This window comes from Streptomyces sp. NPDC058239 (assembly GCF_042882185.1).
GTDB lineage: Bacteria > Actinomycetota > Actinomycetes > Streptomycetales > Streptomycetaceae > Streptomyces.
In genome coordinates this window covers 236858-293497 of record NZ_JBHVWS010000004.1, presented here as the reverse complement: position 1 = coordinate 293497, position 56640 = coordinate 236858, and the positions used below count along the sequence as shown (strand labels likewise).

Here is a 56640-nt window from a genome sequence, read left to right as displayed (position 1 = left end):
CTTCCCATGATGTGGGATTGAGTGTGAACGGACTGTTTCACAGCCCAGGTTTTCTGTTCCTCAACTCCCGTAATGTGACAACTGCATGCCCCGCCTTCCCCCTCACGAGCGGAGAGTGACCTGATATGACCGAGGCCGCGACAGTGCGTACTCCCGGCGGAGCGCAGGCGGTACAGCGCGCCCTGGACGTCCTGCACTGCTTCCACGACAACGGCCCCGACCTCAGCGCCTCCGACCTCGCCCGCCGCCTCGGACTCTCGGTCTCCACCGCGCACCGCCTGGCCCGCACCCTGTTCGGCGCCGGCTTCCTCGAGCAGGACGCCCGCACGTCCCGCTACCGGCTCGGCCCCGCCGTGACCGAGTTGGGCCGGCTCTCGTACCACCAGCGCGGTCTGCATCTGGCCGCCCCGGAGCTGGCCGATCTCGCCGAGCGTACGGGCGCCACCGCCGACCTGGCACTGCGCAGCGGCCCCCACGCCGTGATCGTCGCCGGTGGTTCGGTCACTCCGAAGACGGGGCTGCGCAGGCCACTGCACTCCACCGCGCTCGGCAAGGTGCTGCTGGCCTGGGCCCGGCCGGGCGAGGGCGGACCGTCCTCACTCCCTCCGCTCCCCGCGTTCACCGACCGCACCATCGTCGAACCGGCCGCGCTGGAGGCCGAGTTGACAAAGGTACGGACCGACGCCTATGCGCTCAACGACGGCGAGTCGGCGTACGGAGTACGGACCCTGGCGGTCCCGGTGCTGGACGGCGCCGGGTATGCGCGCTTCGCTCTCGCGGTCCGGGCCACGCCGTCCGTGATCACAAAGGAGCACACCGAGTGGTTCCTGTCGCAGGCCCGCTCCTGTGCGCGGGCCCTGGAGGTCCTGCTGCTGTCCCCGGCGGAACGCCGACCGCCCACGCCCTGAACCGAGGGCACTGTCCGCGCCTCGTGGCACGATATGAATCGCCCGGGGCAGGTGCCGGGCAGGACGGCAGCCGGGCTGCGCGGACAGAGGAACATACATGACAGAGGCCGGACCGACCGAGGCCGGGGCGCCCACGGGAAGGGACGCCCGAGAGCTGCTGGCGCAGGCCGAGCGGCTGCTGGACACGGCGCGCGCGGTGCTGGCCGATCATGCCCGAGCCCTCGATGCGGTGCACACGGCGCTGACTCCGCTGCTCGACTCCCTCATCCGTCGCGAACTGTCGGCCATCCCGGTCTCCAGGCTCAAGGACGTCACTGAAGGCAGACTGCGGCTCGGCGCGGTCGAGCAGGCCGGTTTCACGACCGTCGGCCAGGTCCACGAGGCGAACCGTTACGAGCTCCGCCAGATCCCCGGGGTCGGCGCGCAGACCGCCGACCAGGCACTGGCCGCGGCCGGGCAGATCGCCCACGCGGTACGGGACACCGTCGCGGTCCGGATAGACGTGGACACCCCGGACGAATCCACGACCGCGCTGGTCACCGCACTGCACCGGCTGGTCGAGGCCGGTCCGGACGTCCGCCGGGCCGTCGATGCGGCGGGCCGGCTCATCGGGCGTCTTGAGCCCCTGCTCGCCGCGGCCGGGCCTGCGCGGGGGCGGCTGCGCATGCTGTTCACCCGGCGCCAGGCCCGCGCCCAGGCGCTGGAGGCCGTCGCCTCGGTAAGGGCCGCCGTCGCCGAAGCGGCTGCGCGCGGGCTTCCCCTGCTGTTCGGGCAGGTGTCGGTCGATCTGCTGCGGGACGCGGAGTCGGACGTCGCGGCGTGGGTCGACTTCGAACTGCGGTCCGCCGAGTACTACAGCCTGCTCGCCGAGATGTCGGGCACCGGCCCCGACCAGGACGCGGCCGAGGGGTTCCTCCCGACCGGAATCGCGCACCGGGTGCGCGGTCTGCGGCTGGACGACGCCCATCTGCGCGTCTCCCTGCGCGGCTACCAGTCGTTCGGCGCCCGGTTCGCGCTCGCGCAGAAGCGGGTGATCCTCGGCGACGAGATGGGGCTCGGCAAGACCGTCCAGGCCATTGCCGCGCTCGCGCACCTCTCGGCGCGGGGCGAGACACACTTCCTGGTGGTCTGCCCGGCGAGCGTACTCATCAACTGGGCGCGCGAGGTCCGTTCCCGCTCCACCCTGCGCGCGCTGCCCGTGCACGGCCCCGAGCGGCAGGGCGCCTTCGCCGAGTGGCGCGAGACCGGCGGGGTCGCACTCACCACGTTCGATGCCCTGCACACCCTGCCGGCCCCCCGGGACTGCGGCATGAAACCCGGCATGCTGGTGGTCGACGAGGCGCACTACGTCAAGAACCCCGAGACCCGCCGCTCCCGGGCGGTGTCCGGCTGGACGCAACGTACCGAACGGGTGCTGTTCCTGACCGGTACACCGATGGAGAACCGGGTCGAGGAGTTCCGCAGCCTCGTCCGCCATCTGCAGCCCGAACTGGCGCCCTCGATCCACACCACCCATGGAGCCGCCGGTTCGCACGCGTTCCGCAGGGCCGTCGCCCCGGCCTATCTGCGGCGCAACCAGGAGGATGTGCTGACCGAACTCCCGGCGCTGGTGCAGGTCGACGAGTGGGAGGAATTCAGCGAGGACGATCTCGATGCCTACCGCGAGGCGGTGGGCGCCGGGCAGTTCATGCGGATGCGCCGGGCCGCCTACGCCCGGCCCGCCACGTCCGCGAAACTGAACCGGCTGCGCGAGCTGGTCGCGGAGGCTGCGGACAACGGCCTCAAGGTCGTCGTGTTCTCCTACTTCCGCGAAGTGCTCCTCACGGTCGAACAGGCCCTGGGGACAGGCGTGTTCGGACCTCTCTCGGGGAATCTCCCGGCTGCTCGGCGCCAGGAGATGATCGACCGCTTCGGTGCCGTCGAGGGCCATGCCGTCCTGCTGAGCCAGATCCAGGCCGGCGGTGTCGGACTGAACATGCAGGCCGCCTCCGTCGTCATCATCTGCGAACCGCAGATCAAGCCGACGATGGAGCACCAGGCGGTGGCCCGCGCCCATCGGATGGGTCAGATACGGACCGTCCAGGTGCACCGGCTCCTCGCGGCCGACAGCGTCGACGAGCGGATGCTGAACATCCTGGCCCGCAAGGAGCGGCTGTTCGACCTGTACGCACGGCGCAGCGACGTCGCCGAGACGACGCCGGACGCCGTGGATGTGTCGGACGGGGCTCTGGCCCGACGCATCGTCGAGGAGGAACAGCTGCGCCTCGCCACCGGAACGGCCGAAGCAGCCGGAGCGATGCCGGAGAAGTGACTGCGTCAGGACCCGTGCGCCGCCGGGTCGTGGGCGGCCGACTCCTTCGCCGTCTTGTCGGGCGCGGTCTTGTCCGGCGCGGTCTTGTCCGGCGCGGTCTTGTCCGGCGCGGTCTTGTCCGGCGCGGTCTTGTCCTTCGCGGTCTTGTCCGGCGCGCTCTTGTCCGGCGCGGCAGCGTCGTGGGTCATCATGGCGTGCGGGTCGTACCCCGGCACGGTGCCGTCCGCCTTGGCGACCAGCAGCAGTCCGGCCATGCCCATGTCGGAGTGGCTCTGCACATGACAGTGGTACATCCAGGCCCCGGCGCCGACGTGTTCGCCCGCGATGACCTGGAAGCCGAAGGAGTCCGCCGGACCGACGATCTTTGTGTCGATGACGCGGCTCGGGTCCTCGGGGCCGGTGAGCAGACCGGTCCGGTTGTCCGCCCAGCGATGACCGTGGACGTGGAACGTGTGGTAGTAGTCGCCGTGCGTGATCATGACCACTTCGAGCCGGTCCCCCACCGTGGCCTCGAAGTTGGGGCCCGCATGGGCCGCCTTGTTGTTGATCGTCATGTCGTTGAAGACGATCGTGATCGTCTTGTCCGGCAGGATGTCGCCCTTGCGCCGGACGATCAGCGGACCGTACAGGCCCTTCCGGATGCCGCCGGTGCCGTGATCCGTACCGACGACATGGTCGTGGTAGTGCCAGTAGCCCGCACTGCCCGGTTGCCAGGTGCCGTCCTTGCGCCGACCCGCCACATGGGTGCGCCAGGTGTAGGTGCGGGTGCCGCCCGGTTCGACGATGCTCTTGTTCATCCGGGTGCCGTCGCTCGCGATGTCGTAGTCGACACCGTGCGCATGGAGGCTGGCCGGTACATCCATTGCGTTCTCGAACTCGATGTGCAGGGTGTCGCCCTCGTTGATCTCGATGAGCGGTCCCGGGATCGACGCCTTGCCCTTCTCCAGGCCGTATCCCATCTGACCGTCCGCCAGCTTCTCCGTGTACAGCTTGAGATGGCGGACGACGCCTCCGGCCGGGGCCGCCCTGGGCGGGGGTTCCGCCGAGCTGGCCTCGATCGTACCGAGCGACAACGATGTCACGCCGGTCGCGGCCGCAACCCCACCGCCGACCAGAATCCGCCGGTTGAAGCTCCTTCTGTCCATGTCGAACTCCCCACTGCGCTAAGGAATTTACGGAGTTTTTGCGAACTTGCCCAGATCGCGGAGACTGCGTAGACCGCGGAGATTACGGAGGTTACGGGGATTGCGGCGGCTTCTGTGGTTGCAGAGGTTGGCGGGGCACAGGTGCCGCCCGGACGGCCCACACCGTAGTCGGAGGATCTTCGTTTATCCACACCCAGGACAAAGTTCGTGCCATTGCTGCCATAGCTATTGGCGAGCCGCGAAAAGAGGTCTAGCTTCATCCGCTGTTGCAGTGACCAAAGAGGGGTGGGTGACCACATGCAGCGCACACCACATCACAGGTCCAGATCGCGACGCGGACTTGCGGCGGCCCTGGCGGCCGGCGCACTGGCCGCTTCTCTGCTCGGCGGCAACGCCGCCAGCGCCAGACCCTATCCGGAACCGCCACGAAGTATGGCGACAACGTTGTCCCTGCCGTCGCCACCCGGCGGCGCCAACGTCAAGGTGCTGGTTTTCCATGGCTCCGCCACCGAGGAGTCCCCGACCGTCGACGCCGGGATCGCGGCGATCGAGAAGATCGGGCTCACCGGGCCGGAGGCCGGTCGGTTCAAGACCGTCGCCACGGACGACCCGGCCGTCTTCACCAACGGCAAGCAGCTCGGCAAGTACAACGCCGTCGTCTTCCTGACCGGTGGCGGCGATGTGCTCGACCCGGAGCAGGAGGCCGGTCTCGAGGCGTACATGGAGGCGGGCGGCGGATTCCTCGGCATCCATGACGCGGCACGCACCGAGCCGTACTCGGACTGGTTCACCGGTCTGGTCGGTGCCCGTCCGGCAGCCGGCAGCCCAACCGGCGTACAGCGTGCGACGGTTGAGATCGGAGACCGGCAACATCCGGCGACCAGGAACCTGCCGCTGGAGTGGAAACGCCCGGACAAGTGGCTGAACTGGACGAAGAATCCGTCCGGTGATGTGCACACCGTGGCACGCGTCCGGGAGATCACCTACAAGCCGGGCGCGAGCGCCAACGGCTGGGACCACCCGGTCTCCTGGTGCCGGGACTACGACGGCGGCAGGTCCTTCTACACGGCGATGGGCGGTACGGTCGACAGCTTCGCGGAGACCGACTTCCGCGACCATCTGCGCGGCGCGCTCGACTGGACGACGCGGATCTCGCAGGCCGACTGCAAGGCGACGATCACCTCCAACTACAAGGCGGAGCGCGTCACCCAGCCCAATCAGCCGGGCCGGAACGACCAGATCGGCGAGCCGCACGGCCTGGTCGTCGCCCCGGACGGGCGGGTGCTGTACATCGGGCGCGGCGGCGCCGACAGCAGCAAGCCGGTCGTCACCGACTGGAACAACCCGGACATCGGCAAGGGTCTGGGGCAGATCCATGTCTACGACCCGAAGACCAAGAAGGTCACCCTCGCCGGTGAGCTGACGATCTTCGGCAACAAGGGCGGCGGCGACGAGCTGGTCAAGGTCGAGGAGGGACTGCTCGGGATCGAGCTGGACCCGGACTTCGAGAAGAACGGCTGGGTGTATCTGCACTACACGCCCCACTCGAAGATCGACCGCGACAAGCAGATGGCGGTACGTCAGGTCTCCCGCTTCACCCTCGACCCGGCCACCGACAAGCTGGATCTGTCGTCCGAGAAGGTGCTGCTGCACTGGCCCGTCCAGATCCACAGCTGCTGCCATGCGGGCGGCGGGATGGCCTGGGACTCCAAGGGCAATCTGTACATCGCGACCGGTGACAACAACTCCTCCGGTTTCAGCGACGGTTACTCCGGAAACAACCCGCAGCCGAACTACAAGGGCGTCTCCTTCGCCGATGCCCGGCGCACCGCGGGCAACACGAACAACCTCAACGGGAAGATCCTGCGGATCCACCCCGAGGACGACGGCACCTACACACTGCCCGAGGGCAATCTCTTCACCGGCAAGGAGCCCGATGAAGGCGGCGGCAAGACCCGCGGCGAGATCTATGTGATGGGGGTGCGCAACCCGGCCCGGATCTCCGTCGACAAGACCACCGACACGCTGTACGCGGGCTGGGTCGGCCCCGACGCGGGCTCGCCGAGCACCACGTGGGGTCCGGCGAAGTACGACACGTTCGCCGCGATCACCAAGGCGGGCAACCACGGCTGGCCGTACTGCATGGGCAACAAGCAACCCTACCGGGACCGCAATCTGCCCGACCCGGGCAAGCCGCTCGGCTGGTACGACTGCGACCACCCCAAGAACGAGTCTCCGAACAACGACGGCCTGGTGAACCTGCCGCCGATCACCTCCAACACCATCTGGTACTCGCCGCAGGGCGGTGGCGTGGACTACCCGCGCGACGCGAACGGCATCCCGAGCTACAAGGTGGAGGAGCAGAAGCAGCTGCTGCCGTGGCTCAAGGGCGGCGGTCAGGCCACGATGAACGGCCCGGTCTACCGGTACGACGAGGCGAGCACCAGCGCCGACAAGTGGCCCTCCTACTGGGACGGCAAGTGGTTCGTCGGTGACTTCTACGACGACACCCAGCCGCGGCACGCCGTGCTCACCGACCCGAAGACGGTCGGCAAGGGCGGACTGCCCACGCACGCCGAATCCCTGAAGAAGATCATCCCGGTCGGCGCCGACGGCATCCGCAACCTGATGGACTGGAAGTTCGCCCCGGACGGTTCGCTGTACGTCCTGGACTACGGGCGCGGCTTCTTCACCTCCGACTCCAAGTCCGCGCTGTGGCGTGTGACGTACAAGGGCGGCGGTCCGACCCCGGCCGCCGAGGATCTGGCCAGGAAGGCGGCAGTGCAGTGAGACACCGTTCGATCTTCTCGCGACAGCGGTACCGGCCCGCCCGGTTGTGGCTCGCCCTGCTGGGTTCGTTCCTGATGGTGCTGGGGCTGACCTCGACGGCGGCGTACGGCCGTACGGCGGCTCCCGCCGCTGCGGCGGCCGACCAGGTCCTCACCTGGACGGCGGGCGACCCCATCGACCACTATCTGTCCGCTCCGAAGACCGCGGTGGCCGGCAAGGCGACCATCGTCTTCGAGAACAGCGCGGCGACCGGCAACACAACGGGGATGCCGCACACCCTCACGTTCAGCGTCTCGGACCCGGAGTTCAACAACGACGTCACGCTGAACATCCTGGCCAACCCGGCCGACGACCAGGGCGGCAAGCACACCGCCGAGGTCACGCTCTCCCCCGGCCGGTACTTCTACCACTGCACCATGCCGGGGCACGAGGCGATGCAGGGCATTCTCACCGTGACGGACGGCGGCGGTGCGGACACCACCGCGCCCGAGACCTCGGCGAAGGTCGACGGCGACAAGAACGCCGACGGCGCGTACATCGGTCAGGCGTCGGTCACCCTCTCGGCGACCGACGACGGCTCCGGCGTCGACACCGTCGAGTACGCGGTCGGGGCCGACGGCGCCTGGCAGCCGTACACCACACCGATCGTGGTGAACGAGGTCGGTGCGCACACGATCCGGTACCGCGCCACCGACAAGGCGGGCAACGCCGCAGCGGAGAAGTCGGTCGACTTCGCGGTCGCCGCACCGCCGACGGACGACAAGACGCCGCCGGAGACCTCGGCGACCGTGTCCGGTGAGAAGGACGACCAGGGGCAGTACCTGGGGATGGCGACGGTCACCGTGACCGCCTCCGACACCGGGTCCGGCGTCAACACCATCGAGTACGCGATCGGGGCCGACGGCGCCTGGCAGCCGTACACCGGGCCCGTGATGGTGCACGAGACCGGCACGCACCGGGTCCGCTACCGGGCCACCGACAAGGCGGGCAACGCCGCAGCGGAGAAGTCGGTCGACTTCACCGTCGTCGCACCGCCGACGCAGGACAGGACGCCGCCGGAGACCTCGGCCAAGGTCGAGGGCGACAAGAACTCCGACAACGCCTACATCACCAGCGCCAAGGTGACGGTCACCGCGACCGACGCCGAATCGGGCGTGGACAAGGTCGAGTACTCGCTCGACGGCGGCCCGTACCTCGCGTACACCACCACCGTCATCGTCGACCGCGTCGGCTATCACACCGTCGCCCACCGGGCGACGGACAAGGCCGGCAACACCTCCGTGGCGAAGCAGGAGTCGTTCACCGTCGCGGAGAGCGGTGGCGTACCGGCGCCGAACTGCCCGGAGTTCGACGAGCGGCTCACCGTCATCGTCGGTACGGTCGACACCGGGGTACCCAACCGCATCACCGGCAACCGCTGCACGATCAATGAGCTGATCGAGGACGAGAAGGACTGGTCGTCGCACGCGCTGTTCCTCAAGCACGTCGACAGCGTCCTCGACAAGCTGCTCGCCGCCGGTGTGATCGACGCCCGCGAGCACAAGAAGATCTACCGGGCGGCCAAGCAGTCGGGGATCGGCAGGCCGGGCCAGGACGAGGGCTACAAGAAGCTCTTCGACGGCACGGCGGCGTCGTTCGCCAAGTGGCAGCAGGTCGGTGGCGGCAGGTTCGGGCTCAACGCGGACGGGACCATCACCAGCTCCACCGCGGTGGACGGCATGGGCATGCTCTGGTTCCCGGGCCGGCAGTACGGCGACTTCTCGCTCAAGCTCCAGTGGCGCGACGACGCCCCCGGCACGGGCAACGCCAACAGCGGTGTCTTCGTCCGCTTCCCGAACGTCCACGACAACCCGGAGGAGTCACGTCCGGAGTGGGTCGCCATCAAGTACGGCCATGAGGTGCAGATCCTCGACCGTCCGGACGGCGACATGTACAAGACCGGCTCGATCTACGGCTTCGACCGGATCGGTCTGGCCGGCGCCGGGGTCACACCCAAGGGCACCTGGAACGACTACGAGATCCGGGTGGTGGACCAGCACTACTCGGTCTACCGCAACGGTGTCCTGCTGAACGAGTTCGACAACAACGGCGGACAGGTCTTCGAGCCGCCGCGGGGCGACGACCCGGGCACCGACGGCCGGCGGTACGCCTCCGGCTACATCGGCCTCCAGGTCCACAGCACCACGGACGTGGTCTCGTACCGCGACATCCGGATCAAGGAGCTGTAGCCCGGACCCGCATCAGGTGGCCGTGGCCGCATGCTGAGGCATGTGGCCACGGCCTCCCGGCTGCCGGTGGCGCCATACCGCGAACACCGCGCAGGAGACCAGCGACCAGGCCGCGAGGACCAGGAAGGGGAAGATCCGCTGGTGGCCCTGGTAGTAGACCGCGGTGTGCTGGGCGTTGACGGAGGCACCCGGCGGCAGCCAGCGCCCGATGTGTCCGAGCAGCGACGGCAGCAGCGGCCAGGACACCGCGCCGCCGGAGGACGGGTTCCCGAGGATCACCATGAGGCCCCAGGTCGGGATCATGGCCCAGCGCCCCATCAAGGTGTTGAACATGGTGAAGACCATGCCCGAGGTGAACATCGTGAACGACAGGATCAGCCAGGACTCGAAGAACGGCAGGTCGACCGCGCCCAGCCACCAGTCCACCATCGCTGTGATGGCGAAACCGCCGAGCACGGCATAGCCGATGGTGAACGCGATCCGTTCCAGTGGGTTCAGATCGCCGGCGTGCACGTTCAACTGGATCGCGCCGACGAAGCCGACGATGACTGCGGCGAGCGAGATGTAGAAGAGGGCGAGACCCCGCGGGTCGCCCTTCTGCAGTGGTTTGACGTCTGTGACAGCGACCGGCACACCGAGCTCGGACCCCACCTTCGCCGCGGACTCGGCGAGCAGCTGGGCGACGGCTGCACCGGAGGCACTGGCGACGTCCAGTGCCACACCGCGGTCGTTCGACCGTACGATCGCGAAGACGTTCTGTTCCTCCAGCGCTTCGCGTGCCTGTGCCCGTGTCACGAACACATGGATGACGAGCGAGGCGTCGAGCGCCTTGTCCATGGCGGCGACGAACTCCTTGCCGCGCGCCGTCTCCGGCTGGCTGATGACGGCGGTCGGGATCCGGTGCGGGGTCGGGTTGGCCATCGCATAGGTGTAGGAGCCGGCGAAGAGTCCGGCGGCGGCAGCGACGATGAACAGCACTACGGTGGCGGGGAAGTACGGCGACCTCTTGTACGCGGCCCATTTCTCGCCACGGCTCGGCAGTCGGCCGTGCGCTCCGTGCAGGGTGACAGGTTCCAGGTCGGGTGCGCTCATGCATCGCCGTCCGCGTCGTGCCGGGCCCTGCTCGGCTGGACCCGTTTCGGTTCGCCCGGCATCTTCGGGTACTCCGGCGGGTACGGCATGTCGCCGAGCCCGCGTTCCTGCTCGTCCCGCTCCGCCAGCTCCAGCAGCCCGTCGAGCCGGAAGGCGTGCTCGTCCATGTCCGCGTGCACGTCGCCCACCTCCGCGTAGCGCTTCGGCATGGTCCTGATGTCGAAGTCGCCCGGTTCGGCGTCGTCGATCTCCTCCCAGCGCAGTGGGGCGGAGACCGGGGCGTGCGGAAAGGGGCGTACGGAGTAGGCGGAGGCGATCGTGCGGTCGCGGGCGGTCTGGTTGAAGTCGACGAAGATCCGCTCGCCGCGCTCCTCCTTCCACCAGGCGGTGGTCACCCGGTCCGGCATCCTGCGTTCCAGTTCGCGCCCGGAGGCGATGGCGGCGCGCCGGACCTCGGTGAAGGTCCACCGCGGCTCGATGGGGACGAAGACATGGATGCCCCGGCCGCCGGAGGTCTTGGGCCAGCCGCGCAGGCCGTGGTCGTCCAGCACGGATCGCAGCTCATGGGCGGCCCTCACCGCGTCGGCGTAGTCCGTACCGGGCTGTGGGTCGAGGTCGATGCGCAGCTCGTCCGGATGGTCGGTGTCGGCGCGCCGGACCGGCCAGGGGTGGAAGGTGAGCGTGCCGAGGTTGGCTGCCCAGATGACGGCGGCGAGCTCGGTGGGGCAGATTTCGTCGGCCGGCCGGCCGCTGGGGAACGCGATCCTGGCGGTGGGGATCCAGTCGGGGAGGTTCTTCGGGGCCCGCTTCTGGTAGAAGAACTCGCCTTCGACACCGTCCACGAAGCGCTGGAGGGTGGTCGGCCGGTTGCGCAGGGCGCGCGTGATGCCGGGGCCCACGGCCAGGAAGTACTCGGCCACGTCCCTCTTCGTGTAGCCCTTCTCCGGGAAGTAGACCTTGTCCGGACTGGACAGCCGTACGGCCCGTCCGTCGGCTTCCAGCTCCACCGCTGTTCCCGCTGCACCCATGACGGTCACGGTAGGCCCGGCTCACATATGCCGCATATCGGGAGACGTATGTCCACTTATGGGCAAGAATCGGGGCCATGGATCTGCCGGTGATGCCGCCAGTGAAGCCGATGCTCGCCAAGTCCGTCTCGAAGATCCCGCCCGGCATGCAGTACGAGGCCAAGTGGGACGGCTTCCGCGCCGTCGTGCACCGCGACGGCGACGAGGTGGTGATCGGCAGCCGCACCGGGAAGCCGCTCACCCGCTACTTCCCCGAGTTGGTCACCGCCGTCCGGGACAATCTGCCGCCGCGCTGTGTGATCGACGGCGAGATCGTGGTCGCGTACGACGGCCGGCTGGATTTCGACCGGCTCAGCGAGCGCATCCACCCCGCCGATTCCCGGGTGCGGCTGCTCTCCGAGCAGACCCCGGCCAGTCTGGTCGCCTTCGACATCCTGGCGGTGGGCGACGATTCGCTGCTCTCCACCAGGCAGTCCGACCGGCGCGCCGTTCTGGAGGCGGCCCTGTCCGGTGCGTCGGCCCCCGTCCATCTCGCACCGGCGACCACGGACCCGGCACTCGCCCAGCAGTGGTTCGAACGGTACGAGGGCGCGGGGCTCGACGGTGTGGTCGCCAAACCGCTCGATCTGCCGTACCGCCCCGACACCCGGGTGATGTACAAGATCAAGCACGAGCGGACCGCCGACTGTGTGGTGGCGGGGTACCGCTTCCACAAGAGCGGCCCGGTCGTCGGCTCGCTGTTGCTCGGCCTGTACGACTCCGACGGCGTACTGCAGCACGTCGGAGTCTGTGCGGCCTTCTCGATGAAGCGGCGCGAGGAACTGGTCGCGGAACTGGAGCCGCTGCGCACCGAATTCGCCGGCCACCCGTGGGCGGCCTGGGCGGACGCCGAAGCGCACGAGCACGCCCGGCTGCCCGGGACGCCGAGCCGCTGGTCCGGGAAGAAGGACCAGTCGTGGGTGGCGCTGAGTCCGGAGCGGGTCTGCGAGGTGGCATACGACCACATGGAGGGCGACCGTTTCCGGCACACCGCCCGGTTCCGCCGGTGGCGGCCGGACCGCGCCCCGGACGGCTGCACCTACGCGCAGCTGGAAGAGGTGGTGCGGTACGACCTGGCCGAGGTGCTGTCAGCCGGCGGACGCTGAGCCCGACGGGGTGGCGCACGGGTCCTCGCTCGTTCCCGGGTCGGGCGACGGGGACTCGGTGGCTCCGGCCGAGTCGGTCGGATCGGGGGATGCGGAGTCCGTCGGGCAGCCGGGGTCCGTGCCCGGGCCGGGCTCCGAGGTACTGGGGTCGGGGCTCGACGTGCCGGGGTCCGGGGAGGCCGGTCCGCTGTCGGTCGGATCGGGGGAGCCGCCCGGATCGGTGGGGTCCGGGGAACCGCTCGGGTCCGGGGAACCGGTCGGCGATTCGGTGGGCTTCGGGGACGTCGATGACGAGGGGCCGGGCGAACCGCCGGGCTGCGGGCCCACGATGATGCCGCCGCCCGGGGCACCGGGGCCGCCCACCGGGTGCGTCGGCCTGTTCGGTCCGCCCGCGCCGGGGCTCTTCGGTACGGGGCCCTTGCCGTCGGCCACCGGGTGGATGCCCTTGCGGTAGAACTCCAGCCAGGACAGCACGGTGCGCAGATAGGTGTCCGAGTGGTTGTAACTGAGGATCGCCCGGTCCAGATCGGCCTTCACCGAGAGATTGCGCGGTCCGGCACAGAGGTAGTACCCGGCGGCCAGGGCGGCGTCGTAGACATTGCTCGGATCGCGGCGGCCGTCGCCGTTTCCGTCCTTGCCCCAATGGGCCCAGGTGGAGGGGATGAACTGCATCGGGCCGACCGCCCGGTCGTACGTCCTGTCACCGTCGTACGCGCCGCGGTCGGTGTCCGGGATGTTGGCGAAGCCCGCGCCGTTGAGCACCGGCCCGAGGATCGGGCTCAGCGTCGTGCCGTGGGCGTCGACCCGGCCCCCGCCGGCCTGGCCGGACTCGACCTTGCCGATCGCCGCGAGCAACTGCCACGGCAAACGGCATCCGGGGTCGGTGCGGCCGAGCGCGCTCTGTGCCTTGCGGTAGGCGGCGAGCACCGTGGCCGGGATGCCCGCCTCGGCCCAGGACCGGGCGACGGCCGGGCTCTGCTGCACACCTGCCTTCGGCGGCTTCGGCGATTGCAGCGGCGGCAGTTCGGTGTGGTAGGAGTCGTCGTTGGACACGTGCGACCACTTGACCTCGTCGGCCTCCTGGCGCTCCTTCGCGGTCTGTTCATGGCGGACGAGTCCCGGTGCCTGGGACGCGGTGAGCGCGGCCATCGCGGCGACCGCGGCTGCCGTGCCGCCGATTCCGCGGCGCATGGTGCCGTTGAACCTCATGCGTGCTCCCCTCTCCCCCGGGTCACTGGGTGAACGTATCGATGGCGGAGATCCGCCAGGTGTCGCCGCGGCGAACAGCGTCCACGGCGAACATGGCCGCCGCGTAGGTCGTCTCGTCCGACTTGCCGGTACGGGTGTTGCTCTGGTCGGCGAAGATCAGCAGCCGGGCCCGGTCGCCGTCGAGGAGTTCCACACCGCTGTCCGTGACGGTCGTGGTGAGGACGAGCTTCTGCTTCTGCCCCTGGGCGCGTATCTGGGCGAGCATGTCCTCGTGCTGCTGGACCGCCTTGCCGACCAGGTAACTCTGCACCGCACGCCCGGACTTGCCGGGTGAGGCGTAGTCGTACGAGAACACCGCACCGACGGCCTCGGAGATCTGCCCCTTCACTTCGCTGGTGCGGCTGATGTCGGTGAGTGCGGTGTTCTGCCGGGCCGGGTCGTCGCGCAGGCCGGCGGCCGAGCTGAACGCCCAGGCTGCGAAGGCGCCGAGGAGCACGGTGAGGGCGCAGAGGACGGCGGGCAGCCGGATGCGGAGGCCAGGCGGCCGCTCGCGTCGCGATTCCGCCTGCTCCTGCTCCTGCGACTCCCCCGTGTCGACGTCGTCGGTGGCCTCGTCATCGACAGTGGTGTCTTCCGCGGCCGGGGACCCCCCGGGCTCGTCATGTGATGGGCCCGGGGGCCCGGGCTTGCGCGGCGGGGCGGTGGTGGTGGCGCGTTCCGCGGCGACGGTGGCCAGTCGGCGCTGCCGGTTGACGAGGTGACGGGTCGTCGACATGTCCTCAGGTCCTCTCGGATGACGGGGCGGGAGTCGGTGGCGTCAGCCGGCCGTATTGCCGACGGGCGCCTGGCCGAGGGCGCTGAGCTTCCACCCCTCGGAGGTACGGGTGAGCTGCCCGAGCATCCGGCTCTCCTTCACCGCGGGCTTGCCCTTCGGCGCGGTCACGGTGACCCGCAGCGCCACCATGACCCCGGCCTTGCCGGCCCGGTCGTCGAGCTCGGCCACCGCCCCGGACAGGACCTGCGCCGTGCTGACGGTCTTCGCCTGCCGGATCTGCTTCACGAACGCCTCACGCCCGTCGACGAGTTGCTTGTGCAGATCACCGGTGGTGGAGTCCTCCCAGCTGTCGAGGCCCTTCTCCAGCTTCTGGTGGTCAAGCGTGTTCATGTTCTGCACGGCCTGCTCGCCCGCAGCCAGCGCATCGTCGCGGACCTGCGCATACGCCGCCGATTCGTCGTGCGCCGCGTCGTACCGGGACAGTCCGCCCCAGCCGGCCGCGCCGGCCGCCGCGACGGTCAGCACGATCGCCACCGCCACCAGCGGGTTCCTGGTCATCCGTACCCGTGCCATTGCTGTCTCTCCCCTGCCGGCCGATCCGTGCTGAGTTGGGCGCGCGTGTGGGCTGTGCTATCTGGAGGTGATCTCGACGACGGTCCAGTGGCCGTCGCGCAGTTGGGCCGTGACCGAGAGCTGTGCCGCCGCTGTGGTGGCCGGCTTGCCTTCGCGTTCGTAGACCTGGTCGAGGAAGACGAGCAAGTGGGCGCTGTTGTCCGCCAGCCGGGTGACTCCGGCGCGTACGACGTGCGTGGTGAGCGTCAGCTTCTGGTCGGCCGCCTGCTTCTCGACCTGGCCGAACAGGGCCGCGTACTGCTGGAGCGCCTTGCCCGCCAGGAGTTGTTTCGCCGCCTCCTTGGTCACGCCCGTTGCCTGCGGACTGTAGGAGAAGACCTTGCCGAGCGCGTTGCTGACGTCGCCCGCGACGCGGGTGGTCGCCTCGCTGTCGGTCAGTGCGCGGTTCGAGGTGGCGGGGGTGTCGCGCAGTTGCCTGCCCTTGGCGAAGAGTCCACCGCCGGCGGCGATCAGTGCGACGACCAGTACCGCTGCCACGATGCGCGGCCACCGCCGGCCCGGCTCCGGCGCGTCCGGCCGCTCTTCGTCAACGGCTTCGTCGAGTTCTTCGACGTCCTCGACTTCCTCCGCTTCCACGTCCGTGCTCACGACCGCCGTCCCTCCCCGCCGCTTCATGCGCCGCCTCCGACCGGAATCGCCGTGAGCGCCTTGATCTTCCAGCCGTCCGCGGTACGGGCCAGCGTGGCCTCGAAGCGTTTGCGTTCGGTGCCGCCCTTGCCGGCGCGCGGGGTGACCTCGACATCGACGGTCGCGATCATCTCCGCCGTACCGGTCCGCTCGTCGAGCGCGGTGAGCGCCGCGTCCGTGACCTTGCCGCGCGCGGTGGAACCGGACTTCGTCAGTTCGCTCGCGTCCTTGCTCCGGGTGCGCTTCAGCTGGTCGTGCAGCGGCCCGGTCGAGGAGTCGAGCCAGGCGCCGAGGCCCGCGTCGACGCTCTTGGCATCCTTGCCGTCAAGGCTGTTCAGCCGGGCGAGGTGGTGTTTTCCGTCGGCCAGCGCCACATCACGGTTCTTCGCGTACGACAGGTCTTCGTCGCCGCGCGCCCGGGAGTAGGACCAGCCGCCCAGTGCACAGATCAGCACGGCTGCGAGCAGCACCGCCCATCCGCTCAGGGTCTTCGTACGGGATGTCATGCGCCGCCTCCCCGTCCGAGTCCCAGCAGGCCGGCCATGCCGTCGGCGGCCGGCGGGGTGTCCTCGGTGACGCCGAGCGCGCCGGGAAGCCGGTCCGCCGAGTCGTGCCCCAGGAGCATCGAACCGGGCTTGGCGGGCTCTGGCACGGCGCCGCCCTTCGGTGCGTTGGCGCTGCCTCGCACATTGATGCCGGTTCCGGGCGACGAGGTGCAGCGGGCCTTTGTGTTGACCGGCGGTCCTGCCGAGGTGTCGAGACCGTTGCGGTAGACCGTGGAGCCGTATCCGGCGGTGCAGGGCAGCGGTTCGAAGAAGGTGACCGACATGCCGAACCGGGCTCCGTTCTCGTCCACCGCGCTCGATCCCGCGGCTGCCACCGCGGGCAGTCTCACCAGCAGTTCCTCCAGCCCGCGCTGCCGGGTGACGGCGACCTCGGAGGTGGTGAGAAGGTTGGCGACGACGACGCCGAAGCTCGGGTCGAGGTCCCGCAGCAGTCCGCTGATCTGGCCGGTCGCATCGGGGGCGACCGCGATCAGCCTGCGCAGGTCGGTGTCCGATCCCTTGAGTTCCGCGGCCAGCTCCTTGGCACCGGAGGCGAATCCCTTGAGCGCCTCGCCCTGTTCGGCCTGGGTGCGCAGCACGGTCTCGCCGTCGACCATCAGCCGGGTGTTGGTGGGCAGTGCGTCGTCGGCCGCCTGGACGAAGTCGCTTCCGGTGTCCAGCAGCACCTGAAGGTCGTCGCCGCGCCCCTCGAACGCGGTGCCGAACTCGTCGACAACCGTGCGCAGGGATTCCAGATCGACGGAGCCCGCCAGGTCGTTGACACTGGTGAGGACATCCGTGACGGGGGCAGGGACGGTGGTGTCCGCCTGGTCGATGACCGAGCCGTTCGCCAGATACGGGCCCTTTGTGCGACTGGGACGCAGATCCACGTACTGCTCGCCGACCGCGGACAGGTTGGCGACGACGGCCTTGAGGCTGTCCGGGATGGGCGGGGCGTCCTTCTCGATGCGCAGTTCGGCCTCGACTCCGTCGTCGGTGAGTTCGATCGGCCCGACCCGGCCCACGGACACACCTCGGTAGGTGACGTTGGAGTGGGTGTACAGCCCTCCGGTACGCGGGAGTTGGACCGTGACGGTGTAGTAGCTGCGCATGCCGATGTAGTGGCCGAGGTCGGCGTACCGCACCCCGAGATGGCCGAGGACGAGCACCGCAATGATCAGGAAGGCGATGTTCTTCAGCCGGATGGCGAGGGTGATCATCAGCTGCTCCCCTTCGTGCCCGACGTCGAGACCGAGGGAAGAGGCAGCGGCAGCGCCGAGCCGGTGTTCTTGCTGGTACTGCTCGCGGAGGCCGGGGTGGCGTCCGGGTCGAGGGGCGGGATGATCTGTGTGCCGGGCATGGCCGTCACATCCAGGTAGACGTTGAGGTAGTCGCCCTTCACTCCGCGCAGTACCTCGTCCGTGAACGGGTAGGTGAGCAGCACCTGGAGGGAGTCCGGCAGGTCGCTGCCGGAGTCGGCGAGCGCCTTGAGGCTGGGGGCGATGGCCTTGAGGTCGGCGATCATGTCGGCTTTGCTCTTGTTGATCGTGTCGACGGCGACGGTGGAGAGGGTGTCGAGCGAGCGCAGCATGGTGAGGAGCGAACCGCGCTGTTTCTCCAGGACCTTCAGGCCGGGGCTGAGCCCGGTGAGGACCGTGCCGACGTCCTGTTTACGGGTGGCGAGGGTGGCGGAGAGCCGGTTGACGCCGTCGAGTGCGTCGGTGATGTCCTGCTTGTGGCCGTCCAGGTCGGTGACGAGGGTGTTGACCCGGCCCAGCATGGAGCGGATCTGGGGTTCCTGTCCGGCGAGTGCCTTGTTGAGCTCGGTGGTGATGGTCTTGAGCTGGTTGATGCCACCGCCGTTGAGGAGCATCGACAGAGCGCCGAAGACCTCTTCGACCTCGGGGTTGCGGTTGGTCCGCATCAGCGGGATCCGGTCTCCGTCGGCGAGCCTTCCTCGGGCGGTGCCGGTCGCGGGCGGCGAGAGCTGGATGTACTTCTCGCCGAGGAGGCTGGACTGTTCGAGGTGGGCGTAGGCGTTCTCGGGCAGCGCGACCTTGCCGTTGACCCGCATGGTGACCTTGGCGTTCCAGCTGCCCGGGTTCAGGGAGATCTTGGTGACGCGCCCGACGGCGACATCGTTGACCTTCACCGAGGACTGCGGGGCGAGGCTGAGCACGTCGGCGAATTCCGCGGTGATCTCGTACGGGTGGTCGCCGAGGTCGGCGCCGCCCGGCAGCGGCAACTGGTCGATGCCGGTGAACGTCGGCAGGCCGGCACCGGTGACGACCAGGGCCAGGCCGACGCCGACGGCCAGCACCGCGACGACCCCGGTCGTGCGGGCTCCGGGTCTGCGCAGGGCACGGCTCATCGGTTCGCCCCCTTCTTGTCCGTGGCGCTCTTCGCCGGGGTGCCGTAGACGGTGCCGACGGGCGGGAGCGGCAGGGCGGGCAGTGCCTTCTGCCGTGTGCCGTCGACCGGTGCGAGTCCCGCCAGTCCGGGGGCCGGGCCTTCGGTGAGCGGCCCGCCCATGGACAGCTCATTGAGGTTCGTACGGCCGTTGAGCGTGCGGTTCACCGGGTCGTAGGCGTTGATCACGTTGTCCGCGGCGAGCGGCAGCGTGTCCATCGACTCGGCGAGCGAGGCGCGCTGGTCGACCAGGGTCTGGGTGAGCGGCACCAGGGCGTCCACATTCGCCTTCAGGGCGCCGCGGTTCTTCTGGATGAAGCTCTTGACCTGGCCCAGAGCGGTGCCCAGCTCCTTCAGTGCCGCGCTGAGGTTCTCCTTGTCGTCGGCGAGGAACCCGGTGACGGAGTTGAGCTGCTGTTCGGCGGCGCGCACATTGCCGTCGTTCTCCTTCAGCACGGTGGTGAAGGTCTGCAGGTAGGACAGCGTGTCGAAGAGGTTCCCGCTGCTCCTGTCGAGGGTCTTGGTCGCCTTGCCGAACTGTTCGATGGAGTTCCCGATGGCTTTTCCGTTGCCGTCGAGGTTCTTGGCGCCGGTGTCGAGGAGCCCGGAGAGCGCTCCGTCAGCGTTGGCTCCGTCCGGGCCGAGGGCCGTGGAGAGCTCGGTGATGGAGTCGTACAGCTGATCGACCTCGACCGGTGTGGCGTTGTCCCCGGCCGGCAGTACGGCGTTGTCCGCGATCAGCGGCCCCCCGTCGTATGCGGGGGCGAGCTGGACGTAGCGGTCCGCGACGAGGCTGGGGGCGACGACCACGGCGTGCGCCTCCTTGGGGACCTTGATGCCCTTGTCGACCCGCAGGGTGACCCTGACCTCGTCGCCCCGCGGCGTGACCGATTCGACCTTGCCGACCTTGACGCCGAGGATCCGCAGGTCCGATCCGGCGTACACGCCGGTGGCCTGGTCGAAGTAGGCGGTGATGGTCGTCTTTCCTTCGTCGTCCATGGCCATCACACCGGTGGTGGCCGCGACGGCCACGACGGCGAGTCCGGCGCCGATGCCGACGATGCGCGTGAGTCTCATGTCAGCGGCCGCCTTGTTGCTCGGGTGGCATGCATCCGGTCGCCGGGGGTGTGCCGGCGGGCAGATAGTTCTTCGGGACGACGCCGCAGACGTAGTTGTCGAACCAGCGGCCGCTGCCGAGGGTGTTGCCGACGAGCCGGTTGTACGAACCGGCGAGCGACAGCACCTTGTCGAGGCTCTTGCGGTTCTTCACCAGTACCGCGGTGACCCGGCCGAGCGAGTCCAGGGTGGGCTTCAGCTGCTTGTTGTTGTCCTCGACGAGGCCGGTGAGCTGGGTGCCCAGGTTCCGGGTGCCGGTGAGCAGCAGATGGATGGAGTCGCGGCGCGCCTGGATCTCGCCGAGGAGCAGATTGCCGTCCTCCAGGAGGGTTTCGAAGCTGCTCTTCTTGTCGGCGAGCGTCTTGGTGAGCTGCTTGCTGCCCTTGAGGAGGGTGGCGAGCTGGGCGTCCCGCTCGGATACCGTCCGGGAGAGGGCGGAGAGTCCGTCGGCTGCGCTCTTCACGTCCGGCGGGGAGTCCTTGAAGGTGGCGGAGATCGTCTCGAAGCTCTTGGCGAGCTGCTCGGTGTCGATCTCCCCGATGGTTTCGCCGAGTCCGTTGAACGCCTGGGTGACGTCGTACGGGGAGGTGGTGCGGCTCACCGTGATGCGCTCGTGCGGGTCCTGCCGGGCGTCGCCCAGCGGGTCGACGGCGAGATATTTCTCGCCCAGCAGGGTCTTGATGGCGATGCCCACGGTGGAGGAGTTGCCGATCCAGACGTCCTTGACCTTGAAGTCGACCTTCACCTTGGAGCCGTCGAGCGAGACGCCGGTGACTTCGCCGACCTTCACTCCGGCGACCCGTACCTCGTCGCCTTCCCCGAGTCCGGCAGACTCGGTGAAGTCGGCGGTGTAGGTGGTGCCGCCGCCGATGAAGGGCAGCGAGTCGGCACGGTAGGCGGCCAGGCCGATGAGGGCGAGGACAAGCAGGCCGACGACGGCCACGGCGACGGGGTTGCGTTCCCGTACGGGTTTGATTCTCATGCCAGGCACCTCGGTTGGGTGATCGCGATGCCGGTGGGCGGGGCGCTGCCGTCCTCGGTCGTCACACCGCTGACCTTGGCCTCGCAGAGGTAGAGGTTGAGCCATGAGCCGTACGAGGCGAGGCGGCTGATCGCTTCCATCTTGGCCGGGGTCTTCTGCAGGAAGTTCTCGATCTGCGGAGTTCCCTTGCCCAACTGGTCGGACAGACGGCCGAGTTGCTTGATGTCGTCCTTCAGTGGCTTACGGCCGTCGTCCAGGAGGTCCGCGGTGACGGTGGTGAGCGCGCCCATCGCGGTGACGGCCTGGCCGAGTGGTTTACGGTCGCCGGAGAAGCCGGTGACGAGTTTCTGGAGGGTGACGACGAGGTCGTTGAAGCCGGCCTCGCGGTCGTTGACGGTCTTCAGGACCGTGTTGAGGTTCTTGATCACCTCGCCGATCACCTTGTCCTTGGCGGCGACCGTGCCGGTCAGCGAGCCGACGTGCTGGAGGATGCTGTCGACGGTGCCGCCCTCACCCTGGAGCACCTGGACGATGGAGCTCGCGAGCTGGTTGACGTCCGGCGGGGAGAGCCCTTCGAAGAGCGGCTGGAAGCCGTTGAAGAGCTGGGTGAGATCGAGCGCCGGGCTGGTGCGGGTGAGCGGAATGGTGGCTCCGGCGGCAAAGCTGCCGCCGACCGGCCCGGCGCCCCGGTCGAGGTCGATGTAGCGCTGGCCGACCATGTTGAGGTACTTGATCGAGGCGGTCACCGAGGCGGGGAGCTTGCGCCCCTTGCGGACGGCGAAGCCGACCTCGGCGAGCCGCTTGTCGGCCACCTCGATGGACTCGACCTGCCCGACCTTGACCCCGGCGATCCGGACGCTGTCACCGACGATGAGTCCGGTGACGTCGGTGAACCTGGCCTTGTACGTGGTGGTGCCGCCGACCCCCGTATTGGCGATGGACAGTCCCAGAACCGTGGTGGCAAGAACGGTCACCAGAATGAAGACGATCGATTTCGCGAGCGGTCCCGCGAGGGAGCTGCGCTTCACTTGAGCTTCACCTCCGCACCGCGGAAGGCCGGACCGATGAGCACGCTGCTCCAGTCGGGCAGGGTCTGCGGCTGGACTTTCAGTGAGGGAGCGACCAGCTCGTTGACGAGCCTGCTCTCCTGCGGTGAGTTGGGCATCCCGAGGGCAACGTCCCTGTCCGAGGGTGCGGTGCCGGTCGGTTCGTCGCCGCTCGGTGTGCCGGCCGCTTCGACCGCCTCGGCCGTGCGGGTGTCCGCGGTCGGTGCGGTCCGGCCCACGTACGGCACGGAGTAGCAGTGCGGTCCGCCGGTCGCGTCGTAGACCGGGGTGTCCTTGCCGGGCACATACTTGCCCTGGGACTTCACGGACTTGACGGTGACATGGAGCCCGGGCCGGCCGGTGCCCTTGCCGAGCGCCTTGTCCATGGCCGGGACGAAGCCGGCCATGGTCCGCAGGGTGCAGGGGAATTCGTCCGAGTACCGCGCCAGCAGTTCCAGAGTCGGCCTGCCCGTGGCGGAGAGCCTGATCAGGTTGTCCTTGTTCTCCTGCAGGAACGAGGTGATGTCCTGCGCGGAGGCGGTCGTGGACCCGTACAGGCCGGCGAGTTCCGCCTGCTGTTCGGCGATGGTTCCGCTGGTGGTGGTGAAGTCGGTGAGCGCGTCGAGGACATCGGGTGCCGCGTCCTCGTACACCTTGCTCACCTTCACGAGCTCCTTGATGTCGGCGTTGAGCGTGGGCAGTTGGGGGTTGAACTTCGCCAGGTGGGCGTCGAGCGTGAGCAGTGTGTCGCCGAGCTTCTCGCCGCGCCCTTCGAGTGCCTGGGAGACCGCGCCCAGAGTGGCGGCGAGCTTCTCCGGCTTCACCGCGGTCAGCAGCGGCAGGACGTTGTCGAGGACTTCCTCCAGCTCGATGGCGTTGCTGGACCGGTCCTGCGGGATGACGGACCCCGCCCGCAGTGACTGCGCGGACGGCACCTCGGGCGGTACGAGCGCCACGAACCGTTCCCCGAAGAGTGTGGTGGGCAGCATCTGGGCGGTCACGTCGGCCGGGATCCGGTCGAGTTTGCCGGGCTCGATGGCAAGGGTGAGCCGGGCTCCGTCCCCGTCGGCCGAGATGTTGCGGACCTGCCCGACCACGACACCGCGCAGCTTCACATCCGCGTTGTCGTGCATCTCGTTGCCGACGCTGCCGGTGCGTACGGTCACGGTGGCGTCGTCGGTGAAGTCCTTCTTGTACACCGAGACCGACACCCACACGAGCACTGCGGGCACGAGGAGAAAGGTGACTCCGGCGAGTCTGCGGCGAACGGTCTGCGTCCGGTGCGAGTTCATCAGCCGGCCACCTTCACCGTCGTCGTGGCACCCCAGATGGCGAGGGAGAGGAAGAAGTCGGTGACGCTGATGAGCACGATGGCGTTGCGCACGGACCGGCCGACAGCCACCCCCACTCCGGCGGGCCCGCCCGTGGCGTGGAAGCCGTAGTAGCAGTGGGCGAGGATCACCATCACGCTGAAGATCAGCACCTTGAGCACCGACAGCAGCACGTCGTCCGGGGAGAGGAAGAGATTGAAGTAGTGGTCGTAGGTGCCCGCGGACTGTCCGTTGAACAGGACCGTGATGTAGCGGGACGCGAGGTACGAGGAGAGCAGCCCGATCGCGTACAGCGGGATGATCGCAACGACCCCGGCGATGATCCGGGTGGTGACGAGGTAAGGCATGGACCGCACGCCCATCGCCTCCAGGGCGTCGACCTCCTCGTTGATCCGCATCGCGCCGAGCTGGGCGGTGAAGCCTGCGCCGACGGTCGCCGAGAGCGCGAGTCCGGCGACGAGCGGGGCGATCTCCCGGGTGTTGAAGTAGGCGGAGATGAAGCCGGTGAAGGCAGAGGTGCCGATCTGGTTGAGGGCCGCGTACCCCTGGAGGCCGACGACCGTACCGGTGAAGAGGGTCATCGCGATCATCACGCCGATGGTGCCGCCGATGACGCCCAGACCGCCGCTGCCGAAGGCCACTTCGGCCAGCAGCCGCTGGACTTCGCGCAGATAGCGGCGCAGGGTCCGCGGAATCCAGATCAATGCCCGTACGTAAAAGGTGAGTTGTTCGCCCGATCGATCGAGCCAGCTGAGCATCGACATCGGTCAGCTCCCCTTCGCGGGGACGATCTGGAGGTAGATCGCCGTGAGGACCATGTTCACGAAGAACAGCAGCATGAAGGTGATGACGACGGACTGGTTGACGGCGTCGCCGACGCCCTTGGGGCCGCCGCGCGGGTTGAGTCCGCGGTAGGCGGCGACGATGCCTGCGATGAAGCCGAAGATCAGCGCCTTGACCTCACTGATGTAGAGGTCGGGGAGCTGGGCCAGGGCGGAGAAGCTGGCCAGATAGGCCCCGGGGGTGCCGTGCTGCAGGATCACGTTGAAGAAGTAGCCGCCGAGCGTGCCGACGACGGAGACCAGACCGTTCAGCAGGACGGCCACCAGCATGGTGGCCAGGACACGCGGGACGACGAGGCGCTGGACGGGCGATACGCCCATGACCTCCATCGCGTCGAGTTCCTCGCGGATCTTCCGTGAACCGAGGTCCGCGCAGATGGCCGAGCCTGCCGCGCCGGAGATCAGCAGCGCCACGATGATGGGGCTGGCCTGCTGGATGACGGCGAGGACGCTGGCACCGCCGGTGAACGACTGGGCGCCGAGCTGCTGGGTCAGCGAGCCGACTTGGAGGGCGATGACCGCGCCGAACGGGATGGAGACGAGTGCGGCGGGCAGGATGGTGACGCTGGCCACGAACCAGAACTGCTCGATGAACTCCCGTACCTGGAAAGGTCTGCGGAAGATCTCGCGGCTCACGGTCCCGGCGAGGGAGAACAGTTTTCCGGTCTCGCGCAGCGGAGCGAGCAGCCGTGTCGGAGGTCGCCGCTCCGGGGCCTTCCGCGAGGTCGCGTCGGCCGCGTCGCCCGTGGAGCGCCCGGGGGGCCGCACCGGCATGGGGGCCGTCACGGGCGTCCACCGCCCGCGGCCGGGGTGTAGCTGTTCATGATGGCGGTACGGGCGGCCTCCGGCAGCTGGCCCATCATCGACAGGACCCGCTCCCGGCGGCGCAGGGCCGCCTGCCGTACGGGCATGCCCAAAGACGGTTCCAGCTGCGGTACGACGGTGCGCGGGCCGTTGGCGGAACTGATGCCGGTCCCGTAGCCGTTCACCTCCTCGGCGGCGAGGGTCGCGGCGTCCTTCTCCTCGGCCATCCCGATGGGGCCTTCTCGGCGCCCTGCGAGGAATTGGGAGACGACCGGCACATCGCTGGTGAGCAGCACCTCGCGCGGCCCGAAGGTGACGAGGTTGCGGCAGAACAGCATGCCCATGTTGTCCGGCACAGTGGCCGCGATGTCGAGGTTGTGGGTGACGATGAGCATCGTCGCGTCGATCTGCGCATTGAGATCGATGAGCAGCTGGGAGATATATGCGGTGCGGACCGGGTCGAGTCCGGAATCCGGTTCGTCGCAGAGAATGATCTGCGGGTCCAGTACGAGGGCGCGGGCCAGACCGGCACGCTTGCGCATGCCGCCGGATATCTCGCCGGGCAGTTTGTCCTCGGCACCGAGGAGACCGACGATGTCGATCCGCTCCATGACGATCCGGCGGATTTCCGATTCCTTCTTGCGGGTGTGCTCACGCAGCGGGAAGGCGATGTTGTCGAAGAGCGACATCGATCCGAAGAGGGCGCCGTCCTGGAACATGAGACCGAAGAGTTTACGGGTCTCCATGACCTCGCGCTCGGGACTGTTCACCATGTCGACACCATTGATGAGGACGCGTCCCTGCTCGGGCTTCAGCAGACCGATGATGGATTTCAGGAAGACGGTCTTGCCGGTGCCGGAGGGGCCGAGCATCACGCTCACCTCACCGGCGGGCAGTGTGAGGGTGACGTCCTGCCAGATGTTCTGCTTGCCGAAGGACTTCGTGAGGCCCTCGACGACTACTTCGATTCCCATCGGCCCTCCTTCGAAGTTGTTGTGAACGAAGTCATCTGTCAGCGCTCCGGCTCTGAGAAATCCAATGGCGGCTCGTCACACATGCACCAGGGGGCGCACGTTATGTCCGTCGAAACCGCCAGGACAAGCCGTTGAACAGCGGAAATCGACGAACCAGGTGCTGGGCGTGGATCACTTGTCACCGAGTGACAAAGCTGTGCACCGGCTTTGTCGGAATCTGCGCAAGGTCTCCGGCGTGCAGACTGGGGTTCCGTGGCCCATGGAGGCCGGAGCCACGACGACTCCAGGTGCGCCGAACGAGCAGTTGCGGACACGTTTCCGCGCCGCTCAACTGGGACGCTACGGCTCGGTAACCTGCCTTCGCAATAGCGGTTCCCGAACTTTTTGCGCGGTGATCAATGGTCACATTGTTTTTGTACGCGGGTGAGTAGTCGAGGCCGCGCACTTGTCGATAAGTGAGTCCTCCGACGGGCCGGCACATATGCGTCCGCCCCGCCCGGAAGAATATTCGGGCGGGGCGGACGGCAATGACCGACAATTCCCGATGCATTACGGGAACGGGTCGAGCAGGAGGCACGCCTACCGCAACACTCCGGCGTGCCAGTTCTCCGCGAGCAGCCGACCGGCGCCGGGCACGGCCGCGCCCGGTGTGGCCAGGCCCGCCGTGTAGGTGGCGGTGTCGTTGAGTACCAGGTTGTTGGTCCCGGACGCCGAGGGCAGCGCAGTCTTCAGATTGACCGCCCAGTTCAGCTCGCCGAGCCCGAGGGGTCCGCAGCCGCTCACCGAGGGAACGGCGAAGGCGGCGTCACCCTGGGCGTTGCCGGTCAGCGCGACCCTGTTCATCACACCCCGGGTGTTCGGCGTGCCGTCGGCGTCGAACCGCTGGCTGCCCAGCGCCGGTGCCGTGAGGTTCTGCGGACGGAGCAGGACCGGGTTGGATGTGGTGCCGATGTAGCACTTGGACCCCAGGAACGGGTTCTCCAGGTGGATCCGGACCGGAATGTCGACGATCGGCTTGCCGCCGGTCATTCCCGCGGTCAGATCGAAGTTGCTGGGTGTGCCCGCCGACTGCACAGTGGCAATCACCCGGTTGAGGCTGTTGTCCGTCAGCTGCTCACAGATGCCCGAGACCAGCGGAATCCCGCTGGGGCACATGAGGCCGAGCAGACCGCCGGGAATCTCCGTCGGGGCTCCGACGATCGCCCCGCCCGCGGGCGCCACGATCCTGGACGCCCCCGTGGCCGCGTTGCGGACGACGCCGAACTGAAGGTCGTTGGCACCGGTCGTCGCTTCGGTGTTGCCGAGCTTGATGGACCCGCTCCCGGAGTGCGAGGCCACACATATCGCGATCTCCGTCTGGCCGTCCGCGGCCAGCATGGCCGGGTCGTCGACCGGACAACGGGTGAAGGGTGCCCAGTTGCCGTTCATCTCCTGGGCGGAAGCGGCGCTCGCCGGCGACGTGCTCAAGGGAATACCGACAGCCACCGCCACCAGGGCACCGAAAAGAGCAGGTCTGACACGTCTCGGGGCAGCACTCATTGATCGTCCAGCCTTTCGGATCGAGGGCAGGGCGCGCGGGTGCGCCTGCTTCAGCGTTCAGGGGTGGGCTTGAGGGGCGGGCAGATCGACTTCGGATTGCCCTCCACGCACAGCGGAGCCTGCGTCATCTTCACGTAGTTCCCCTTACCGGATACCGAGGCGGTGAACAGACTGTCCAGATCCTCCGTCACACCGCATCCGCTGAAGGGAGGTATCTCGGCATACCCCGTGAGAGGCCCGCCGTCGTTCACGGTGTAACCGGACGGAGGCAGTTGGCGGCCCGTCACCCCATCACCCTTGAGCACGAGGCGCATCGGACGGGCGGAGCGGCACTGGGGACCGACTTCCAGTGGCTCTCCATTCACCTTCACGTCATACAGGCGAACCCACATGTCGGCAGCCGCGGTTGTCGTTTCGCGGAACCGGTTGTCAGGGGTTCTCTTCCGCCAGGAAATGGTCGCGATGTCAATCTTTCCGTCGAGGGACAACTCGACCTTCGCGGTGGTCGGCATGAATCCGAAGGTAAGAAATGTCGCCTCCGTCGGCGGCATCTGCGGCTTCCCGTTGTAGTCGACTTTCCCGTCCGTCATGAGCCATGTGGCCGAGTCGTCGGGGCATACGAGATTGATGCCCATCATGTAGTTCAGCCGGAGAACGAGGTATCCCGGATCCTTGAACAACATGGCACCATTGAGCTTCTCGGCGTTCGAATAGCCCGCCATGTAACCGCTGCCGGGCCTGGAACCGTTCGGCGGCGGGAGCGGCACGGGCTCCTGCCCCTTCGGGAAGTAGCACCCTTCCGGTGGCTGCACCTTGCCCGGCACGATCTCGTCGTCTCCCGCGGCGGCCGCCTCGGGCCGCCCGGGGGAGACGATCCCGGGAACGGGCACCTGCGGTGCTTCCGACCCCGGCGGCGTGTCCACGGCTCCGGACGGCACACCGACGGTCCCGAGCTCCACCGGCTGGTCGGCAGCCGGCTTGCAGGAGACGGGAAGCACCGACGGTGTCGCAGTGTCGTCACCGGTCGCCTCCGTGGTCAGCTCGAGATCGAGTTGTCCCACGGTGAACGCGATGTCACCGCTGGAGCGCGGGGTGATGGTGGGCACCGCCCCTGTCGCCCGCACCGAAAGATCGTCCTGCGCACCGACGGTCGTTTCGGCAATGCGCAAGCCCTGCCAGGACACTTCGGTCGACTCACCGCGCTGCGTCACCTCTGTCACGAGTTGTGTGACGCCGGACACCTGCTTCGAGCCGGTGCCGAGGAATTCGGCGAGGGGCGCACGGGGAAGGGTCAGCGAGACGGACACTTCCTCGGGCTGAATCACCGATCCGGCGCTCGACGTCACCGGCAGCCCGGCCGTCACCCGGACGGCAACCGGCTGGGGTCCGGCCGAGAATCCGCAGGAGTAGGTGAGATCCGCCTCGACCACGTGGGTGTCGCTCGCGGAACCCGTGCCCGGAACCAGCCCGGCCGCCAGGGCCAGCACGCCGACGGTGCCTACATGCGCCACCCGCCGCATCCGGCTCGTCCTGAATCTCATCTCGCCAACCCATCATCGTTTCGGAGCCGAGTGCTCGGGTGCGGGGGACAGCGTGGAGCGGCAGCCGCGAACTGTGTGACGGCGACGCCTCTGCCACACAGTTCGCAGGCGTCCTGGCTAGCGGCTCACGGAGAGGTGACCGTGAGCGGCTTCGCCAGCTTGTAGACCGCCGAGAACTGGGCGGCGTCGCCGTTGTTCATCAGCCCGGAGCAGTTGTTGACGTTACTGATGGTGAGTCCCGCACCGTTGGTGATGGAAAGCTCACCCGTGGCGTTGTTGTACTGGGCGTTGCTCGCCGAGCCGGTGATCGTGGCAGTGCAGACGCCGAAGAGCGTGTCACCGGTGAGCGTCACCTCGACACCCGACAGATTGCCGGTGGTGATCCCGCCGCTGTAGCCGGTCGCGTTGAGGTGGATCGCCGCACCCGTCATCTCGGCACTGAATGTCGAACCCAGCGGGCCGTCACACGGGTCGTTCACGGCATCACCGAAGGTGGCGACATTGATCTGCGCGAGGTTGTCCCCGGTGGGGTACGTACCGCTGGGAGCGGATCCGTTGGCAACGGCCGAGTAGCAGGTCACCCCCTGATTGGAGTCCAGGTCGAGCAGGTCGGCCGTGGTCCCGGCCTTGAGCGACGCCGCGAACGACCCGTCCGCGTTCGGATTGACGACGGTCCACTGGGCCTGCGCGGTGGCCGAGGCCGAGGTGGCGGTCAGGCCGAACGCGGCAGCGGCCACAGCGGTGGCGAACAGGGAACGCTTGATGATGCTTCTCACGGAAACAGCCTCCGAAGGGAGTGGAGTTGGACGTACCCGATTACCCCGTACCGCACCCGGTAATGGGCTCGGTACGAGGGCGGCTCACATCGTGGATCGCAGAAGTCCTTGGACTCGACTGCGTGATCGAACTCCGTGCGGATCGAACGTTACGAGCCAGTAGCCCAACGCTGCAATACCCGGCGCAGAAATTCCCTCACCCTCTCGATAACCGCATTCCGCCTTAGCGAGAACTCAGCAGATCACCACGATTTTCTATACGAAAGTGAGTAGTTACGCCGGGACCGCGTGCCGGGGGAGCCGGAGGACACTCACCTCGGGCGCAGTCATCGACGACGGACCGCACCGACAGGGACCACGTGCTCGTCCGTAAGATCGTCGGCCGGGCGACCGAATGCAATCGGGGCACACCTGGCGCGTCGCCGCCGAACAGCGCGGAACCTCATGGATCCGTCCCGCCGGCCCGACACTGCGAACCGGATTATTCAGCACCACAGGATGACTGACGGATTATCCACCATGAGGAACGCCCACGAAATCGATCCACGACTCGCGGATATTTCACCAGCCGATGACGAATGACCCGTCACACCATTCTTCTCCTTCGAGGATCCACCCTCGTGACCCCTTCGACCGTGTCCCCGATGCATCCCTTCATCGACCTTACCCAGGGTTACTTTCTTGTTGCCGGGAGAGTAGATGTCTGAAAAACATTGTCCTGAAGTGAGCACTCCCGCCCCACCTGCACCGGAGCACCACAACGGGGCCGAGATGTGTGCCCCCTGCACTTCGATCTTGTCCAAGTGGTGGGCACAACCGCTCACTTGGTCTATCTTCATCGCGGACTTGGTACGCACCTGTCGGTTCGTGGGAGCGCTTTCCCCCACCGCCTGAACCCCCCACCGGGCGCCGGAGAGCAAGGGGACAGTCATGCCGAAACTCATACAGCCGTCGGACACGGGTGATCCGCTGGGGCCGCTCCCCCAGGAATTCGCCGCGATCATGCGACCCGAACTGCCCAGCCTGATCAAGGAGATCGGTGTCGAGGTCACCCGGGCCTATCCGGAATACGCCCGGCTGCTCAGCGGTCCCAACGGACAGGCCATTCGCGTCGGCGTCGAGCAGAGTCTTTCCTCATTCGTGGACCTGGTCGCCGAGCCATCCGCGTCCACCTCTCTGCGTGACGACATGTGCCGTCGTTTCGGACGTTTCGAGGCATATGAAGGCCGCACAATGGAGACGCTTCAGGGTGCTTATCGACTGGGCGCCCGAATTGCGCTGCGCCGGGCCAAGAAGGTCGGCCGGAGTTACAACTTCTCACCGACCCTCATGCTCAGCTTCGCCGATGCGCTCTTCGCCTATATCGACGAGCTCGAATCCCTGTCCAGGGAGGGCTTCCTGGAGGTGCAGTCGCAGACCGGCGAGCAGAGCGAGGCCATGCGCCGACGCCTGCTGCACCTGATCCTCGCCGGCCGCCCCGCACCCCGTACCGCCATCGCCGAACTGTGCGAACAGACGGGGTGGGCGCTGCCCGAGCAGGTCACCCTGGTCGCGCAACGCTCTCCCGCCGGCCTGGACCGGGCCGTAGCGGACCGCGACATCCTGGCCGATCTCAGCGACCCCCAGCCGCACTTACTCATCCCCGGCGCACTCGACGACGCGCGAAGACGCATGCTGGACCAGGCCCTCCTCGGCACCCGTGCCGCGATCGGCCTGACGGTCCCCACCGCCCTGGCCTCGGACTCGATCCGCTGGGCCCGCCGCGTCCTCGAACTCGTCGACGCGGGCGTCATCGACGACGCGCCCGTCATCCTCTGCGAGGACCACCTCATCACCCTGTGGCTGCTCTCCGACCCGGTCCTCGTCGACCAGCTCGCCCAGCGGGAACTGGCGCCGATCTCCGGGATCAGCGCCACCCGGCGGGAGCGGCTGATCGAGACGCTGCGAATCTGGCTGGACACCCGCGGCACCGCGGCCCACATGGGCGAGCTGCTGGATGTGCATCCACAGACGGTCCGCTACCGGATGCGCAATCTTGAGTCCATCTTCGGCAAGCAACTGACCGACCCCGAGAGCCGGTTCTCCACCGAGGCCGTGCTGCGCGCGCTCCAGTTGCGGTCCCGGGGTGACGAATCCCCCCTGTGAGTCGGCTTTCAGCCGGATCACGGTGCTCACCCCGAGTCAACTTACTTACGGGTAAGGCAAAATAGCCGGTCACTCCCAAACGGTTGCCACACGGAGACGTTCTCAACGAGAAACCCGGAACTGCGTCCCGTACATATGGAGAAGTCGGCCGCCCATGCGGCGGCCGCGCCGAGAACCGTCTCCTGGCCAACCATCCGAGAGGGAACCCCCCATGACCGCCTCGCACCTCCTCGTCCCCGTGCCGATCCCGGACCGGGTCGCCGCGCTGATCGGGTCCTGCATCCCGCCGCACATCGTGGAGGCGGAGTTCGACGCCGAATGCGCCGCGCGCGAGGTGCGCAGGTTCCGCGGCCCGCGGCTCTGCGTCGAGGACCAGGCCGACCGCGAGCAGTCACTCGCCGAGCTGGCCCGCGCCAACAAGATCCTCGCCGCCCACCACCCCCGACTGCCGGTGCGCCCCGGCAGCTCCTGGTGAGCCGCCCGCACCTCCCCCACTCCACTTCTACCTTGCGAAGGGACGGCACGGCCCTTACCTTACTCAAAAGTAAGTTTACTCCGGAGTAAGGAACTGGCGTGGCCGACAACAGCAGCGGCAACCTCACCGACGAACTGGCCGGGCTCGACTTCGCGGCCGTCTCCCCCGGGGAGTTCGCCCGGATCGTGAAGGGCCTGTCGGCCAAGCAGCTCGGCGAGGTCATGCACGGCGAACTGCGCTCCCGCGTACTCGGCGAAGTCTTCGGCCGGATGAAGCAGCAGTTCCGCCCGGAGGCCGCGGGGCAGCTGAAGGCCCTGATCCGCTGGAAGATAACCGGCGACAGCGAAGCGGTTTTCGAAACCTCGATCTCCGAGGGCCGCTGCACCGTCAGCGAGGGCCGTTCCGAGGCCGAACCACGCACGACGCTGGTGATGGGGGACGCCGAGTTCCTCAAACTGGTCTCCGGCAACGGCAATCCCGTGACGATGTTCATGATGCGCAAGCTGAAGGTCGCCGGTGATGTCTCGCTGGCCTCGGGCCTGACCCGCTACTTCGACATCCCGAAGGCCTGAGACCATGAGCTACTTCTCGCTCGCCCTCACCGAGGAGCAGCAGGATCTGCGCAACTGGGTGCACGGCTTCGCCGCCCAGGTCGTCCGCCCCGCAGCCGCCGAATGGGACGCACGGGAGGAGACCCCGTGGCCCGTCATCCAGGAAGCCGCACGGATCGGCCTGTACGGCTTCGAATCCCTCGCGGACATGTACGGCGACCCCTCCGGGCTCTCCCTCCAGATAGCCAACGAGGAACTGTTCTGGGGCGACGCCGGAATCGGCATGGCGCTCTTCGGCACCTCCCTCGCCGTCGCCGGAATCTTTTCCTCCGGCACTCCGGACCAGCTCGCCGAGTGGGTGCCGCAGTGTTACGGCGACGAGGACGACCCGAAGGTCGCCGCCTTCTGCGTCTCCGAACCGCAGGCGGGCTCCGATGTCTCCGCGATGACCACCAGGGCCCGTTACGACGAGGCACGCGACGAGTGGGTACTGACCGGCCAGAAGGCCTGGATCACCAACGGTGGCATCGCCGGGGTCCATGTGGTCGTCGCCTCCGTCGATCCGTCGCTCGGCGCCCGCGGTCAGGCCGCGTTCATCGTGCCGCCCGCCACCAAGGGTCTCGTGGCGAGCCGCACCATCAAGAAACTCGGCCTGCGCGCCTCGCACACGGCGGACGTCTTCCTGGACGACGTACGCGTTCCCGGGCACTGCCTCCTCGGCGGAAAGGAGAAGCTGGACGCCCGGCTGGCCCGTGCCCGCGAGGGTACGAACGCCAAGGGGCAGGCGGCGATGGCGACCTTCGAGGTCAGCCGCCCGACCGTCGGCGCACAGGCGCTGGGCATCGCGCGCGCCGCGTACGAGTACGCGCTGGAGTACGCGGGTCAGCGGGAGGCGTTCGGCCGGCCCGTCATCGAGAACCAGTCGATCGCGTTCGCACTGGCCGACATCCGTACCGAGATCGAGGCCGTACGGCTGCTGATCTGGCAGGCCGCGTGGATGGCCCGCAACGACCGGACCTTCGACGCGGGCCAGGGCTCCATGTCCAAGCTGCGGGCGGGCGAACTCGCCGTGTCCGCGACGGAGAAGGCCATCCAGATCCTGGGCGGCGCCGGATACAGCAGGGAGCATCCCGTCGAGCGGATGTACCGCGACGCCAAGATCTACACGATCTTCGAGGGGACGAGCGAGATCCAGCGGCTGGTGATCGCGCGGGCGATCTCCGGGCGCCACATCCGCTGATCACTTCTGCACGGATGCCGGGGCGCGCCCGGTCGCGCGCCCCGGCATCTTTGGCTGCTCGCGCCCCTCGTGGCCGCATCCGGGTCGCCGCCCGGATTGGGATCGGCCACGGCCGGCGTGAGAATGTCGGGCAGTGGCGGCGACCCGGATGCGGTCGACTCGTCCGGGGCGGACCTCATCACCTCCGGGTCCGTGCCGGGCGACGCCGTCGACGTCATTGATCCACTGTCCGCCGACACACCTCATGGGGGAACGCCATGCCCGCCGGCCCGCGCCCGTCCGTCCTCTTCGTCACCGACCTCGCCTACGAGGCCCGCGGTCGCCGCTACTGCGACGAGGACATCTATCTGACGTCCCGGCTGCGCGAGGAATTCGATGTCGCTCTCTGCCACCCCCGGGACGCCGCCGCGCTGCTCGAAGGTTTCGACGCGGTCGTCGTACGCAACAGCGGTCCGGTGCTGCACTACCAGGAGGCGTACGACGCGTTCTGCGCGCGGGCGCGGGAGCTGGGCGTACGCGTCTACAACCCGCTGCACGGCCGCGGGGACATGGCGGGCAAGCAGTATCTGGTCGATCTGAGCCGGGGCGGGTACCCGGTGATCCCCACGGTGGACCGGGCGGCGGATCTGGGGCTGCTGCCCGCGGCCGCGGAGTATGCGGTCAAGCCGAAGCTGGGGGCGGACTCGGTCGGGCTGCGGTTCATACGGGAGGCCGCGCTGCCGGAGAGCGAGGACGGCACGCTGCTCGTCCAGCCGCGGATCGACTTCCGTTACGAGGTGTCGTTCTACTTCATCGACCGCGACTTCCAGTACGCGCTGTACGCACCGCATCCGGAGCAGCGGTGGGTGCTGGAGCCGTACGAGCCGAGCGCGGCGGATCTGGAGTTCGCCCGGAGTTTCGTCGAGTGGAACAGTCTCGACCATGGCATCCAGCGGGTCGACGCCTGCCGGACCGCGGCGGGCGAGCTGCTGCTCGTCGAGTTGGAGGATCTCAATCCGTATCTCTCGCTGGACCGGGTGGCGGAGCCGGTGCGGGAGGCGTTCGTGACCCGTATGAAGGCTTCCGTGCGGGATCTGCTGGCCTGACGCCACGTCCGGCCGTCCCCCACATGCGGGGGACGGGGGCCGGTGTGAGGGTGCAAGCGTGACTACTGCCAGCGAGACCGCCCCCGCCGCGCAGAGTGCCGCCGCGCCACCCGTACTCGATCCGCGCCGCAGGAACATCGTCTTCGCGACGATCGTGCTGGGGATCCTGCTGGCCGCCCTGGATCAGACGATCGTCGGCACCGCACTGCCGACGATCGTCTCGGATCTCGGCGGCGCCGCACATATGTCCTGGGTGGTCACCGCGTATCTGCTCGCCGAGACGGTGGCGACGGTCCTGGTCGGAAAGTTCGGCGACCTGTTCGGCCGGAAGATCATCTTCCAGCTGTCGGCGATCATCTTCATCACCGGCTCGTTCCTGTGCGGCCTCGCGACCAATATGACGCTGCTGATCGTCTGGCGCGGACTGCAGGGCATCGGCGCGGGCGGGCTGATGGTCACCTCGATGGCGCTGATCGCCGATGTGATCCCCTTGCGCGAGCGCGGCAAGTACCAGGGTGCGCTGGGTGCGGTCTTCGGGGTGTCGACGGTGATCGGGCCGCTGCTGGGCGGGCTCTTCACCGACCATCTGAGCTGGCGCTGGGCGTTCTACGTCAATGTGCCGATCGCGATCGTGGTGGTCATCGCCGCCGCCCGGACGATCCCGTCGGTGAAGGCCGCCGGGCGGCCCGTGATCGACTATCTGGGCATCGCGATGGTCACCGTCGGCGCGAGCGCACTGATCCTGGCGACCAGCTGGGGCGGCAATGAGTACGCATGGGGATCGCCCGTCATCATCGGTCTCTTCGCGGGCGGCGCCGTGGCACTGGCGCTTTTCTGCTTCGTGGAGTTCCGGGCCCAGGAACCGATGCTGCCGATGCGGTTGTTCCGGAATCCGGTGTTCACCGTCTGCTCGATCCTGAGCTTCATCGTGGGATTCGCGATGCTCGGCGCGATGATCTTCCTCCCGACGTATCTCCAGTACGTGGACGGCGACTCGGCGACCCTGTCGGGTGTGCGGACGCTGCCCATGGTCGTCGGGCTGCTCGTCGCCTCGGTCTTCAGCGGCAATGTGGTCTCCAAGACGGGCCAGTACCGGATCTTCCCCATCGTGGGCTCGCTGATCATGGCGGTCGGGCTGTTCTTGCTCTCCCGGATGGGCCCGGACAGCGGAGTGTGGCTGGAATCGCTCTACATGCTGGTGCTCGGGGCCGGCATCGGCCTGTGCATGCAGGTGCTCACGATCGCAGTGCAGAACACGGTCGACTACTCGGATCTGGGTACGGCGACGTCGGGTGTGACGTTCTTCCGTACGCTCGGCAGCTCCTTCGGTACGGCGGTCTTCGGCACGATCTACGCCAATGCGCTGAAGCCGAATCTGACCGACGGGGTCGCGGCGGCGGCCCGGGCGGGCGGCGACCCCGCGGTGCTGGCGAAGGCCGCGCAGAGCCCGCACGGGCTGCACGGTCTGCCTGCCGCGCAGTCCGCGCCACTGGCCCAGGCATACGCCGACACACTGCACACCGTGTTCCTGTGGACGGTGCCGGTCGCGGTCCTGGGGTTCGTCGTGGCGCTCTTCCTGAAGCAGGTGAAGCTGCGCGACACGGCGCGGGTCGGCTCGACGGACATGGGCGAGGGATTCGCCCAGCCCGGCGCCGGCGACTCGGCCAAGCTCCTGGAATTCTCCGTGGCCAAGATCCTGCACGGAGCGGGTGGGGACACGGCACGGCGGATCGTCGCGGAGTCGGACACCCGGCTGGACATGGCGGGAGCCTGGGCGGTGATGCAGGTCGAGCTGTTCACCCGGATGGTCGGCCATGCGGGTCTGAACCTGATCGCGACCCGGCACCGGGTTCCGCCGGAGGTGCTGGTGCCGGTCTTCGACCGGATGATCGAGGAGGGCTACCTCACCGGCGACGGTCATCTGTTCATGCATACGGCCGCCGGGAGCCGGGAGGCCGCGGCGATCAACGACGCGTGGGCGCGGTGGCTCAATCAGCGCCTGGACGAGAACGGGGCACGCCCGGACGACCGACAGCTGCGGACGGCGGTGGATGTGATCGCCAAACGGTTGCTGGCGGAGGACCTGGCACAGGAGCTCTCGCCGGAGAGACCGCGGGTGGAGGCCGCCATCTGAGTGGGCCCGGTCACCGCGCGGCCGGGTCAGTCGACGAAGACCGCCGTCGAGTACACCCAGGCGCCCTCGGACCGGACGAAGCGGCTCTTCTCGTGCAGCGAATCCGGCCGCCCGTTGTCGGTGCAGTGCGCGCGGAAGGTGACCGTTCCCGTGGTGTGGAACGCGCTGCCGTCCGTCGTCTCCAGGATCTCCAGGCGCACCCACCGCATCCCTGGATCGAAGTCGACGGCAGGCGGCCGGGTGTCGGGGTGCCAGGTGCGGAGCAGATACGCCTCGTCCCGGACGACGAATGCGGCGTACCGGGAGCGCATCAGCGCCTCGCAGGTCGGCGCTGCGACGGTCCCGGCGTGCAGGCGGCCGCAGCAGTCCGCGTAGGTGGCGGACAGGCCGCACGGGCACGGCGACTCCGCGGTGATCGCGGGCGTCCGCGCTTGGGCGGTGGCGGACCGCTTCGGTCGTGTGGTGCGTCGTGACATGCGTCCATTGTCACCTGCGGCCCGGCCGGTTCAGCCGGCCGGGGTGAAGCGGCGACGGTACTCGCTGGGGGTCAGACCGGTGCGGCGGCGGAGCTGGGTCCGCAGATTCGTCGCCGTACCGAGTCCGCTGGTGCGGGCGACCACGTCGAGGCGTTCCTCGCCGCGCTCCATCAGCCGGCAGGCGAGGGTGATCCGGCATTCGGTCAGCCAGCCGAGCGGGGTCGTGCCGAGCTGGGCGCGGAAGCGGCGGTGCAGGGTGGCCGGGCTCACGGCGGCGCGGGCGGCGAGGCCGGTCACCGTGAGGTCTGCGGCGAGGTTTTCCTCGGCCCAGGCGAGGAGCGGGCCTAGCGAGGTGTCGGGGACGTCGGGCAGGGGGTGCTCGACGAACTGGCGCTGGCCGCCGTCGCGGTGGACCGCGAAGACCAGACGGCGGCTCACGGCGGCCGCGATCTCCGCGCCGTGGTCGGAGCGGATGATGTGGAGACCGGTGTCCAGGGCGGCGGCGCTGCCGGCTGCGGTGATCACCCGGCCGTCGTCGACGAACAGCACATCGGGGTCGAGGTGGACCTGCGGGTGGCGGGCGATGAAGGCGTCGGCCCAGCGCCAGTGGGTGGTGGCCCGTCGGCCGTCCAGCACTCCGGCGGCGGCCAGCGTGAACGTACCCGTACAGAAGCTGACCAGCCTGGCTCCCCGGGCGTCCGCGCGTCCGATCGCGTCGAGGACGGCCGGATCGGGTTCGGTCTCCGGGTCGGGGCGGTTCGGCACGATGACGGTGTCGGCGCAGTCCACGGCATCGAGCCCTGCGACGCCGGAGAGCCGGAAGAGACCCTGGTGCATGCGCACGCTCGGGGTCTCGGCGCACAGCTCGAATTCGTACCAGGGCACGGGCAGCTCGGGACGGCGCAGCCCGAAGAGCTCGGTGGCCACCCCCATCTCGAAAGGGTTGGAGCCGGCCGAGACGATCATTACGACCCGGTGCGAGGATTCTTGCGCCATATGCGATTCCTAGCACTCACGGTGACCCGGGCCAAGGCCGAGGATGGGGATCATGAGCGATGACACGACGAATACCGCGCCCGGCCCGATCCTGCTGAGCGATGCGCTGAAGACGTTCGAGGCCCTGTGGAGCCCGCGGATCGTGGCCCGCGTCAACGACTACGACATACGGATCGCCAAGGTCCGCGGCGAGCATGTGTGGCACGTCCATGAGGACACCGACGAGTTCTTCCTCGTGCTCGACGGCACGCTGGACATCCAGCTGCGCGGGACGGACGGGGAGCGGACCGTCACCCTCGCCCGTGGCGCGGTGTTCGTCGTTCCGCGCGGGACCTGGCACAAGCCGTCAGCCGCCGACGGGGCATCGATCATGGTGTTCGAGCCGTCGGGCACCCCGTCGGTGGGCGACCGGCACGACGAGGTCCCCGCGCACGTGGACGCGACGACCGGCCACGAGCTGGGGAGCTGAACGCGGTGGTGAATCAGCGGGGTTGACACTGTGACGGGCCGCGGGTCAGAGTCCCGCCGATGGAGATCACCGAGCTGACCCCCGCCGAACGCCGCGTATGGGATGCCTTCCCCCGCGGCGTTCCCGTCGACTTCCGTACCGGCGTGGAGAGTGAGGACGACCCGGAGACCGGGGCCGGCTGGGGACCTGAGCGCACGGTACGCGGCGAGTTACTGCGGGCCCTGCTGGTCGGTGGCCGGCAGGAGGACGGCGAGGTGGCGGCGCTGCGTGTGATGGGCGCACGCATCTCGGGCTCACTGAACGTGCGTTACGCGACGGCCGAGTACGCGGTGCTGCTGGCCGGCTGTCACTTCGAGCAGGAGCCGAATCTGTACGGGGCGCAGCTGCGCCAGCTCAACCTCAGCAATTCGGTGCTGCCGGGCCTGACCGCCGCCACCGTCCGGATCGACGGCGTACTGAGGCTCACCGACTGCCGGATCTCCGGCCCGGTCCGGCTCGGCGGCTCGAAGATCAGTCAGGCGTTGTTCCTCGACCGTGCCCGGATCGGCGTGAACGCCGACGGCTCGACGGCGTTCAACGACGAGGCGGTTCTCCAGCTCAACCGCGTGATCGTCGAGGACGACATGTGGTTGCCGGGACTCGTCGTGCACGGCGAGTCCCGGCTCGACGGTGCCGCCGTCACCGGGCAGGTCCTGCTGAATGACGCCGAGTTGCTGAATCCGGGGGCAACCGCCCTCCAGGCGGAGACGCTGACAGTCGGCACCGATGTGCACGCGATGCGGATCCGGGTCGAGGGGCGGACCAATGTGCGCGGCAGCCGGATACCGGGGCAGCTCAACTTTGCGTATGCGCGGCTGTCGAACCCCGGCGGTGTCGCCGTGCGTGCCAGCAGCTGCGTGGTCGGCGAGCTGTGGCTCCGGGAGGCCGCGCCGATCGAGGGACGGGTGAATCTGCGCCGCGCGCAGATCGATCTCATCCACGCCGACCCGGCGGTCTGGCCGCGCGATGTCCTCCTCGACGGGCTGACGTACACCGCTCTGCTCCCCCATCTGCCCGCCGAGCAGCGGCTGCCGCTGCTCGGACGTGAGGGGGAGGGATACGTGCCCTACGCGTATGAGCAGTTGACGGCGGCGTACCGGCGGATCGGTGACGACGACGCGGCACGCACCGTGCTGCTCGCCAAGCAGCGCACCCATCGGACCACCCTGCCGGGATACGCGAGGGTGTGGGGGTATCTGCAGGACGCCACCGTGGGGTACGGCTTCCGGCCGGTGCGGGCGGCGGCCTGGCTCTTCTCGCTGCTGCTGATCGGCTCGCTGGCATACGGACTGCACCGTCCGCCGGCGCTGAAGGCCGGTGAGGCCCCGCCGTTCAGCGCGTTCTTCTACACCCTGGATCTGCTGCTGCCGATCATCGACTTCGGGCAGGAGAAGGCGTTCAACCCGCTGGGCTGGTACCAGTACCTGTCGTATCTGCTGATCGCGGCCGGGTGGCTGCTCGCGACGACGATCGCCGCGGGCATCACCCGGTCGGTCAGCCGTCAGTGACGGCGGGGGCCGGGCGGTCAGGCCTTGCGTGCCACGCCTGCGTAGCCCGGGATCGGCTCGTCGCCGGGGACGTCGATGGCCTCGCCGAGCTCCGGATGCCAGTCCGCGGAGAGCGTGACACCCGGCTCGACCACTTCGAGTCCGTCGAAGAACGTGGTGAATTCGGCGTGGGAACGCAGGCGCAGTGTCATCCCGCGAGCCTTGTACATGGCGGAGGCCTGCGCCGCACCCTCGGGGTCGAAGTCCCCGGTGGTCTGCGACAGAACCAGGTAGCTGCCGGAGGGGAGCCGCTCGACCAGGCGGTCGACGAGTTCGGCCGCGCCGTCCTCGTCGTCCAGGAAGTGCAGCAGGGCCAGCAGCGACAGCGCGATCGGCTTGTCGAAGTCGAGGACCTCGCCTGCCTGCTCCAGGATGGCTTCGGGCTTGCGGGCGTCGGCCTGGATGTACTCGGTGGCGCCCTGTGGGGTGGAGCGCAGCAGGGCCGCCGCGTGCGCGAGGACGATCGGGTCGTTGTCGCAGTAGACGATGCGCGCGTCCGGGGCGGTCCGCTGGGCGATCTGGTGGAGGTTCGGCTCGGTGGGGATGCCGGTGCCGATGTCGAGGAACTGGCGGATGCCGTTCTCGGCCAGCCACCGGGTGGCCCGGTGCATGAAGGCGCGGTTGACCCGGGCCATGTCGCGCCCTCTGGCGTCGAGGGCCAGCAGCTGCTGGGCCATCTGTTCGTCGACCGGGTAGTTGTCCTTGCCGCCGAGGAACCAGTCGTACATCCGGGCGGGATGCGGCTTGCTGGTGTCGATCTCGATGGCTTGGGGTTCGTGCCCGGTCATAGCGCGCTCCATGGGTCCATAGGTCGGCGAACAACAAGAGTGTGGGGCGGGAAGGGACTCCGGCGCTGCGGATTCAGGTGAGAAGGAAGTCCGCCTGGCCGGACTTGGCCCCCTGGATGAAGGCGGCGATCTCACGGTGGGAGTAGATCAGGGCGGGGCCGTCGGGATCGGCTGACTGGCGCACGGCGACTCTGCCGTCCGACAGCTTCATGGCTTCGACGCAATTGCCTCCGTTCCCACCGCTCCACGGCTTGTACCAGCCCTCGGAGCCGAGTTCGGCGGCCGGCATGCCGTTGTATATGGGTTCCATCACAGCTCCTTGCGGAAGTCCCGGAGGATTTCCTTCGTGCGTTGTGCAGTTGCGGCCTGAGCCGCCATGCGGTCCATGACTTCGAGGTAGGAGGCCACCTCGGGGCGCGCGTCGAAGTAGACGGCTCCGGTCAGGTACTCGCTGTAAACCATGTCGGGGAGTTCGGGGACGCCGAAGCGGAAGAGGACGAAGGGGCCGTAGGTGCCCGGATGGTGACCGGTCGAGAATTCCGCGATCTGCAGCGTCACATGCGGCATCTCGGCCGCTTCGAGGAGCCGGTCGATCTGTCCGCGCATGGCGTCGACGCTGCCGACGGGACGGCGCAGCACCGTCTCGTCCATCACCACCCACAGCTTCGGGGAGTCCGGCCTGGTCAGCAGGGACTGACGCTCCATCCGAAGCGCCACATGGCGCTCGATGTCCTCGGGCCTGGTCTGGCCGACGGCTCCGGTGCGCATCACCGAGCGCGCGTAGTCCTCGGTCTGCAGCAGTCCGGGGACGAAGTGCGGCTCGTACATGCGCAGGAGGCTCGCGGCACCCTCCAGGCTGACGTACATGCTGAACCAGTCGGGCAGCACATCGTGGAAGCGCTGCCACCAGCCGGGTTTATTGGCCTCCTCGGCGAGCTCCACGAAGGCGTCGGCCTCGTCGTCGGCGATCCCGTACGCCTTCAGCAGCAGCTGGACGTAGGGGATCTTGAGAGCGACCTCGGCGGTCTCCATCCTGCGTATCGTCGCAGGTGCGACCCGCAGCACCTTGGCAGCCTGGTCACGGCTCAGGCCGACACGTTCCCGCAGATCCTGCAGGCGTTTGCCGAGAACGACCTGACCCACGGTCGGGGCGGACCGCGGTTCGCTCACTTCAGACCTCCCGATGCGCTGTTTGCCAGCAGTGTGCCATGCGCAGGCCGTCCAAGACAGAACCACTCTGAATTTTTCAGAGTGCCCCTTGCCAAGTGTTCCCGACAGGGGGAGAGTTGGTGAGTGAACCAGTTCACGTAGTCACGGCCGCCCTCATTCGCATGGGACAGCGGAGTGTGACGCAGCCCCCACTGTGAGGAATCGGTTGTGGCACCTGGCAGCGCGCTTATGCCCCGGCTCATGGATCTCAGACCCGGGACGGAAGCGCTCCGGTACTGCTTCGCGCTGCCTGCGCACCCCGAGTCTGTGGCCGGTGCACGGCGGCTGACGAGAGCTCGGCTCGACGAGTGGCGGCTGGACGATGACACGCACGAGGCGGCGATCCTGATCGTCTCGGAACTGGTCACCAACGCGGTGGTGCACACCGAGAGCGCTCGCGTCGTGTGCGAGCTGCACTGCCTCGACGGACGGCTTCGCATAGCCGTACAGGACCAAGGACACCAGCCCGGCGGGCCGCAGCTGTGCCGCACCGCCGATGACGAGCACGGTCGCGGCTTGCTGCTCGTCGACGCGATGAGCAGCTCCTGGGGTTCCCGCGACGCGGGCTACGGCTCGGGCCGCATCGTCTGGGCAGAACTGCCGCACGGCTCGGAGCGGTCATGCTGAAGAACGCAATGTCCCACCTGCTCGGAGCGCGCCGCTCCCGTGAGCCCCGGCGAGCCGTCGCCACGGGCACAGTGCAGTTGCCGCTGCCTCCCGCGCTGTCGGCGAGCCTGGGCTGCGACGCGGTGGGGGTGCCGTCCCGGTACGGCTTCCGGCTCATGTCTCATCTGCCACGCGCCGGTTGCGTCTTCGCGGATGCCGACCGCTGGTGGTGGATCGTGCCTGCAGGCTCCGACCTCGATCTGGACTGGCCCGCGCAGGCCGCCTATGCGAAAGGGGCCTGCGTTCCGGCAGTACGGCCCCGGCTGATCCACCAACCCGACAACCGCACGCCGTACACCCCGCCCATCCCGCTCTTCCTGATGGTGTGCCAGGTCACCGGTGTGACGCCGTCGTGGGCACCGTCCGGCGGCGCACGCGCCGTCTCCGCTCCCTGACGCAGCCGGGAGAGGGGCGGGATTTCCCTCAGGAACCCTGCCCCCGCCCCCTCACTTACGCAACGTCAGCCGGTCGACAGCGGCGGCCTTCGAGCCGCCTGCCGCAACGAGATGGACGTCCTGCGTGCCGGTGACGGTGCGCAGCAGCTTCACGGACTGCTCCTGCCAGGTGTCAGAACCGCCGGTGGACCTCACCGGCAGCACACCCACGAGCGGCGAGGGCACTCCGCGTACGGCCGGCCGGACTCGACGATCTCCTCGCCGGATGCGATGCGGTGAGCCTGCACGCGCCGGCCACCGACGAGACGTACCGGATGCTCGACCGTCGGCGGCTGGGACTGCTGCCCGACGGGGCGGTGCTCATCAATACGGCACGTGGGACGCTGGTCGACACGGCGGCGTTGACGGACGAGGGGGCGGCCGGCCGGATCAGCGCCGTACTCGACGTCACCGATCCGGAACCCCGGCGGCCGGACAGCCGGCTTCTCGACCTGCCGGGCGCCTTCCTGACACCGCGTCCGGCGGGCTCGCTCGGCAATGAGCTGGAACGGCTCGGGAGTGCGGCGGTCGACGAGGTGAAGCGGCTGGTCCCGGGACTGCCATTTGCTCGCTCCGTACCCAGGGAAGAGCTCTCACACAGCGGTTGACCTGCTGATTCACTCGCCGGACACCCCTGTCACGCTGCGTTGTCAGTGGTCCGTTCTACTGTGGCACCACTGATCGAAAAGCCCGCGGCAGGCGGGCTGTCCGGGTGTGAAGGGGGCGGGACCGTGCGCCGCTGGGAGTACGTCGAGGGCAGTGCCTCGAAGTTCTGGGAGACCGAGGCCGAGGGTGTCGTGGTGACGGTGCGCTACGGGCGGTGCGGGAGCGACGGGCGTAGGCAGACGAAGGAGTACGCGTCGGCCGAGGCCGCGTCGGCACAGGTCCGCAAGACGATCGCGGAGAAGGAGAAGAAGGGGTACCGCGAGGTGGGGGCGTCGACTGCGGGGGCCGCAACGGCAACAGGGGCTGCGGCGGCGACTGCGACTGCGCCCGGCGTGGTTCCCGGAGCGGACACTCCTGCGCTTGCCGGAGCGGACGCTCTCGCTCTGCCCGACGAGGACACCTTTGTTCTTCCCGCGAGCTGGCGGCGAACGCTCCACCCCCGGCGCGGCGGAGTGCACCGGGTGCCGGGCAAGGCGCGGAAGGAGACGCTCGACACGGTCGGGACCCGGATCGCCGAAGAGGCGTCCTGGATCAAGGAGTTCGTGGACGCGCCGCGTTCGGATGCCGGGCTGGCCGACCATCTGCGGTCGCATGCCGCCGGAAGCCCCTCGCCGGTCGGAGCCGCCGTACTGGCCTCAGTCGTCCGGCTTCCCGTGCCCGACTCCGTGTGGGCGGACCACTGGTCCGAGCACTACGGTCTGCCGTTCGCCGCACGGGCCGCGGTCGAACTGTTCTCGGTCGACGCCGACTGGCACCAGAGCGGCCACCGGCGGAGCGCGCCCCGGCTGGAGGCGCTCGCAGGCCCGCGCCACGCGTACTGGGCGAGGGACCGCCGATTGCCGATGGACCGGGTCCGTGCGCTGCTCGCCGTGGCCGACGAGGAGACCTACCGGGAGACGGTCGAGGCGCTGGCCAAGTGCCGCACCGACGCACTGCGCAGGATCATCGTCTCCTATCTGGTGCCGAGTGAGACCGACTGGGTCGACGAGCTCTGCGCAGATCCCGAAGTGGGCGCGGAGCAGGACCACACCCTGCGCACCATGGTGTTCAGCTCACTGAACTCGGCCGACCAGATGACGCGGTTCCCCCACCGGCCGGGCTTCACCGACAGCGTCGCGTTCATCGCGACGGTCGCCGAGGGCATCGGACCGGCGATCGCTCCCCTGCTGGCCGACTCCCTCAACGGCAACCACTACTACGCCGACGGCGTGAAGCTCGCCGCCAACTCCCTGGCCGAGCTCCCCACCGACGAGGCCTTCCTCGCCCTGCTCGCCCACGCGGACTCGAAGCATGTCCGCCCGGCTCTCCTCGACGCCATACGCCGCTATCCGGTGCGTGCGGTGCGACTGCTGGCCGCCGAGGCACGCGGCACCTCGGCCGCGTCGTCCAGCCGGACGCTGCAACTGCTGCGCGGTCATATCGGCGCCCACCACGAACTGGTCTCGCTCGCACTCGAGGACCTGGATGCCGAGGTCGTGGAGATCGTCGAACCGCTGCTCAACCCTGCGGACCTGATCGCCGACGCACCCGTGGACGCCCTGCCGACCGTGCTGACGGCGCCGCCGTGGTCCCGGCCCCGCACCAATGCCAAGGCCGCTGTGGTGACGGGACTGACCGCGGTGTCCGAGCCCTCGCTGGAGTGGCTGCCCGAGGAGCAGACGGCATGGGCGGCCAGCTCCTCCTGGTATACGACCAGGCACAGCAACGGCGACTGGGAGAAGGACACCGCCACCCTGCATCACGACTTGGCCGTGGGCGGTCTACGGCCGGCCTGGGTCTTCGTCCACGGGCCCGAGGAACTGGTCGCACCGCTGCTCGCCACCTGGGATCCGACCGACCTGTGGGACGGCGAGGACACCCTCAAGCCGATCGCCGCCCGCTTCGGCCTCGCCGCGCTGCCACTGCTGCTGCGCGCCGTGCCCCGGCAGCCCGGTGCGCTCGCCCCACTGCTGCTCCCGTTCGTCGATGCGCAGGTCGCCCGGCACATGGCGGACTGGGCGGCACGCCTCAAGTCCACTGCGGCGACCGCCCGTTCCTGGTTCACCCGGCACGGCGTCGCGGCCGCCCCGCTCCTGGTGCCGGACGCCGTGGGCAAGGCGGGCGCCGCGCGACGCGCCGCCGAAGGGGCACTGACGCTGATCGCCACGGTGCACGGCGACACCGTGGTGCGCGATGCCGCCCGGGCGTACGGCACACAGGCTGCTGCCGCGGTGGAGGCGCTGCTGGCCGCGGACCCGCTGGAGCGGGCGCTGCCCGCCAAGATGCCTGTGCTGCCGGGCTGGGCGGAACCTTCGCTGCTGCCCCAGATCACGGTCCGGTCGGGCGGTGCGCTGCCGGCGCAGTCGGTGCGCCACGCCCTGACGATGCTGGCGCTGTCGAAGCCCGGCGAGGTGTACCCAGGGGTCGCTTCGCTCGTCGAGACGGCCGATGCCGCTTCACTCGCCGAGTTCGCATGGGCCCTGTTCGAGCAGTGGCAGCTGGCCAATCTGCCCGCGAAGGAGTCGTGGGCGCTGCACGCGCTGGGGCTGCTGGGCGACGACGAGACGGTCCGCCGGCTCACACCGGTCATCCGGTCCTGGCCCGGTGAGGGCGCGCACCACCGGGCGGTGGAAGGCCTCGATGTGCTGGCGTCCATCGGCACCGATGTTGCGCTCCTGCATCTGCACGGCATCTCGCAGCGGGTGAAGTTCAAGGCGCTGAAGGCACGCGCCCAGGAGAAGATCGCCGAGGTCGCCGCCGGGCTCGGGCTGACCGGGGAACAGCTCTCCGACCGTCTGGTGCCGGACTTCGGCCTGGACGCGGACGGTTCGACGGTCGTCGACTACGGCACCCGTTCGTTCACTGTCGGCTTCGACGAGCAGTTGCGGCCCTACGTGCTGGACGGTGACGGCAAGCGCCGCAAGGATCTGCCGCAGCCGGGCGCCCGGGACGACGCGGAGCTCGCCCCGGCGGAGCGCAAGCGGTTCATGGCGCTCAAGAAGGACGTCCGGACCATCGCCTCCGACCAGGTGCGCCGGCTCGAGGCCGCGATGGTGACCGGGCGTTCCTGGACGGCCCAGGAGTTCCAGGAGCTGTTCGTCGGTCATCCGCTGCTGTGGCATCTGGTACGCCGACTGGTGTGGCTGAGCGAGACGGACGACGGCGTGCGCACGGGGTTCCGGGTCGCGGAGGACCGTACGTTCGCCGACGCGGAGGACGATGTCTTCGCCCTGACCGACGACGCGACCGTGCGGCTCGCGCACCCGCTGCATCTCGGGGACGAACTGACCACCTGGTCCGAGGTGTTCGCCGACTACGAGATCCTTCAGCCGTTCGCGCAGCTCGGGCGCACCGTGTTCGAGCTGTCCGAGGAGGAGACGGCGGGATACCGGCTCACCAGGTTCGAGGGGCTCAAGGTGCCGACCGGGAAGGTCCTGGGGCTGGAGCGGCGGGGCTGGGAGCGCGGGGCGCCGCAGGACGCCGGAGTGGAGCGCTGGATCTCCAAGCGGCTGACCGACGACTGCTATCTGGTGATCGCGCTGCACGAGGGCATCGCGGTCGGGGTGGTCGACATGTTCCCCGACCAGATCCTCGAAACGGTCTGGCTCGACAGCCGGCCCAACGATCACTGGGACAGCCGCAGCCACCTGCTCCGTTTCGCCGCCCTGGACGCGGTGACCGTGTCCGAGCTCCTCGGCGACCTGACGGAACTCACCGAGGGCGTCGCATCATGACCGTACGGAACGAGACTCGCCTGGAGACACCGGACGGCGGTCCGGCTCCGGTACAGCGGCCACCGGCAGAGGTGCGGTACGCCGAGGAGCTGGCCGCGCTGCGGGCCGGCGACCGTGATCCGCGGCCGCCGGGCTGGGAGTTGAGCCTGCGCGCTGCGCGCCGCTTCGTCATCGGCGACGCGGACGCGGGTATCAGCCGGAAGTTCGTCGGCAATCCCTCGTTGGTGGACCGGGCACTGGTGACGCTGGCGACGAGCCGCGGGCTGATGCTGGTCGGGGAACCGGGCACCGCCAAGTCGCTGCTCTCCGAACTGATCGCGGCCGCGGTCAGCGGGGACTCGACGCTGACGGTTCAGGGTGGCGCGGCCACCACCGAGGACCAGATCAAGTACGGCTGGAATTACGCACTGCTGGTCGCCGAGGGGCCCTCCACCCGCTCGCTGGTCCCGGCTCCGATGCTGCGCGGCATGGCGGAGGGCAGGCTCGTGCGGTTCGAGGAGATCACCCGCTGTCCGCTGGAGGTGCAGGACTCGCTGTTGTCCCTGCTCTCCGAGCGGGTGGTGGCGATCCCCGAGCTGACAGGGCCGGACGGCATGGTCTTCGCCCGGCAGGGCTTCAATGTCATCGCGACGGCCAACACCAGGGACCGGGGCGTCAATGAGATGAGTGCGGCGCTCAAGCGGCGGTTCAACTTCGAGACCGTGTTCCCGATCCCCGACCTGGACACCGAACTTGCGCTCGTCGAGGCGGAGGTGACCACTCTTCTGCGGCGTTCGGGGGTGGAGCCGCCACCGGACCGGGATGTTCTGGAGGTCCTCGTCGGTACGTTCCGGGAGCTGCGTGCGGGGGCCGGCGAGAAGGGCGGACCCGGTGGGGGCCCGGACCGTCCTTCGGCGGTGATGAGTACCGCGGAGGCCGTCTCGGTCGCCCATGCCGTGGGCGTGCGCGGCTGGTTCCTGCGCGGCGAGCCGGGCAGTGCCGCCGACGTGGTGGCATGTCTGGCGGGGACGGCGGCGAAGGACAGCCCGGAGGACCTGGCCAGGCTGCGCCGCTATCTGGAGCAGCAGGTGCCGCGCCGTCGCAGCCCGGCGTGGCAGGCCCTGTACGACGCACGCCATCTGCTGGCCGACTGATGTCCGCGGTGTTCCTGGGGGTGCGTCACCACTCCCCCGCCTGCGCGCGGCTCGTCGAGCGGACCATCGAGGAGCTTCGGCCCGCCCAGGTGCTGATCGAGGGTCCCGCCGAGATGAACGGACGGCTGGACGAGCTGCTGCTCGGACATGAGCTGCCGGTCGCGGTGTTCAGCCACTACCGCGACGGGCAGCGGTCCGCCACGTCCTGGGCGCCGCTCTGCGACTACTCGCCCGAGTGGGTCGCGCTGCGGGCGGGGCGGGCGGCGGGGGCCCAGGTCCGTTTCATCGATCTGCCGGCCTGGCACCCGGCGTTCGCCGAGCGCACCAACCGATACGCCGATGCGGAGGTCCGCTACGCGGAGGCGACGGAGCGGCTGTGCCGGCAATTCGCGGTGGACTCCTCGGACGCCCTGTGGGACCGCCTCTTCGAGGTCGAGCCCGACGACGGTCTCGCAGAACGGCTCGACGCGTACTTCGCGCTGGTGCGCGGGGACGCGGAAGCCGATGCCGGCGACCGGGCGCGCGAAACGTACATGGCGGCGTGGGTCCGGGTGGCGGTCGCCGAGGCCGGGGACCGGCCGGTGCTGGTGGTGACCGGCGGCTTCCACCAGCCCGCGCTCCGGGCGCTCACCGGATCCGGCGGGGAGAGCACTGAAGGCGGCGACGGCTGGGAGCGGGGCGCGGACGGATGGCCAAAGGTTCCCGCTCGGCCGGACGGGGCCATGGCCGGGAGTTTCCTCGTGCCGTACTCCTTCCGGCAGTTGGACGCCTTTGCCGGGTACCAGTCGGGGATGCCGTCACCCGGCTACTACCAGCAGGTGTGGGAGGCGGGCCCCGAAGCCGCGGCGGACGGCTTGCTGCGCGCGGTCGTCGAGCGGCTGCGGGCGCGCAGATTCCCGGTGTCCACCGCCGATCTGATCGCCGCGCGGAGTCTGGCCCAGGGGCTCACGGCGCTGCGCGGCCATCCGCGCCCCGCCAGGATCGATGTGCTCGACGGTCTCGCGGGCGCCCTGATCACGGACGACCTGGACCGCCCGCTCCCGTGGACGAGCCGGGGCACGCTGACGACGGGGGCCCATCCCGCGGTCGTCGAGATGGTGGCGGCCTGCAGCGGCGACCGCACCGGGCAACTCCATCCCTGCACTCCGGCGCCGCCACTGGTTCACGATGTGGCGGCGCAGCTGGCCGGTCTGGCGCTCGACGGCGGCCCCGAGGCCTCGTACCGCCTCGATCTCACGGACTCCACCGACCTGGAGCGCAGCCGGGTGCTGCACCGGCTGCGGGTGCTGGGGATTCCCGGTCACGGGCGGACGGCCGGTCCCGAGCACGGAATCGACCCGGTCTTCACCGAACGCTGGGAGGCACAGTCCGTCTCGGGGCGCGAGGCCGCGCTGGTGGAGGCGGGTGCCTACGGCGCGACCCTGTCGGAGGCGGCGGCGGCCACGCTCACCGAGCGCACGCGGGACACCGCGGCCGAGGCCGACGACCTGGCCCGGGCGCTGTTCGACGCCGTGCTGTGTGGGATGGACGGGTTCTCCGAGCAGTTGCTCGGTGAACTGGCCTCCGGCGTTTGCGAGTTGAAGGACTCCGGATCGCTCGGAGACATACTCTCCACGGCCCTGGGGCTGTGGCGACACGACCGGGTGTTCGGGGTGGCGCACGGTCCACTGCTCGCCGCTGTGATCAACGGTTCGACGGGTCGGCTGCTGTGGCTTCTGGAAGGGGCGCGCGGTACGTCGGGGGTGGACTTCCCTCGTCTGCGGGCCGTGGTCGCCGTGCGCGACGCCCTGCTGCACGCGCCGGAGTTGCTCTCCGTGCCACGGGAGACGGCGGCCGCGATCGCGTGGCGGATCAGCGGCGATCCGGAGGCACCGATCGATCTGCGCGGGGCCGCGTTCGGACTGCACCGGGCCCTGGCGCAGGCCCCGGGCGCCTCCGGGGACCCGGCCGAGGCGGTGCGTACGGTCGCGACGGCCGGTACTGATGCGCTCGGCGACTGGCTGGCCGGACTGTTCGCGCTCGCCCGCGACGAGGTGACGGGCGCGGTGCGGAACGAGGGCGGGGACGAGCGCGGCGGTGGCGCGGAGTCGCTGATCGATGTGCTGGACAGTCTGGTCTGCGCGCTGCCCGACAGCGAGTTCCTGTCGGGTCTGCCCGCTCTGCGTCAGGCCTTCGCATTCTTCCCGCCACGCGAACGCGACCGGATCGCCGGTCGCCTGTTGGAACGGCGCGGGGTGCGCGGCTCGTCGCGTTCCCTGCTGCGGACCACCGAGGACCCGCTGCTGATCGCCCGGGCCCGCTCCCTGGAGGAGTCCGTGTCCCGACTACTGGCCCGCTACGAACTGGGAGCCACCCCATGACCACGCCCGAACACGTCCCCGGCCGGGCACTGACGCCCGGGGAAGGAGCCGACACAGCTCCCGACGCGGGCCTGGAACGCTGGCGGCTGGTCCTCGGTTCCGCCGCCGAACGGCACACCGGACCGCTGGGGCCGGGCAACGCCGGCCGCGATGCCGCACTCGACTGGCTCTACGGCCGCGACCCCGACCTCGCCAGACGCGGTGTGCGCCGCTCCGGCACCGCCCCCCGTGAGGGAGGTGACGGCCCGTCCGCCGTGACCGCGGTCGACTGGCTCGACGACATCCACCGGCTCTTCCCGAAGGAGACCATCGAGCGCCTGGAGCGGGACGCCGTCGAGCGGTACGGCATCCAGGAGATCGTCACAGACCCCGCGGTGCTGGAGCGGGTCGAGCCGAGCCCCACCCTGCTGCGGGCCGTGCTGCGCACCAAGCATCTGATGAACCCGCAGGTGCTGCGACTGGCCCGGCGCATCGTCGAGTCGGTGGTGAAACAGCTCCTGGCCGAGCTCCGGCCGGAGATCCGCCGGGCGTTCCACGGCACCCGCTCCCGCAAGCCCAGCCGGGTGCCACTGGCCAGGGACTTCGACTTCCGGCAGACCGTACGTGCCAATCTCGCCCACTACCAGCCGGCCGAGCGACGTCTTCTGATCGAGCGCGCCCACTTCCACTCCCGTACCAAACGCCATGTGACGCAGTGGCAACTGATCCTGTTGGTCGACCAGTCGGGCTCGATGGCCGGATCGGTGATCCACTCGGCGGTGACCGCCGCGTGTCTGTGGGGCCTGCCCGGCCTCAAGACGCACCTCGTCGCCTTCGACACCCAGGTGGTGGACCTGACCTCCGATGTGACCGACCCGGTGGAGCTGCTGATGCGGGTCCAGTTGGGCGGCGGCACCGACATTGCGCGGGCCGTGGAGTACGGCGCGGGTCTGGTGGAGAATCCGCGGCGCACGATCGTCGCGCTGATCACCGACTTCTACGAGGGCGGCGACCCCTACCGGCTGCTGCGCACGGTGCGGGCGCTGGTGGAGCAGGGCAGCACCGTGCTGGGGCTGGCCGCGCTCGACGAGGACGCCAACCCCGAGTACGACCGTGAGCTGGCCGGAAGGCTCGCCGCGGCCGGCGCACACATCGGGGCGATGACACCGGGCCACCTCGCCGAGTTCGTCGCCGAGAGGCTGGGCCGATGACCGACACAACGAGCGGCGCCGTGGCCGCACGCCCCGATCTGCTCGCCCTCACTGCGGACACACTCGCGGCACTGGCCAACCGCGGCCTGGTCAAACGGGCCACGAAGGAGCTGGACGCGGGCACGGTGCCCGCTCTCACGACGGACCCGGACACCACGGTGCGAGCCCGCTTCGACGACGGCACCATCACGGCGCTGCCGCCCGGCACGGGTCTGGACGACGGCGACTGCAGCTGCGCCGCACCAGGCGTGTGCCGCCACCTCATCGCCCTGGTGCTGGCCTATCAGCGCGGGTCCGAGGCCCCGACTGACAGCGCCCCCGCCCCCGTCACCGACTGGTCCCCCGGCAGCACCGACGACACGGCCCTGACCGAAGCCGTCGGCGCCCGTCCGCTCGCCGCGGCCCGCCGCGCCTTCGAACGGGGTTACGCCGCCCTGGTGCACCGCCCTTCCCCGGACCATCCCGAGCCCCGGGTCGAACTCCCCACCTGCACGGTGCGGTTCCCGGTCCCCGGCGAGATCGCGTATGCGCTGACGGATGCGGCAGCCGCGCTGCGCGGCGAGATGGTGGCGCTCGCGGTATGGGCGTTCCGGGCGGCCGACGCAGCGGGGACCGAAGAGCGGTCCGTCCCCGTCCAGGTCGGCGGACGCGCCACCGCCCCGTCCACGCCCGGGCCCGCGCTCGACGCGGCCGTCGGGCTGGCGGGTGAGCTCCTGGCGGAGGGCGTGGCCCATGTCGGACCGGTCCACGGCGGAGCCCTGGCACGGGCCGGTGCCGAACTGACCAGCGAGTCGCTGCACTGGCCCGCGGGTGCACTCGCCGAGTTGGCGGACCAGCTCACGGCGTACGCCGACCGCAACGCCCACTACCGCCCTGAGCTGGTCGCCGCCCTGCTCACCGAGTTGTACGCCCGTAGGCGGGCCGCCGCGGTCCCCGGCGTACTGGGTACCCGCGAGGCCGGGGACACCCCGCTGCGCCGGGTCCGGCTCACCTCGCTCGGCTGCCGTGTCCACGGCACACCGCAGTCCCTGATCTGCGAGGTGTATTTCGCGCATCCCGGCGCGGGCACCGTCCTCGTCCTGCGAAAGACCTGGACGGCTGCCGAGGGCAAGGAGCTCACGGGCCATCTGCTGTCCACCCGCCGCGTCCTCGCCACGCCGCTGAGCTCACTGGCCGCCGGAAGCCTGGTCAGCGAGAGCGTGCGGCGCACGCCGAGCCGTGCGCTGACGATCGCCCGGGGCCGGCTGGGCACGACGACCATCACGCCCGTCGGCGCCGCCTGGACGGAGCTTCCGGAGCCGTTGCTCGTACGGGATCTGTCCGCGCTCACGGCGGGCTGGGAGGGCAGGCCGCCCCGGCTGATCCGGCCGCGGGTCGAGGCGGATGCGGTCCATGTCGTCGCCCTGTCACAGGTGGAGAGCGTCGGTTACGACCCCGTCGAGCAGCACCTCGAAGCCGTCGTGCGCGATGCCTCGGGGACCCCCGCGCTGGTGACGTCGGGCTACCGGCCGGAGTGCCCCGGTGCGTTGGACGCCCTGGCCGACGCGCTGGAGGGCGGCGCCACGCATGTCAGTGGTTCGGTGCACCGCTCCGGCGGTGGAATCAGGATCGATCCGATCGCGGTGCTCACCCCGGCCGGGGTGGTCGTGCCGGATCTCGCGCCCGGTGACGGTTCCACGGCGTTGGCAGCGGCGGTGCACCGTCCGTCCGATCCGCTGACGGCAGTGCTGGACGAGGCGATATCCGCCATGTCGGCGGTGCCGCACAGCGGACTGCGCCATCTGAACAGCCCCGCCCGTTCCCGTATCGACGAGGCGGCGACGGCACTGTCACGCACCGGCCTGACCCGTGCCGCGACCCTGCTGCGCGCCTTCCTCGACGCTCTGGACGACGGGGGCGCGCCGAACGAGGAGGGCCTCGCCGTCCGTTCCGATGCGTGGCTGGAAGCCCAGCTCCATCTCCTGGTCAGCAGCGAACTCCGGTCCTCCCGGTCGGAGTTCGTGTCCGCGCCGGCACCCGCCTAGGGCCGGTTCAGATAGGCGAGCCCGGGATGGGCCTTCGTGTACCCGTCGAGGAGTCGTCCGGCCACGGTCACCGAGTCGACCAGCGGGTGCAGCGCGAAGGCCTTCACGGCGGTGGCGCGTGAGCCGCTTTCCGCCGCGTCCAGTACCGCGCGCTCGACGGCCTTGACCGCGGTGACCAGTCCGACGGCGTGGTACGGAAGCGGGTCGACGGCGACGGGACGCGCGCCGTTCGCGTCGACCATGCACGGCACCTCGATGACGGCGTCCGCGTCGAGTACGGAAAGCGTCGTGCGGTTGCGGACGTTGAGGATGAGCGAGGTCCGTTCGTTGCGGGCGACGGCCCGCATGAGGGCGAGTGCCACCTTCTCGTAGCCGCCGGACTCCAGATCGCTCTCGTCCCGCTCGCCGACCCCGGCGACCTCCCGGTTCTCCGACATATAGGTGGCCTCGCGTTCGGCGCGGGTGCGGTCCCAGGCCGGCAGTGCGGGGGCGGCAGGGTCCTTCACCCGGGCGTAGAAGCCCTCCTGCTGCTCACGGAGAAAGGCGCCCCGGGTCTGCTCGGCGTCCTGGTAGGCGCGTACGGCTTCCCGGTTGAAGTAGTAGTAGTGCAGATACTCGTTGGGGATGGCGCCCAGCGACTGCAGCCAGTCGGCGCCGAAGAGTCTGCCTTCCTCGAAGGAACCGAGAAGTTCCGGGTCCGTCAGCAGCCGCGGGAGTTCGTCGCGGCCGTCGACATGCAGTGCGCGGACCCAGCCCAGATGGTTGAGGCCGACGTAGTCGATCCGGGCCCGGTCGGGGTCGGCGCCGAGCACCCGGGCGATTCGGCGGCCGAGGCCGACCGGGGAGTCGCAGATGCCGATGACCCGGTCGCCCAGGTGACGGGACATGGCCTCGGTGACCAGGCCGGCCGGGTTGGTGAAGTTGATGACCCAGGCGTCCGGGGCGAGCCGCGCGATGCGCTGTGCGAGGTCGACGGCGACGGGCACGGTGCGCAGCCCGTACGCGATGCCGCCCGCCCCGACCGTCTCTTGGCCGAGTACGCCCTCGTCGAGGGCGACCCGTTCGTCGGCGGCCCGTCCTTCGAGGCCGCCGACGCGGATCGCCGAGAAGACGAAGTCGGCGCCGCTCAGCGCCTCGTCGAGCTCGGTGGTGGCGGTGACGGCGGGCGCGTCCGGGACGTTCGCGGCCTGTTCGCCGAGCACCCGGGCGATGGCGGTGAGCCGGTCGGCGTCGGTGTCGTAGAGGGTGACCGCGCTCACGCGGCCCTCGGCGTGATCGGCGAGCAGCGCCCCGTACACGAGTGGAACCCGGAATCCGCCGCCGCCCAGAATTGTCAGCTTCACGCTTCCGCATGGTACGTGGGCGGGCCCGGACAGGGCCCGGGCGACTCCGGACGGCAACTCTCCACCGGCGCCGACAGCACCCGGCCCGGGGGGGCGGCGCCCCGGGGGGGCCCGCCCCGGCGGCCGGGTAGGGGAGCCCAACACCCCCGGCCAATATGCCG

Annotated in this window: 46 protein-coding genes and 3 pseudogenes; 22 read left to right on the top strand and 27 right to left on the bottom strand. The window is 69.2% G+C overall.

All coding sequences use genetic code 11. From position 1 onward, the window contains the following. Nucleotides 1–125: 125 nt before the first annotated feature. The 3 genes and pseudogenes from ACFVYE_RS08405 to ACFVYE_RS08395 form a co-directional block, all read left to right on the top strand. The gene (locus tag ACFVYE_RS08405) at nt 126–908 is read left to right on the top strand and encodes an IclR family transcriptional regulator (protein ID WP_383967779.1); all 783 of its coding nucleotides are present in this window, start codon (nt 126–128) and stop codon (nt 906–908) included. A 97-nt stretch (nt 909–1005) separates the two neighbouring features. Then, a complete protein-coding gene (locus ACFVYE_RS08400) occupies nt 1006–3219 on the top strand; it encodes a DEAD/DEAH box helicase (RefSeq protein ID WP_383967776.1) in 2214 nt (737 codons plus the stop codon). 54 nt (nt 3220–3273) lie between these two features. Continuing rightward, nucleotides 3274–3333, top strand: a pseudogene (locus ACFVYE_RS08395) (pentapeptide repeat-containing protein); the annotation flags it as partial. A gap of 44 nt (nt 3334–3377) precedes the next feature. Here ACFVYE_RS08395 and ACFVYE_RS08390 read toward each other — a convergent pair. Next, nucleotides 3378–4364, bottom strand: a pseudogene (locus ACFVYE_RS08390) (multicopper oxidase domain-containing protein); the annotation flags it as partial. Nucleotides 4365–4661: 297 nt separating this feature from the next. Between ACFVYE_RS08390 and ACFVYE_RS08385 the strand changes: the two are divergent. Beyond that, nucleotides 4662–7154 (top strand): ThuA domain-containing protein, encoded by a 2493-nt coding sequence (locus tag ACFVYE_RS08385; RefSeq protein WP_383967773.1) that lies wholly within the window; start codon nt 4662–4664, stop codon nt 7152–7154. Between the two features lie 74 nt (nt 7155–7228). Then, entirely contained in the window at nt 7229–9382 is a 2154-nt protein-coding gene (locus tag ACFVYE_RS08380; protein ID WP_383967804.1) for an OmpL47-type beta-barrel domain-containing protein, read from the top strand. A gap of 12 nt (nt 9383–9394) precedes the next feature. Here the strand turns inward: ACFVYE_RS08380 and ACFVYE_RS08375 are convergent, their stop codons facing one another. Together ACFVYE_RS08375 and ligD are read right to left on the bottom strand one after the other, a co-directional pair. Continuing rightward, nucleotides 9395–10474 (bottom strand): ABC transporter permease, encoded by a 1080-nt coding sequence (locus tag ACFVYE_RS08375; RefSeq protein ID WP_383967770.1) that lies wholly within the window; start codon nt 10472–10474, stop codon nt 9395–9397. Then, a complete protein-coding gene (ligD, locus tag ACFVYE_RS08370; protein WP_383967801.1) occupies nt 10471–11481 on the bottom strand; it encodes a non-homologous end-joining DNA ligase in 1011 nt (336 codons plus the stop codon). The genes ACFVYE_RS08375 and ligD overlap by 4 nt, the downstream gene beginning before the upstream one ends. Nucleotides 11482–11579: 98 nt before the next feature. Between ligD and ACFVYE_RS08365 the strand changes: the two genes are divergently transcribed. Then, nucleotides 11580–12647 carry an ATP-dependent DNA ligase gene (locus tag ACFVYE_RS08365; protein WP_383967767.1) on the top strand — a complete coding sequence of 356 codons (1068 nt, stop codon included), beginning with the start codon at nt 11580–11582 and terminating at the stop codon, nt 12645–12647. Here ACFVYE_RS08365 and ACFVYE_RS08360 read toward each other — a convergent pair. From ACFVYE_RS08360 to ACFVYE_RS08280, 17 genes are all read right to left on the bottom strand, one after another. After that, complete coding sequence (locus ACFVYE_RS08360; RefSeq protein ID WP_389604694.1) at nt 12630–13856, bottom strand: lytic murein transglycosylase; 1227 nt, start codon at nt 13854–13856, stop codon at nt 12630–12632. The genes ACFVYE_RS08365 and ACFVYE_RS08360 overlap by 18 nt on opposite strands. Before the next feature lie 22 nt (nt 13857–13878). Continuing rightward, entirely contained in the window at nt 13879–14631 is a 753-nt protein-coding gene (locus ACFVYE_RS08355; protein WP_389604692.1) for a hypothetical protein, read from the bottom strand. 42 nt (nt 14632–14673) lie between these two features. Continuing rightward, complete coding sequence (locus ACFVYE_RS08350; RefSeq protein ID WP_389604690.1) at nt 14674–15204, bottom strand: nuclear transport factor 2 family protein; 531 nt, start codon at nt 15202–15204, stop codon at nt 14674–14676. Between the two features lie 57 nt (nt 15205–15261). Continuing rightward, nucleotides 15262–15879 (bottom strand): hypothetical protein, encoded by a 618-nt coding sequence (locus ACFVYE_RS08345; protein ID WP_383967756.1) that lies wholly within the window; start codon nt 15877–15879, stop codon nt 15262–15264. Further along, nucleotides 15876–16397 (bottom strand): hypothetical protein, encoded by a 522-nt coding sequence (locus ACFVYE_RS08340; RefSeq protein ID WP_383967753.1) that lies wholly within the window; start codon nt 16395–16397, stop codon nt 15876–15878. The genes ACFVYE_RS08345 and ACFVYE_RS08340 overlap by 4 nt, the downstream gene beginning before the upstream one ends. Continuing rightward, a complete protein-coding gene (locus ACFVYE_RS08335; protein ID WP_383967751.1) occupies nt 16394–17656 on the bottom strand; it encodes an MCE family protein in 1263 nt (420 codons plus the stop codon). Before ACFVYE_RS08335 ends, ACFVYE_RS08340 begins: the two co-directional genes overlap by 4 nt. Beyond that, on the bottom strand, nt 17656–18807 hold the full coding sequence (locus tag ACFVYE_RS08330) for an MCE family protein (protein ID WP_383967749.1): 1152 nt from the start codon (nt 18805–18807) through the stop codon (nt 17656–17658). The genes ACFVYE_RS08335 and ACFVYE_RS08330 overlap by 1 nt, the downstream gene beginning before the upstream one ends. Beyond that, nucleotides 18804–19922, bottom strand: a complete 1119-nt coding sequence (locus tag ACFVYE_RS08325; protein WP_383967747.1) for an MCE family protein — start codon at nt 19920–19922, stop codon at nt 18804–18806. The genes ACFVYE_RS08330 and ACFVYE_RS08325 overlap by 4 nt, the downstream gene beginning before the upstream one ends. A 1-nt stretch (nt 19923) precedes the next feature. Continuing rightward, the gene (locus tag ACFVYE_RS08320) at nt 19924–20943 is read right to left on the bottom strand and encodes an MCE family protein (RefSeq protein ID WP_389604686.1); all 1020 of its coding nucleotides are present in this window, start codon (nt 20941–20943) and stop codon (nt 19924–19926) included. Continuing rightward, nucleotides 20940–21971, bottom strand: coding sequence for an MCE family protein (locus ACFVYE_RS08315; RefSeq protein WP_389604684.1), 1032 nt, complete (start codon nt 21969–21971; stop codon nt 20940–20942). The genes ACFVYE_RS08320 and ACFVYE_RS08315 overlap by 4 nt, the downstream gene beginning before the upstream one ends. Beyond that, nucleotides 21968–23281, bottom strand: a complete 1314-nt coding sequence (locus tag ACFVYE_RS08310; protein WP_383967739.1) for an MCE family protein — start codon at nt 23279–23281, stop codon at nt 21968–21970. Before ACFVYE_RS08310 ends, ACFVYE_RS08315 begins: the two co-directional genes overlap by 4 nt. Next, nucleotides 23281–24084, bottom strand: coding sequence for an MlaE family ABC transporter permease (locus tag ACFVYE_RS08305; protein WP_383967736.1), 804 nt, complete (start codon nt 24082–24084; stop codon nt 23281–23283). Before ACFVYE_RS08305 ends, ACFVYE_RS08310 begins: the two co-directional genes overlap by 1 nt. A gap of 3 nt (nt 24085–24087) precedes the next feature. Then, nucleotides 24088–24948: an MlaE family ABC transporter permease gene (locus ACFVYE_RS08300; protein WP_389604681.1), complete on the bottom strand. Its 861-nt coding sequence runs from the start codon at nt 24946–24948 to the stop codon at nt 24088–24090. Then, a complete protein-coding gene (locus tag ACFVYE_RS08295; protein ID WP_383967731.1) occupies nt 24945–25940 on the bottom strand; it encodes an ABC transporter ATP-binding protein in 996 nt (331 codons plus the stop codon). Before ACFVYE_RS08295 ends, ACFVYE_RS08300 begins: the two co-directional genes overlap by 4 nt. A gap of 579 nt (nt 25941–26519) precedes the next feature. Further along, entirely contained in the window at nt 26520–27479 is a 960-nt protein-coding gene (locus ACFVYE_RS08290) for a hypothetical protein (RefSeq protein WP_389604679.1), read from the bottom strand. A 50-nt stretch (nt 27480–27529) separates the two neighbouring features. Beyond that, the gene (locus ACFVYE_RS08285; protein WP_389604677.1) at nt 27530–29020 is read right to left on the bottom strand and encodes a DUF6801 domain-containing protein; all 1491 of its coding nucleotides are present in this window, start codon (nt 29018–29020) and stop codon (nt 27530–27532) included. A 125-nt stretch (nt 29021–29145) separates the two neighbouring features. Further along, nucleotides 29146–29796, bottom strand: coding sequence for a hypothetical protein (locus ACFVYE_RS08280; protein ID WP_383967723.1), 651 nt, complete (start codon nt 29794–29796; stop codon nt 29146–29148). 930 nt (nt 29797–30726) lie between these two features. Between ACFVYE_RS08280 and ACFVYE_RS08275 the strand changes: the two genes are divergently transcribed. The 6 genes from ACFVYE_RS08275 (at nt 30727) to ACFVYE_RS08250 (ending at nt 37426) form a co-directional block, all read left to right on the top strand. Then, complete coding sequence (locus tag ACFVYE_RS08275) at nt 30727–31941, top strand: helix-turn-helix domain-containing protein (RefSeq protein ID WP_383967720.1); 1215 nt, start codon at nt 30727–30729, stop codon at nt 31939–31941. Nucleotides 31942–32152: 211 nt separating this feature from the next. Then, a complete protein-coding gene (locus ACFVYE_RS08270; RefSeq protein ID WP_383072865.1) occupies nt 32153–32416 on the top strand; it encodes a hypothetical protein in 264 nt (87 codons plus the stop codon). Between the two features lie 98 nt (nt 32417–32514). Continuing rightward, the gene (locus tag ACFVYE_RS08265) at nt 32515–32988 is read left to right on the top strand and encodes an SCP2 sterol-binding domain-containing protein (protein ID WP_389604674.1); all 474 of its coding nucleotides are present in this window, start codon (nt 32515–32517) and stop codon (nt 32986–32988) included. A gap of 4 nt (nt 32989–32992) precedes the next feature. Beyond that, nucleotides 32993–34207 (top strand): acyl-CoA dehydrogenase family protein, encoded by a 1215-nt coding sequence (locus tag ACFVYE_RS08260; protein WP_383967714.1) that lies wholly within the window; start codon nt 32993–32995, stop codon nt 34205–34207. A gap of 257 nt (nt 34208–34464) precedes the next feature. Next, nucleotides 34465–35292, top strand: coding sequence for a hypothetical protein (locus ACFVYE_RS08255; RefSeq protein WP_389604672.1), 828 nt, complete (start codon nt 34465–34467; stop codon nt 35290–35292). Nucleotides 35293–35350: 58 nt separating this feature from the next. Continuing rightward, nucleotides 35351–37426, top strand: a complete 2076-nt coding sequence (locus tag ACFVYE_RS08250) for an MDR family MFS transporter (protein ID WP_383973185.1) — start codon at nt 35351–35353, stop codon at nt 37424–37426. 26 nt (nt 37427–37452) lie between these two features. On the opposite strand, the gene ACFVYE_RS08245 is transcribed toward ACFVYE_RS08250, so the two are convergent. Both ACFVYE_RS08245 and ACFVYE_RS08240 read right to left on the bottom strand, forming a co-directional pair. After that, on the bottom strand, nt 37453–37902 hold the full coding sequence (locus ACFVYE_RS08245; protein WP_383973187.1) for a YchJ family protein: 450 nt from the start codon (nt 37900–37902) through the stop codon (nt 37453–37455). A gap of 30 nt (nt 37903–37932) precedes the next feature. Beyond that, nucleotides 37933–38898 (bottom strand): GlxA family transcriptional regulator, encoded by a 966-nt coding sequence (locus ACFVYE_RS08240; protein ID WP_389604669.1) that lies wholly within the window; start codon nt 38896–38898, stop codon nt 37933–37935. 52 nt (nt 38899–38950) lie between these two features. Here ACFVYE_RS08240 and ACFVYE_RS08235 point away from each other — a divergent pair, with 52 nt between their 5' ends. Together ACFVYE_RS08235 and ACFVYE_RS08230 are read left to right on the top strand one after the other, a co-directional pair. After that, nucleotides 38951–39367: a cupin domain-containing protein gene (locus ACFVYE_RS08235; protein ID WP_383973190.1), complete on the top strand. Its 417-nt coding sequence runs from the start codon at nt 38951–38953 to the stop codon at nt 39365–39367. A 59-nt stretch (nt 39368–39426) separates the two neighbouring features. Next, complete coding sequence (locus tag ACFVYE_RS08230) at nt 39427–40914, top strand: membrane-associated oxidoreductase (protein WP_389604667.1); 1488 nt, start codon at nt 39427–39429, stop codon at nt 40912–40914. A gap of 17 nt (nt 40915–40931) precedes the next feature. Here the strand turns inward: ACFVYE_RS08230 and ACFVYE_RS08225 are convergent, their stop codons facing one another. From ACFVYE_RS08225 to ACFVYE_RS08215, 3 genes are all read right to left on the bottom strand, one after another. Further along, the gene (locus ACFVYE_RS08225) at nt 40932–41741 is read right to left on the bottom strand and encodes an SAM-dependent methyltransferase (protein WP_389604665.1); all 810 of its coding nucleotides are present in this window, start codon (nt 41739–41741) and stop codon (nt 40932–40934) included. Between the two features lie 73 nt (nt 41742–41814). After that, entirely contained in the window at nt 41815–42051 is a 237-nt protein-coding gene (locus tag ACFVYE_RS08220) for a DUF397 domain-containing protein (RefSeq protein ID WP_093896218.1), read from the bottom strand. Beyond that, nucleotides 42051–42911 carry a helix-turn-helix domain-containing protein gene (locus ACFVYE_RS08215; protein WP_383973196.1) on the bottom strand — a complete coding sequence of 287 codons (861 nt, stop codon included), beginning with the start codon at nt 42909–42911 and terminating at the stop codon, nt 42051–42053. Before ACFVYE_RS08215 ends, ACFVYE_RS08220 begins: the two co-directional genes overlap by 1 nt. Before the next feature lie 207 nt (nt 42912–43118). Between ACFVYE_RS08215 and ACFVYE_RS08210 the strand changes: the two genes are divergently transcribed. Together ACFVYE_RS08210 and ACFVYE_RS08205 are read left to right on the top strand one after the other, a co-directional pair. Further along, the gene (locus ACFVYE_RS08210; RefSeq protein WP_383973198.1) at nt 43119–43577 is read left to right on the top strand and encodes an ATP-binding protein; all 459 of its coding nucleotides are present in this window, start codon (nt 43119–43121) and stop codon (nt 43575–43577) included. After that, nucleotides 43571–44011: a hypothetical protein gene (locus ACFVYE_RS08205; protein ID WP_383973200.1), complete on the top strand. Its 441-nt coding sequence runs from the start codon at nt 43571–43573 to the stop codon at nt 44009–44011. Before ACFVYE_RS08210 ends, ACFVYE_RS08205 begins: the two co-directional genes overlap by 7 nt. 51 nt (nt 44012–44062) lie before the next feature. On the opposite strand, the gene ACFVYE_RS08200 is transcribed toward ACFVYE_RS08205, so the two are convergent. Next, nucleotides 44063–44236 carry a carbohydrate-binding protein gene (locus tag ACFVYE_RS08200; protein WP_389604662.1) on the bottom strand — a complete coding sequence of 58 codons (174 nt, stop codon included), beginning with the start codon at nt 44234–44236 and terminating at the stop codon, nt 44063–44065. 26 nt (nt 44237–44262) lie between these two features. On the opposite strand from ACFVYE_RS08200, the pseudogene ACFVYE_RS08195 reads away from it, so the two are divergent. The 6 genes and pseudogenes from ACFVYE_RS08195 to ACFVYE_RS08170 form a co-directional block, all read left to right on the top strand. Further along, nucleotides 44263–44658, top strand: a pseudogene (locus ACFVYE_RS08195) (NAD(P)-dependent oxidoreductase); the annotation flags it as partial. A 123-nt stretch (nt 44659–44781) separates the two neighbouring features. Beyond that, nucleotides 44782–48429, top strand: a complete 3648-nt coding sequence (locus ACFVYE_RS08190) for a WGR and DUF4132 domain-containing protein (protein WP_389604660.1) — start codon at nt 44782–44784, stop codon at nt 48427–48429. Then, a complete protein-coding gene (locus ACFVYE_RS08185) occupies nt 48426–49562 on the top strand; it encodes an AAA family ATPase (protein ID WP_389604658.1) in 1137 nt (378 codons plus the stop codon). The genes ACFVYE_RS08190 and ACFVYE_RS08185 overlap by 4 nt, the downstream gene beginning before the upstream one ends. Further along, a complete protein-coding gene (locus ACFVYE_RS08180) occupies nt 49562–51922 on the top strand; it encodes a DUF5682 family protein (RefSeq protein WP_389604656.1) in 2361 nt (786 codons plus the stop codon). Before ACFVYE_RS08185 ends, ACFVYE_RS08180 begins: the two co-directional genes overlap by 1 nt. Then, a complete protein-coding gene (locus ACFVYE_RS08175) occupies nt 51919–53112 on the top strand; it encodes a VWA domain-containing protein (protein ID WP_389604654.1) in 1194 nt (397 codons plus the stop codon). The genes ACFVYE_RS08180 and ACFVYE_RS08175 overlap by 4 nt, the downstream gene beginning before the upstream one ends. After that, a complete protein-coding gene (locus ACFVYE_RS08170; RefSeq protein WP_389604652.1) occupies nt 53109–55136 on the top strand; it encodes a hypothetical protein in 2028 nt (675 codons plus the stop codon). The genes ACFVYE_RS08175 and ACFVYE_RS08170 overlap by 4 nt, the downstream gene beginning before the upstream one ends. Here ACFVYE_RS08170 and ACFVYE_RS08165 read toward each other — a convergent pair. Continuing rightward, complete coding sequence (locus ACFVYE_RS08165; RefSeq protein WP_389604650.1) at nt 55133–56479, bottom strand: 6-phospho-beta-glucosidase; 1347 nt, start codon at nt 56477–56479, stop codon at nt 55133–55135. The two genes, ACFVYE_RS08170 and ACFVYE_RS08165, sit on opposite strands and share 4 nt — an antisense overlap. Nucleotides 56480–56640: the final 161 nt, after the last annotated feature.

What these genes read in the sequence shown, in the direction of transcription:
- ACFVYE_RS08405 (WP_383967779.1), top strand. Translation starts at nt 126, where the DNA reads ATGACCGAGGCCGCGACAGTGCGTACTCCCGGCGGAGCGCAGGCGGTA.
- ACFVYE_RS08400 (WP_383967776.1), top strand. Translation starts at nt 1,006, where the DNA reads ATGACAGAGGCCGGACCGACCGAGGCCGGGGCGCCCACGGGAAGGGAC.
- ACFVYE_RS08385 (WP_383967773.1), top strand. Translation starts at nt 4,662, where the DNA reads ATGCAGCGCACACCACATCACAGGTCCAGATCGCGACGCGGACTTGCG.
- ACFVYE_RS08380 (WP_383967804.1), top strand. Translation starts at nt 7,229, where the DNA reads ATGGTGCTGGGGCTGACCTCGACGGCGGCGTACGGCCGTACGGCGGCT.
- ACFVYE_RS08375 (WP_383967770.1), bottom strand. Translation starts at nt 10,474, where the DNA reads ATGAGCGCACCCGACCTGGAACCTGTCACCCTGCACGGAGCGCACGGC.
- ACFVYE_RS08365 (WP_383967767.1), top strand. Translation starts at nt 11,580, where the DNA reads ATGGATCTGCCGGTGATGCCGCCAGTGAAGCCGATGCTCGCCAAGTCC.
- ACFVYE_RS08360 (WP_389604694.1), bottom strand. Translation starts at nt 13,856, where the DNA reads ATGAGGTTCAACGGCACCATGCGCCGCGGAATCGGCGGCACGGCAGCC.
- ACFVYE_RS08355 (WP_389604692.1), bottom strand. Translation starts at nt 14,631, where the DNA reads ATGTCGACGACCCGTCACCTCGTCAACCGGCAGCGCCGACTGGCCACC.
- ACFVYE_RS08350 (WP_389604690.1), bottom strand. Translation starts at nt 15,204, where the DNA reads ATGGCACGGGTACGGATGACCAGGAACCCGCTGGTGGCGGTGGCGATC.
- ACFVYE_RS08345 (WP_383967756.1), bottom strand. Translation starts at nt 15,879, where the DNA reads ATGAAGCGGCGGGGAGGGACGGCGGTCGTGAGCACGGACGTGGAAGCG.
- ACFVYE_RS08340 (WP_383967753.1), bottom strand. Translation starts at nt 16,397, where the DNA reads ATGACATCCCGTACGAAGACCCTGAGCGGATGGGCGGTGCTGCTCGCA.
- ACFVYE_RS08335 (WP_383967751.1), bottom strand. Translation starts at nt 17,656, where the DNA reads ATGATCACCCTCGCCATCCGGCTGAAGAACATCGCCTTCCTGATCATT.
- ACFVYE_RS08330 (WP_383967749.1), bottom strand. Translation starts at nt 18,807, where the DNA reads ATGAGCCGTGCCCTGCGCAGACCCGGAGCCCGCACGACCGGGGTCGTC.
- ACFVYE_RS08325 (WP_383967747.1), bottom strand. Translation starts at nt 19,922, where the DNA reads ATGAGACTCACGCGCATCGTCGGCATCGGCGCCGGACTCGCCGTCGTG.
- ACFVYE_RS08320 (WP_389604686.1), bottom strand. Translation starts at nt 20,943, where the DNA reads ATGAGAATCAAACCCGTACGGGAACGCAACCCCGTCGCCGTGGCCGTC.
- ACFVYE_RS08310 (WP_383967739.1), bottom strand. Translation starts at nt 23,281, where the DNA reads ATGAACTCGCACCGGACGCAGACCGTTCGCCGCAGACTCGCCGGAGTC.
- ACFVYE_RS08305 (WP_383967736.1), bottom strand. Translation starts at nt 24,084, where the DNA reads ATGTCGATGCTCAGCTGGCTCGATCGATCGGGCGAACAACTCACCTTT.
- ACFVYE_RS08295 (WP_383967731.1), bottom strand. Translation starts at nt 25,940, where the DNA reads ATGGGAATCGAAGTAGTCGTCGAGGGCCTCACGAAGTCCTTCGGCAAG.
- ACFVYE_RS08290 (WP_389604679.1), bottom strand. Translation starts at nt 27,479, where the DNA reads ATGAGTGCTGCCCCGAGACGTGTCAGACCTGCTCTTTTCGGTGCCCTG.
- ACFVYE_RS08285 (WP_389604677.1), bottom strand. Translation starts at nt 29,020, where the DNA reads ATGAGATTCAGGACGAGCCGGATGCGGCGGGTGGCGCATGTAGGCACC.
- ACFVYE_RS08275 (WP_383967720.1), top strand. Translation starts at nt 30,727, where the DNA reads ATGCCGAAACTCATACAGCCGTCGGACACGGGTGATCCGCTGGGGCCG.
- ACFVYE_RS08270 (WP_383072865.1), top strand. Translation starts at nt 32,153, where the DNA reads ATGACCGCCTCGCACCTCCTCGTCCCCGTGCCGATCCCGGACCGGGTC.
- ACFVYE_RS08260 (WP_383967714.1), top strand. Translation starts at nt 32,993, where the DNA reads ATGAGCTACTTCTCGCTCGCCCTCACCGAGGAGCAGCAGGATCTGCGC.
- ACFVYE_RS08255 (WP_389604672.1), top strand. Translation starts at nt 34,465, where the DNA reads ATGCCCGCCGGCCCGCGCCCGTCCGTCCTCTTCGTCACCGACCTCGCC.
- ACFVYE_RS08245 (WP_383973187.1), bottom strand. Translation starts at nt 37,902, where the DNA reads ATGTCACGACGCACCACACGACCGAAGCGGTCCGCCACCGCCCAAGCG.
- ACFVYE_RS08240 (WP_389604669.1), bottom strand. Translation starts at nt 38,898, where the DNA reads ATGGCGCAAGAATCCTCGCACCGGGTCGTAATGATCGTCTCGGCCGGC.
- ACFVYE_RS08235 (WP_383973190.1), top strand. Translation starts at nt 38,951, where the DNA reads ATGAGCGATGACACGACGAATACCGCGCCCGGCCCGATCCTGCTGAGC.
- ACFVYE_RS08230 (WP_389604667.1), top strand. Translation starts at nt 39,427, where the DNA reads ATGGAGATCACCGAGCTGACCCCCGCCGAACGCCGCGTATGGGATGCC.
- ACFVYE_RS08225 (WP_389604665.1), bottom strand. Translation starts at nt 41,741, where the DNA reads ATGACCGGGCACGAACCCCAAGCCATCGAGATCGACACCAGCAAGCCG.
- ACFVYE_RS08220 (WP_093896218.1), bottom strand. Translation starts at nt 42,051, where the DNA reads ATGGAACCCATATACAACGGCATGCCGGCCGCCGAACTCGGCTCCGAG.
- ACFVYE_RS08205 (WP_383973200.1), top strand. Translation starts at nt 43,571, where the DNA reads ATGCTGAAGAACGCAATGTCCCACCTGCTCGGAGCGCGCCGCTCCCGT.
- ACFVYE_RS08185 (WP_389604658.1), top strand. Translation starts at nt 48,426, where the DNA reads ATGACCGTACGGAACGAGACTCGCCTGGAGACACCGGACGGCGGTCCG.
- ACFVYE_RS08180 (WP_389604656.1), top strand. Translation starts at nt 49,562, where the DNA reads ATGTCCGCGGTGTTCCTGGGGGTGCGTCACCACTCCCCCGCCTGCGCG.
- ACFVYE_RS08175 (WP_389604654.1), top strand. Translation starts at nt 51,919, where the DNA reads ATGACCACGCCCGAACACGTCCCCGGCCGGGCACTGACGCCCGGGGAA.
- ACFVYE_RS08170 (WP_389604652.1), top strand. Translation starts at nt 53,109, where the DNA reads ATGACCGACACAACGAGCGGCGCCGTGGCCGCACGCCCCGATCTGCTC.